The 57671-nt window shown below is 39.5% G+C and carries 59 protein-coding genes and 6 pseudogenes (1 of these 65 running past the window's edge); 18 read left to right on the top strand and 47 right to left on the bottom strand.

Features of this window, described 5'->3' with window-relative positions:
- From ACIQ0H_RS15915 to nspC, 5 genes are all read left to right on the top strand, one after another.
- Positions 1-37, top strand: the final stretch of a protein-coding gene (locus ACIQ0H_RS15915) for an aminotransferase class I/II-fold pyridoxal phosphate-dependent enzyme (RefSeq protein WP_403416725.1). It extends 1418 nt beyond the left edge of the window; the window shows 37 of its 1455 coding nt (coding positions 1419-1455); its start codon lies beyond the left edge, outside the window; it ends in the stop codon at positions 35-37.
- Between the two features lie 2 nt (positions 38-39).
- Positions 40-891, top strand: coding sequence for a polyamine aminopropyltransferase (gene speE / locus ACIQ0H_RS15910; RefSeq protein WP_403416722.1), 852 nt, complete (start codon positions 40-42; stop codon positions 889-891).
- Complete coding sequence (gene speB, locus ACIQ0H_RS15905) at positions 881-1729, top strand: agmatinase (RefSeq protein ID WP_403416719.1); 849 nt, start codon at positions 881-883, stop codon at positions 1727-1729. The genes speE and speB overlap by 11 nt, the downstream gene beginning before the upstream one ends.
- Before the next feature lie 194 nt (positions 1730-1923).
- A complete protein-coding gene (locus ACIQ0H_RS15900; RefSeq protein WP_403416716.1) occupies positions 1924-3123 on the top strand; it encodes a saccharopine dehydrogenase family protein in 1200 nt (399 codons plus the stop codon).
- A 13-nt stretch (positions 3124-3136) separates the two neighbouring features.
- Complete coding sequence (nspC, locus tag ACIQ0H_RS15895; protein ID WP_403416714.1) at positions 3137-4273, top strand: carboxynorspermidine decarboxylase; 1137 nt, start codon at positions 3137-3139, stop codon at positions 4271-4273.
- A gap of 50 nt (positions 4274-4323) precedes the next feature.
- Here nspC and ACIQ0H_RS15890 read toward each other — a convergent pair whose 3' ends face one another.
- Both ACIQ0H_RS15890 and ACIQ0H_RS15885 read right to left on the bottom strand, forming a co-directional pair.
- Entirely contained in the window at positions 4324-5037 is a 714-nt protein-coding gene (locus ACIQ0H_RS15890; protein ID WP_403416711.1) for a 3D domain-containing protein, read from the bottom strand.
- 260 nt (positions 5038-5297) lie between these two features.
- Complete coding sequence (locus ACIQ0H_RS15885; protein ID WP_403416708.1) at positions 5298-5432, bottom strand: hypothetical protein; 135 nt, start codon at positions 5430-5432, stop codon at positions 5298-5300.
- A gap of 374 nt (positions 5433-5806) precedes the next feature.
- Between ACIQ0H_RS15885 and glnA the strand changes: the two genes are divergently transcribed.
- On the top strand, positions 5807-7141 hold the full coding sequence (gene glnA / locus ACIQ0H_RS15880) for a type I glutamate--ammonia ligase (protein WP_403416705.1): 1335 nt from the start codon (positions 5807-5809) through the stop codon (positions 7139-7141).
- A gap of 66 nt (positions 7142-7207) precedes the next feature.
- Here the strand turns inward: glnA and ACIQ0H_RS15875 are convergent, their stop codons facing one another.
- From ACIQ0H_RS15875 to fmdA, 3 genes are read right to left on the bottom strand one after another with little or no spacing between them, the layout of a single operon-like run.
- On the bottom strand, positions 7208-7390 hold the full coding sequence (locus tag ACIQ0H_RS15875; protein ID WP_403416703.1) for a hypothetical protein: 183 nt from the start codon (positions 7388-7390) through the stop codon (positions 7208-7210).
- 59 nt (positions 7391-7449) lie between these two features.
- On the bottom strand, positions 7450-7719 hold the full coding sequence (locus ACIQ0H_RS15870) for an FmdB family zinc ribbon protein (protein WP_403416700.1): 270 nt from the start codon (positions 7717-7719) through the stop codon (positions 7450-7452).
- A gap of 20 nt (positions 7720-7739) precedes the next feature.
- Positions 7740-8918: a formamidase gene (gene fmdA, locus ACIQ0H_RS15865; protein WP_403416697.1), complete on the bottom strand. Its 1179-nt coding sequence runs from the start codon at positions 8916-8918 to the stop codon at positions 7740-7742.
- Positions 8919-9258: 340 nt separating this feature from the next.
- Between fmdA and guaC the strand changes: the two genes are divergently transcribed.
- On the top strand, positions 9259-10242 hold the full coding sequence (gene guaC, locus ACIQ0H_RS15860) for a GMP reductase (RefSeq protein WP_403416695.1): 984 nt from the start codon (positions 9259-9261) through the stop codon (positions 10240-10242).
- A gap of 105 nt (positions 10243-10347) precedes the next feature.
- Here the strand turns inward: guaC and ACIQ0H_RS15855 are convergent, their stop codons facing one another.
- Complete coding sequence (locus ACIQ0H_RS15855; RefSeq protein ID WP_403416693.1) at positions 10348-10611, bottom strand: hypothetical protein; 264 nt, start codon at positions 10609-10611, stop codon at positions 10348-10350.
- A 74-nt stretch (positions 10612-10685) separates the two neighbouring features.
- Positions 10686-10832: a hypothetical protein gene (locus tag ACIQ0H_RS15850; protein WP_403416690.1), complete on the bottom strand. Its 147-nt coding sequence runs from the start codon at positions 10830-10832 to the stop codon at positions 10686-10688.
- Positions 10833-11300: 468 nt separating this feature from the next.
- On the opposite strand from ACIQ0H_RS15850, the gene ACIQ0H_RS15845 reads away from it, so the two are divergent.
- Positions 11301-12560, top strand: a complete 1260-nt coding sequence (locus ACIQ0H_RS15845; RefSeq protein ID WP_403416688.1) for a TolB-like translocation protein — start codon at positions 11301-11303, stop codon at positions 12558-12560.
- Between the two features lie 71 nt (positions 12561-12631).
- Here the strand turns inward: ACIQ0H_RS15845 and hslO are convergent, their stop codons facing one another.
- The 7 genes from hslO to ACIQ0H_RS15810 all read right to left on the bottom strand — a co-directional run bounded on the left by hslO (position 12632) and on the right by ACIQ0H_RS15810 (position 17920).
- Positions 12632-13513: an Hsp33 family molecular chaperone HslO gene (gene hslO / locus ACIQ0H_RS15840; RefSeq protein WP_403416685.1), complete on the bottom strand. Its 882-nt coding sequence runs from the start codon at positions 13511-13513 to the stop codon at positions 12632-12634.
- Positions 13514-13533: 20 nt separating this feature from the next.
- Entirely contained in the window at positions 13534-14526 is a 993-nt protein-coding gene (locus tag ACIQ0H_RS15835) for an MsnO8 family LLM class oxidoreductase (protein ID WP_403416683.1), read from the bottom strand.
- Positions 14523-14744, bottom strand: coding sequence for a DUF896 domain-containing protein (locus ACIQ0H_RS15830; RefSeq protein ID WP_403416680.1), 222 nt, complete (start codon positions 14742-14744; stop codon positions 14523-14525). Before ACIQ0H_RS15830 ends, ACIQ0H_RS15835 begins: the two co-directional genes overlap by 4 nt.
- Positions 14745-14760: 16 nt before the next feature.
- A complete protein-coding gene (locus ACIQ0H_RS15825) occupies positions 14761-15708 on the bottom strand; it encodes an LLM class oxidoreductase (RefSeq protein ID WP_403416679.1) in 948 nt (315 codons plus the stop codon).
- A gap of 20 nt (positions 15709-15728) precedes the next feature.
- Positions 15729-16208, bottom strand: a complete 480-nt coding sequence (locus tag ACIQ0H_RS15820; RefSeq protein WP_403416677.1) for an Rrf2 family transcriptional regulator — start codon at positions 16206-16208, stop codon at positions 15729-15731.
- Between the two features lie 233 nt (positions 16209-16441).
- Positions 16442-17086, bottom strand: coding sequence for an FMN-dependent NADH-azoreductase (locus tag ACIQ0H_RS15815; protein ID WP_403416675.1), 645 nt, complete (start codon positions 17084-17086; stop codon positions 16442-16444).
- 252 nt (positions 17087-17338) lie between these two features.
- The gene (locus tag ACIQ0H_RS15810) at positions 17339-17920 is read right to left on the bottom strand and encodes a LysE family transporter (protein WP_403416673.1); all 582 of its coding nucleotides are present in this window, start codon (positions 17918-17920) and stop codon (positions 17339-17341) included.
- Between the two features lie 112 nt (positions 17921-18032).
- Between ACIQ0H_RS15810 and ACIQ0H_RS15805 the strand changes: the two genes are divergently transcribed.
- Positions 18033-18587 carry a helix-turn-helix domain-containing protein gene (locus ACIQ0H_RS15805; RefSeq protein WP_403416671.1) on the top strand — a complete coding sequence of 185 codons (555 nt, stop codon included), beginning with the start codon at positions 18033-18035 and terminating at the stop codon, positions 18585-18587.
- A 127-nt stretch (positions 18588-18714) separates the two neighbouring features.
- On the opposite strand, the pseudogene ACIQ0H_RS15800 reads toward ACIQ0H_RS15805, so the two are convergent.
- The 8 genes and pseudogenes from ACIQ0H_RS15800 to ACIQ0H_RS15765 all read right to left on the bottom strand — a co-directional run bounded on the left by ACIQ0H_RS15800 (position 18715) and on the right by ACIQ0H_RS15765 (position 25607).
- A pseudogene (locus tag ACIQ0H_RS15800) lies at positions 18715-19172 on the bottom strand (NUDIX hydrolase).
- A 14-nt stretch (positions 19173-19186) separates the two neighbouring features.
- Positions 19187-20011 (bottom strand): aminoglycoside adenylyltransferase domain-containing protein, encoded by an 825-nt coding sequence (locus ACIQ0H_RS15795; RefSeq protein WP_403416669.1) that lies wholly within the window; start codon positions 20009-20011, stop codon positions 19187-19189.
- A 13-nt stretch (positions 20012-20024) separates the two neighbouring features.
- Entirely contained in the window at positions 20025-20501 is a 477-nt protein-coding gene (locus ACIQ0H_RS15790) for a hypothetical protein (RefSeq protein ID WP_403416667.1), read from the bottom strand.
- A 111-nt stretch (positions 20502-20612) separates the two neighbouring features.
- The gene (locus ACIQ0H_RS15785; RefSeq protein ID WP_403416664.1) at positions 20613-21380 is read right to left on the bottom strand and encodes a class I SAM-dependent methyltransferase; all 768 of its coding nucleotides are present in this window, start codon (positions 21378-21380) and stop codon (positions 20613-20615) included.
- A gap of 263 nt (positions 21381-21643) precedes the next feature.
- The gene (locus ACIQ0H_RS15780; RefSeq protein ID WP_403416662.1) at positions 21644-21910 is read right to left on the bottom strand and encodes a YqhV family protein; all 267 of its coding nucleotides are present in this window, start codon (positions 21908-21910) and stop codon (positions 21644-21646) included.
- Between the two features lie 383 nt (positions 21911-22293).
- Positions 22294-22635: a zinc ribbon domain-containing protein YjdM gene (locus tag ACIQ0H_RS15775; protein WP_403416660.1), complete on the bottom strand. Its 342-nt coding sequence runs from the start codon at positions 22633-22635 to the stop codon at positions 22294-22296.
- Between the two features lie 71 nt (positions 22636-22706).
- Entirely contained in the window at positions 22707-23993 is a 1287-nt protein-coding gene (locus tag ACIQ0H_RS15770) for an MFS transporter (protein ID WP_403416658.1), read from the bottom strand.
- A gap of 159 nt (positions 23994-24152) precedes the next feature.
- Positions 24153-25607 carry an Msr family ABC-F type ribosomal protection protein gene (locus tag ACIQ0H_RS15765; RefSeq protein ID WP_403416655.1) on the bottom strand — a complete coding sequence of 485 codons (1455 nt, stop codon included), beginning with the start codon at positions 25605-25607 and terminating at the stop codon, positions 24153-24155.
- A gap of 534 nt (positions 25608-26141) precedes the next feature.
- Between ACIQ0H_RS15765 and ACIQ0H_RS15760 the strand changes: the two genes are divergently transcribed.
- Genes ACIQ0H_RS15760 through ACIQ0H_RS15750 form a run of 3 tightly spaced genes read left to right on the top strand, consistent with a single transcriptional unit; the run spans position 26142 to position 27390 of the window.
- Positions 26142-26681, top strand: a complete 540-nt coding sequence (locus tag ACIQ0H_RS15760; RefSeq protein ID WP_403416652.1) for a TetR/AcrR family transcriptional regulator — start codon at positions 26142-26144, stop codon at positions 26679-26681.
- Positions 26682-26693: 12 nt separating this feature from the next.
- Positions 26694-27017: a DMT family transporter gene (locus ACIQ0H_RS15755; protein ID WP_403416649.1), complete on the top strand. Its 324-nt coding sequence runs from the start codon at positions 26694-26696 to the stop codon at positions 27015-27017.
- Between the two features lie 25 nt (positions 27018-27042).
- A complete protein-coding gene (locus ACIQ0H_RS15750; RefSeq protein ID WP_403416648.1) occupies positions 27043-27390 on the top strand; it encodes a DMT family transporter in 348 nt (115 codons plus the stop codon).
- Between the two features lie 127 nt (positions 27391-27517).
- Here the strand turns inward: ACIQ0H_RS15750 and ACIQ0H_RS15745 are convergent, their stop codons facing one another.
- The 3 genes from ACIQ0H_RS15745 to ACIQ0H_RS15735 form a co-directional block, all read right to left on the bottom strand.
- Positions 27518-28069, bottom strand: a complete 552-nt coding sequence (locus ACIQ0H_RS15745) for a GNAT family N-acetyltransferase (RefSeq protein WP_403416645.1) — start codon at positions 28067-28069, stop codon at positions 27518-27520.
- A 4-nt stretch (positions 28070-28073) separates the two neighbouring features.
- A complete protein-coding gene (locus ACIQ0H_RS15740; RefSeq protein WP_403416643.1) occupies positions 28074-28379 on the bottom strand; it encodes a hypothetical protein in 306 nt (101 codons plus the stop codon).
- A 161-nt stretch (positions 28380-28540) separates the two neighbouring features.
- Positions 28541-29167: a LysE family translocator gene (locus ACIQ0H_RS15735; protein WP_403417166.1), complete on the bottom strand. Its 627-nt coding sequence runs from the start codon at positions 29165-29167 to the stop codon at positions 28541-28543.
- A 125-nt stretch (positions 29168-29292) separates the two neighbouring features.
- Between ACIQ0H_RS15735 and ACIQ0H_RS15730 the strand changes: the two genes are divergently transcribed.
- Positions 29293-29565 (top strand): DUF2277 domain-containing protein, encoded by a 273-nt coding sequence (locus ACIQ0H_RS15730; RefSeq protein WP_403416640.1) that lies wholly within the window; start codon positions 29293-29295, stop codon positions 29563-29565.
- Between the two features lie 241 nt (positions 29566-29806).
- Here the strand turns inward: ACIQ0H_RS15730 and ACIQ0H_RS15725 are convergent.
- From ACIQ0H_RS15725 to ACIQ0H_RS15710, 4 genes and pseudogenes are all read right to left on the bottom strand, one after another.
- Positions 29807-30694 (bottom strand): annotated as a pseudogene (locus ACIQ0H_RS15725) (aminoglycoside phosphotransferase family protein).
- Positions 30695-30776: 82 nt separating this feature from the next.
- The gene (locus ACIQ0H_RS15720) at positions 30777-31472 is read right to left on the bottom strand and encodes a copper homeostasis protein CutC (protein WP_403416638.1); all 696 of its coding nucleotides are present in this window, start codon (positions 31470-31472) and stop codon (positions 30777-30779) included.
- Between the two features lie 27 nt (positions 31473-31499).
- A complete protein-coding gene (locus tag ACIQ0H_RS15715; RefSeq protein ID WP_403416635.1) occupies positions 31500-32504 on the bottom strand; it encodes an asparaginase in 1005 nt (334 codons plus the stop codon).
- Between the two features lie 34 nt (positions 32505-32538).
- Positions 32539-33006 (bottom strand): GNAT family N-acetyltransferase, encoded by a 468-nt coding sequence (locus ACIQ0H_RS15710; protein WP_403416633.1) that lies wholly within the window; start codon positions 33004-33006, stop codon positions 32539-32541.
- Between the two features lie 225 nt (positions 33007-33231).
- Here ACIQ0H_RS15710 and ACIQ0H_RS15705 point away from each other — a divergent pair, with 225 nt between their 5' ends.
- Positions 33232-33561, top strand: coding sequence for a DUF3889 domain-containing protein (locus ACIQ0H_RS15705; protein WP_403416631.1), 330 nt, complete (start codon positions 33232-33234; stop codon positions 33559-33561).
- A 282-nt stretch (positions 33562-33843) separates the two neighbouring features.
- Here the strand turns inward: ACIQ0H_RS15705 and ACIQ0H_RS15700 are convergent, their stop codons facing one another.
- The 6 genes from ACIQ0H_RS15700 to ACIQ0H_RS15675 all read right to left on the bottom strand — a co-directional run bounded on the left by ACIQ0H_RS15700 (position 33844) and on the right by ACIQ0H_RS15675 (position 39099).
- Entirely contained in the window at positions 33844-34227 is a 384-nt protein-coding gene (locus ACIQ0H_RS15700) for a VOC family protein (RefSeq protein WP_403416629.1), read from the bottom strand.
- Positions 34228-34330: 103 nt separating this feature from the next.
- On the bottom strand, positions 34331-34609 hold the full coding sequence (locus ACIQ0H_RS15695; RefSeq protein WP_403416626.1) for an ArsR/SmtB family transcription factor: 279 nt from the start codon (positions 34607-34609) through the stop codon (positions 34331-34333).
- Between the two features lie 361 nt (positions 34610-34970).
- Entirely contained in the window at positions 34971-36161 is a 1191-nt protein-coding gene (locus ACIQ0H_RS15690) for a multidrug effflux MFS transporter (protein ID WP_403416623.1), read from the bottom strand.
- 536 nt (positions 36162-36697) lie between these two features.
- Positions 36698-37564: a GNAT family N-acetyltransferase gene (locus ACIQ0H_RS15685; RefSeq protein ID WP_403416621.1), complete on the bottom strand. Its 867-nt coding sequence runs from the start codon at positions 37562-37564 to the stop codon at positions 36698-36700.
- Positions 37565-38046: 482 nt separating this feature from the next.
- On the bottom strand, positions 38047-38466 hold the full coding sequence (locus tag ACIQ0H_RS15680; protein WP_403416618.1) for a GNAT family N-acetyltransferase: 420 nt from the start codon (positions 38464-38466) through the stop codon (positions 38047-38049).
- 93 nt (positions 38467-38559) lie between these two features.
- The gene (locus ACIQ0H_RS15675; protein ID WP_403416616.1) at positions 38560-39099 is read right to left on the bottom strand and encodes a hypothetical protein; all 540 of its coding nucleotides are present in this window, start codon (positions 39097-39099) and stop codon (positions 38560-38562) included.
- 708 nt (positions 39100-39807) lie between these two features.
- On the opposite strand from ACIQ0H_RS15675, the gene hpaB reads away from it, so the two are divergent.
- On the top strand, positions 39808-41259 hold the full coding sequence (gene hpaB, locus ACIQ0H_RS15670; RefSeq protein ID WP_403416613.1) for a 4-hydroxyphenylacetate 3-monooxygenase, oxygenase component: 1452 nt from the start codon (positions 39808-39810) through the stop codon (positions 41257-41259).
- Positions 41260-41913: 654 nt separating this feature from the next.
- Here hpaB and ACIQ0H_RS15665 read toward each other — a convergent pair.
- From ACIQ0H_RS15665 to ACIQ0H_RS15635, 7 genes and pseudogenes are all read right to left on the bottom strand, one after another.
- Positions 41914-42341 (bottom strand): annotated as a pseudogene (locus ACIQ0H_RS15665) (winged helix-turn-helix transcriptional regulator).
- 152 nt (positions 42342-42493) lie between these two features.
- Positions 42494-42697 (bottom strand): annotated as a pseudogene (locus ACIQ0H_RS15660) (DUF2935 domain-containing protein); the annotation flags it as partial.
- Positions 42698-42763: 66 nt separating this feature from the next.
- Positions 42764-44335: a SagB family peptide dehydrogenase gene (locus ACIQ0H_RS15655; protein WP_403416611.1), complete on the bottom strand. Its 1572-nt coding sequence runs from the start codon at positions 44333-44335 to the stop codon at positions 42764-42766.
- A gap of 22 nt (positions 44336-44357) precedes the next feature.
- The gene (locus tag ACIQ0H_RS15650; protein WP_403416609.1) at positions 44358-46301 is read right to left on the bottom strand and encodes a TOMM precursor leader peptide-binding protein; all 1944 of its coding nucleotides are present in this window, start codon (positions 46299-46301) and stop codon (positions 44358-44360) included.
- A complete protein-coding gene (locus ACIQ0H_RS15645) occupies positions 46298-48265 on the bottom strand; it encodes a putative thiazole-containing bacteriocin maturation protein (RefSeq protein WP_403416606.1) in 1968 nt (655 codons plus the stop codon). The genes ACIQ0H_RS15650 and ACIQ0H_RS15645 overlap by 4 nt, the downstream gene beginning before the upstream one ends.
- A 171-nt stretch (positions 48266-48436) precedes the next feature.
- On the bottom strand, positions 48437-48658 hold the full coding sequence (locus ACIQ0H_RS15640) for a hypothetical protein (RefSeq protein ID WP_403417163.1): 222 nt from the start codon (positions 48656-48658) through the stop codon (positions 48437-48439).
- Between the two features lie 357 nt (positions 48659-49015).
- On the bottom strand, positions 49016-49156 hold the full coding sequence (locus ACIQ0H_RS15635; RefSeq protein ID WP_403416604.1) for a hypothetical protein: 141 nt from the start codon (positions 49154-49156) through the stop codon (positions 49016-49018).
- Between the two features lie 22 nt (positions 49157-49178).
- On the opposite strand from ACIQ0H_RS15635, the gene ACIQ0H_RS15630 reads away from it, so the two are divergent.
- From ACIQ0H_RS15630 to ACIQ0H_RS15620, 3 genes are all read left to right on the top strand, one after another.
- Positions 49179-49736: a helix-turn-helix transcriptional regulator gene (locus ACIQ0H_RS15630; protein WP_403416601.1), complete on the top strand. Its 558-nt coding sequence runs from the start codon at positions 49179-49181 to the stop codon at positions 49734-49736.
- Between the two features lie 699 nt (positions 49737-50435).
- Positions 50436-51011, top strand: a complete 576-nt coding sequence (locus ACIQ0H_RS15625) for a copper resistance CopC family protein (protein ID WP_403416600.1) — start codon at positions 50436-50438, stop codon at positions 51009-51011.
- A 3-nt stretch (positions 51012-51014) separates the two neighbouring features.
- Positions 51015-52106, top strand: coding sequence for a copper resistance D family protein (locus tag ACIQ0H_RS15620; protein ID WP_403416597.1), 1092 nt, complete (start codon positions 51015-51017; stop codon positions 52104-52106).
- A 687-nt stretch (positions 52107-52793) separates the two neighbouring features.
- On the opposite strand, the gene ACIQ0H_RS15615 is transcribed toward ACIQ0H_RS15620, so the two are convergent.
- From ACIQ0H_RS15615 to ACIQ0H_RS15595, 5 genes and pseudogenes are all read right to left on the bottom strand, one after another.
- Positions 52794-53441, bottom strand: a complete 648-nt coding sequence (locus tag ACIQ0H_RS15615) for a CAP domain-containing protein (RefSeq protein ID WP_403416595.1) — start codon at positions 53439-53441, stop codon at positions 52794-52796.
- A gap of 308 nt (positions 53442-53749) precedes the next feature.
- Positions 53750-54890 (bottom strand): annotated as a pseudogene (locus ACIQ0H_RS15610) (IS3 family transposase).
- Between the two features lie 99 nt (positions 54891-54989).
- On the bottom strand, positions 54990-55307 hold the full coding sequence (locus ACIQ0H_RS15605; RefSeq protein WP_403416592.1) for a nucleoside triphosphate pyrophosphohydrolase family protein: 318 nt from the start codon (positions 55305-55307) through the stop codon (positions 54990-54992).
- A gap of 436 nt (positions 55308-55743) precedes the next feature.
- Positions 55744-56850 (bottom strand): annotated as a pseudogene (locus tag ACIQ0H_RS15600) (IS110 family RNA-guided transposase); the annotation flags it as partial.
- A gap of 248 nt (positions 56851-57098) precedes the next feature.
- Positions 57099-57395, bottom strand: a complete 297-nt coding sequence (locus tag ACIQ0H_RS15595) for a hypothetical protein (protein WP_403416586.1) — start codon at positions 57393-57395, stop codon at positions 57099-57101.
- Positions 57396-57671: the final 276 nt, after the last annotated feature.

The raw sequence follows: 57671 nt of genomic DNA, 5'->3' as shown, positions 1-57671 counted from the left end.
CAAAATTGACTATATTAATGTCGTAAAGGAGTACTAACAATGAATGTATGGTATACGGAAGATCATTCGCCTGGCGTTCGATTTTCAATGAAAGTCGAACAGCATCTTTATTCCGGGAAAAGCGAGTTTCAAAAAATTGATATTCTGCAAACGACAGAATTCGGCAAGGTACTCACCCTAGATGGTTTGGTCATGATCACTGAAAAAGATGAATTCATCTATCATGACATGATTGTACACGTACCCATGGCTACCAATCCAAAGATTAAAAAAGTGTTAGTCATCGGTGCGGGTGACGGAGGTACGGTTCGTGAACTAACCAAATACGACACAATCGAGCACATCGATATGGTCGAAATCGATGAAATGGTCGTCGATGTCTGCGTGGAGTATATCCCACAGACAGCTTCAAAATTGAATGATCCACGGGTCAATTTGTATTTTGAAGACGGACTTAAATTTGTTCGCAACAAAGAAAATGACTATGACCTAATCATCGTTGACTCAACGGATCCATTTGGACCTGGCGAGGGGTTATTCACTAAAGAATTTTACGGCAACTGCTACAAAGCACTACGTGAAGATGGCATTCTAGTCAATCAGCATGAAAGCCCGTTTTACAGCGAAGATGCACTTGGTATGCAAAGAGCACATCAGCGGATCATAGGCTTTTTCCCGATTTGCGATGTCTACCAAGCACATATTCCAACATACCCTTCCGGACACTGGCTGTTTGGATTTGCGTCTAAGAAATTCGATCCGGTTAAGGATCTAGATGCAGCAGCTTGGAACAAACTTGATTTGCACACAAAGTATTACAATACGGAGATCCATGTGGGCTCGTTTGCCCTTCCCAACTACGTAAAGGAGCAATTAAAAGATGTTGAATAAAAATGTAGAGACCTTTATTGGTTGTGACAATGACTACGACGAATCCAGCCTTGTCATTTTCGGGGCACCTTTCGACTCGACGACCTCTTTTAGACCTGGGACACGCTTTGCCAGTAAAACCATGCGTAGTGAATCATTCGGGATTGAGACGTATAGTCCTTATCAAGATAAAGATCTAGAAGATATCGCTGTATTTGACGGCGGGGATTTAGAACTTAGTTTTGGAAATACAGAAAAAGCCTTACAACAAATTGAAGGCTTTACAAAGAGAGTACTAGATGACAACAAGATCCCTTGTATGATTGGTGGCGAACATCTCGTCACTTTAGGCGCGGTTCGTGCTGTTGCTGAAAAACATCCCGATTTGCATGTGATCCAGTTCGATGCGCATGCGGACTTACGTGAAGACTATCTTGGAGAATCATTGTCCCACGCCACTGTCATTCATAGAGTGTGGGATTTGCTAGGCGACGATAAAATCTTCCAATTTGGCATTCGCTCCGGAGATCGCAGTGAATTCCAATGGGGACAAGATCACGTCTATACGAACAAGTTTAACTTCAATGGGCTAGAGCAAGTGATTGAACAACTACAAGGCAAACCGGTTTATTTAACGATTGATCTAGACGTGCTTGACCCTTCTGTCTTCCCTGGAACAGGTACGCCTGAAGCTGGTGGTGTCAGCTTTATGGAGCTGTTACAAGCGATACTACAAGTAACTGAGTTGAACATCGTCGGCTGCGACATCAACGAGCTGTCCCCTATCTATGATCAAAGCGGTGTGTCGACAGCTGTCGCATGTAAAGTGTTACGTGAATTGTTGTTAGCGGTTAATTAAGACGCCATAGCGGGTTCAAAGGAATTCTCTATATCTAACTATAAATATTGTTGAACAAATAGTTCTAACTAATCTCCAGCGAAGGCGCTTAGGAAAGATGTAGTTCAATCCTTTATAAGCGCTGCGCATTGTTGATAGGATTCTTTATGTCGACATATCTATAACAAAAATTATGAAAATGGTGGTGTTTACCTATGGGTAAAGCTTTAATTATTGGTGCTGGCGGAGTAGCTGGCGTAGTTGTGCATAAATGCTGTCAGGTTCCTGACGTATTCGAAGAAATTTGTATCGCAAGTCGTACAGTATCTAAATGTGATGCATTGAAAGAAAAACTAGATGGCGGTCGTACTAAAATTCAAACTGCTCAAGTCGATGCTGACAACGTAGAAGAACTCGTTGAACTCATCAACCGTTTCCAACCGGATATCGTCATTAACGTTGCATTACCGTACCAAGACTTAACAATCATGGACGCGTGTTTGGCAACAGGTGTTGACTACATGGACACAGCAAATTATGAACCACTGGAAACAGCTAAATTTGAATATAGCTGGCAATGGGCGTACCGTGAAAAATTTGAACAAGCTGGTATTACTGCTCTACTTGGCAGTGGCTTCGACCCAGGTGTTACAGGCGTGTTCTCTGCTCATGCGCTTAAACACCATTTCGATGAAATTCATACAATCGATATCGTAGATGCCAACGCTGGCGATCACGGCTATCCGTTTGCAACTAACTTCAACCCTGAAATCAATATTCGTGAAATCACAGCGAACGGTCGTTACTGGGAAAACGGTGAGTTTATCGAAACAGAACCGCTATCTGTCAAACGTGTCTACAACCTACCAGAAATCGGTCCCAAGGATGTCTACTTGCTTTATCATGAAGAATTAGAATCATTGGCGCTCAATATGACGGGCATTAAAAAAATTCGTTTCTGGATGACATTCTCGGAAAACTATCTGAACCACTTAAAAGTACTTGAAAACGTTGGCATGACATCTATCGAACCAATCATGTTTGAAGGGAAAGAAATTGCTCCCCTTCAATTCTTAAAAGCGGTTCTACCTGATCCAGCTTCCCTTGGACCACGTACAAAAGGGAAAACCAATATTGGCTGTATCTTCCAAGGTATCAAAGATGGCGAAGAGAAAACATACTATATCTATAATATTTGTGACCATCAAGAATGTTATGCAGAAGTCGGCTCACAAGCCATTTCCTATACAACAGGCGTTCCAGCTATGATTGGCGCCATGATGATTCTAACAGGTAAATGGAAAAAGCCTGGCGTGCACAACATTGAAGAATTCGATCCAGATCCATTTATGGATGCACTCAACCAATATGGACTACCATGGCAGGAGAGTTTCAATCCTGAATTGATCGACTGAGGAGGGCTAGCTATTGAATATCGATTTGAACGCACTCCCCTCCCCTTGTTATGTAGTGGACGAAGCGTTACTAATTAAAAACCTGGAGAAACTTCAATCTGTTATAGATCGGACAGGTTGCAAAATTCTACTTGCACAAAAAGGATTTTCGATGTTCTCGGTTTATCCCTTAATGGGAAAATACTTGAGTGGTGTAACATCTAGTTCTGTAAACGAAGCCAGACTCGGTTATGAAGAAATGGGCAAAGAAGTTCATACTTACGCCCCAGCTTTTTCGGAAGCAGAGTTTGATGAAATCCTGACGTATTCGGATCATATTGTCTTCAATTCGTTTCAACAATGGAATCAATTCAAAGACAAAGTTACGAACCATTCAAAACAAATTAGTGTCGGGCTTCGTATTAATCCTGAGTACTCTGAAATTGAAGTCGATATGTATAACCCTTGTTTTGCACACTCTCGATTTGGTGTCACATTGGAGAATTTTGAACCAGAACAGCTTGAAGGCATTGACGGATTGCATTTCCATACAATGTGCGAGCAAAATTCCGATACACTATGGCGTACCATTCAGATTGTCGACGAAGAATTTGGGGAATATATTAAAAAGATGAAGTGGATTAACTTTGGTGGTGGGCATCATATCACTAGACCAGATTATGATATTGAAACACTCATTCGTTCAATCCTGTACATGAAGGATAAATACGGAATTGATGTGTATATAGAGCCTGGTGAGGCCGTTGCCCTTAATACAGGCTATCTAGTAGCAACTGTCTTGGACACGCTTCAAAACGGTATGCCAATTGCCATTCTTGATGCTTCGGCAGCTTGCCATATGCCCGACGTATTGGAAATGCCCTACCGTCCGGAAATCATTGGGGCGGGAATGCCGAATGAAAAGGCCCACACCTATCGATTTGGAGGGGCTACTTGCCTAGCCGGGGACGTAATTGGTGATTATTCTTTCGATCAGCCCTTACAGCCTGGTGACAAGCTTGTATTTTGCGACATGGCCCACTATTCAATGGTTAAAAACAATACATTTAACGGCGTTAACTTACCTGCTATTGTATTGAATACTGTAAATGATGGCGTGAAAGTTATTAAACAATTCGGTTATGAGGATTTCAGAAACCGATTATCTTAATCGTAAAAGCCTGCACAACAACTATTTAAATTGTTGTGCAGGTTCTTTTTTTAATTAAGGACTTTCATTTTCACTTTCCTAACGCCCCACTCCATCGCACCATCATAAGATGGAATGAATACATCGATTTTATGTCCTTTAATTGCCCCGCCTGTATCGGCAGCAATTGCTTCACCATAGCCTTCCACCCATACTTTTGTCCCAAGCGGAATCAAATTTGGATCAACTGCAATTACCTTGTGATTAGGATTTGCACGTAAATCAATACCGTAAGCCGTTGTTCCCGAACAACCTTCACAATAAGCTGTATACGCTGTTGCCGTCACGAGTAACTCTTTCTCATTACTTACAGTTGGAGGAGGTGATGGGCTAACTGCTATCTTCTCTTTAGCAGGAGCGGCGGTTTCAACCAACTCTCCATCCCCACTTACAATTAATTCATCACCTGGGTGTATTAATTCCCCTGTCAAGCCATTCCAAGCTAAAAGGGAATCTAATGATATATCATGATTACGTGCAATCCGATATAAATTATCCCCCTCAGTAACTTTATACACTATTGGTTCTGGTTCTAATTCCTTAGAAGATTGAGGAACCTCTACGAGTTCATCACTTTCTTTTGAACTTATGATATCCGACAGGTAGTCTAAAATCGTAAATTCTTCATCCTGCACAACCGTATTTGCAAGAACGGATCCCTGCACTCCTAAATAAGTTGATCCGACAAAAAGTATTGCTAACAAGAAAATCTTTAATTTTAACATGTAATCTCTCCTTTTTTAGTTCTTTCGATCGCTTCTAATCTGCCATCGATAATTGCTTGCAACAAGTATTGCCCCGAAACTCTGAAAAACAAACATTCGAATTAAATAAAAAGATAGCCCATTCCAAAACAATGAAAATTTGTTTTGGAATGGGCTATCTTTGAGATGGTAAGACTCTGTCATTTTGCGTACCATCTATGAACATCTATATCAGTTGCTTACCTGCTGAAATATTGTTCTTTTAACTCGTCTTTAAGGCGTTACAACTTGCCCCCATCGATAATATAGACAACTTCGCCTAACTGCTCGATACCTTGATGATTATGGCTCGTTAGTACAATTGTATTGTCCTGTTCTTTTAAGTGTTTAATCACGATTTTATGATCAGGATTCATACCAACAATTTTCTTCGTTCCTCTGAAATTAACGACACCTATTTTCCCGTTAATTTCCGCAAGGTAGTTATTAACTTTTGAATATCTAGATCATCCTCGACAATTAATATCTTCCATTAATTATCCCCTTTAGTTCATCTCGATTGGCGATTGTAATGGATTTTGCATGGACTTCGTTTTTTTCTATTCAACTCATCAGAAGGTATCTAACTTTCAAGATTTTGTCATCCTACGCATAATCATTTCTACTGTCTACTTAAAAATAATTTCAATAAAATGCTAAAAAATTCTTGTTAATGGAACCTCTTTTGTTTTATTATAAGAAAATAGTATGGAAGCTTTCATACTAAATGGATAGTAAGGAGAGTGGCATGATGAGGAATTACACCAAAGAAGACATTCGAAAATTTGTAGAGGACGACAACGTAAATTTTGTTCGACTGCAATTTACGGATATTTTAGGAATGATTAAAAACGTAGAGATTCCCATCAGCCAGCTCGAAAAAGCACTGGATAATAAGATGATGTTTGATGGATCTTCAATCGAAGGGTTTGTTCGAATTGAGGAATCGGATATGTACCTTATACCGGACCTTAACACTTGGATGGTATTTCCTTGGCCCTCAGGAAAAGGCAGAGTTGCACGGCTCATCTGTGACGTATCTCTGGCCGATGGCTCACCATTTGCGGGTGATCCCCGCGGTAATTTGAAACGAGTATTGAAGGAAATGAAAGAGCTTGGATTCACAGACTTTAATCTTGGACCAGAACCAGAATTCTTTCTATTCAAGCTCGACGAGAATAAGCAACCAACAATGGAATTGAATGACGACGGTGGTTATTTCGACCTTTCACCAATGGATCTTGGTGAAAACTGTCGACGTGATATCGTCCTGGAGCTTGAGGAGATGGGCTTTGAGGTTGAAGCATCTCACCATGAGTGTGCGCCAGGTCAGCACGAAATCGACTTTAAATATGCGGATGTACTCACTGCCTGTGACAATATCCAAACGTTCAAGCTTGTCGTCAAGACCATTGCACGTAAACACGGCTTGCACGCAACATTCATGCCTAAACCGATTTATGGTGTCAGTGGCTCAGGCATGCATTGCAACGTTTCCCTCTTCAAAGATGGTGAGAATGCTTTTGTTGACGAAACAGGTGAACTGATGTTGAGTGAAACAGCTTACCAATTCATGGCTGGTATCCTCGAACATGTTCCTGGTTTTACTGCGGTGACAAATCCGACCGTAAACTCATACAAACGGCTCGTTCCTGGCTACGAAGCGCCCTGCTACATCGCTTGGTCTGCTCAAAATCGTAGCCCACTCATTCGTATTCCAGCTTCCCGGGGTATCAGCACGCGCATTGAAGTGCGCTCTGTTGACTCCGTAGCAAATCCTTATCTTGCAATGGCTGCAATTCTAAAAGCAGGACTAGACGGCATTAAGCGGGAACTAACACCACCCAAACCCGTTGATCGTAATATTTATGAGATGAAACCTTCCGAGCTGAAGGAGCTCGGCATCGGAACATTACCAACAGATCTTGACCATGCACTCATCGCGCTTAGCAAAGATGACGTCATTCAGGAGGCACTTGGCAATCACATCTTCGAAAACTTCATGGCAGAAAAGCAAGTGGAATGGGATAATTATCGAATTACTGTACATCCTTGGGAAATTGAACATTATATGAAGATGTACTGATAAATAAGAAAAGCGCAGGCTACCCGGAGTCTAGTCACTGGGCAAAGTTGGAGAACTTATACTTTGTTATCTGTAAATAGAAGCCAGGCTCTGAGATAACTCAGAACCTAGCCTTTTCATAGTCACCCAAACCGTACGATTTTGATTTTCAAAAATGCCCTCAATGTTGCCCGCTTGACCAATAAATGTAATCTGCATATAAAAACAAGCAAAAAAGAGCAGATCAATGCTCTTTTTTGCTTGTTTCATTTTTTTTAGTAATCCGTAAATCAATTTATCTCCATTTATTCTGCAAAATATAAAGTTGACTATCCAACTTGCCATGGCCGATTAGCGCTAGCTTTCTTTCCTTTCTTACTTGTCCCTAATTGTTCTCTGGTCATGATTTGCGGTTCCATTCCTTTTTCTATTCGCGAACTAAGCTCTCTCGAAAGCGAATAAACATTCGGTGCGCAATAAACGCGTTTAGACTCTAGTTTACAATTTGGACACGCGGTGTGTTCTTTATTGCCTGCCATTGATTTAAAAAACACGGTGAATTGCCCACAGTCAGTGCAATGAAATGTATAACTAGGCAATATTACACCTCCTTAACCTGTCATTTTGGCATAATATTTTTATCGAATATTTTAGTAGGGATTGCAATTGTACAACAAGCATTTGGAACGTCTACTATGCCATTAATTCGACTTTCAACTGGAGCTGTACTAAGTAGCATATATGCCTGTTCTCCTGTATAACCAAGCGTTTTTAAATACTCAATTGCATTCAAGCATGCTCTACGAAAAGCAAGATTAGCATCTAGATAATGTTGTTTTCCATTTCTATCGTCTACTGAAATCCCTTGAAAAACGAGAAAATCATTATAATTTGGATCTACGGGGCCCGGTTGGAACACAGGATTTTCTGTAATTTTATATGTTTCCATACCTCCTTTGATCACCTCTACTTTTAGGTCAATCCACCCTGCCATCTCAATACCGCCACAGAATGTAATTTCCCCATCACCTTGTGAAAAATGAAGATCTCCTACAGATAACTTGGCACCCTTGACAAACACCGGGAAGTAAATTTTCGATCCTTTAGATAAATTTTTTATATCACAGTTACCTCCGTTTTCCCTTGGTGGTACTGTCCTAGCCCCTTCATTAGCCACTCTATCAAACTCTGCACCTTTCAATGTTCCAAGAACTGCGCTTTTCGGATTAGGTGCATTAGCAAGTGTAGGAACACGATCTGGATTAGTCATGATTAACTCTTGTTCTCTTTCATTCCATTTTTGTAATAGCTCCATAGATGGAGCAACCCCTATTAAACCGGGATGAATAATTCCTGCAAACTTCACGCCAGGTATATGTCTGGAAGTCGTATAAATACCCTCAAAATCCCAGATAGATTTGGTTGCCTCTGGGAATTCATCTGTTAAGAAACTTCCTCCATTTTCTCTAGCAAATATTCCATTAAAACCCCATTCTGAATCTTGAAAAGTACCAATATCCAAGATATCAACAACTAATAAGTCCCCCGGCTCAACGCCATTCACATATACCGGTCCGCTTAAAACATGAACGCGTGCTAGATTCACATCTCGGATATCATTAGGACTATCATCATTTTTTATCTGTCCATCTGTCCAATCCTTACATTCCATCCTAAAAGATGTTCCGGGATCTACTGCAAATGCTGCAGGTATATCAGGATGCCAACGATTGTGTCCCGGATGCGCCTGTTCTTCCATTGATTTACTTAAGTCTAGTTTGTACATAGTTTTTGCCATTTAAACTACTCCCCCAGTTTCTAGTAAAGTAATGTATGCGCTTTCATATTATCAAAATTTGACAGTTTAGTCAAATTAGGTGGACTTTTCAATCATTATATCAATTTAGTATTTTTCCACTATTAACTTTAGATAGTGATTTCCTCCACGGTGTAGTAGTACCAGAAGTAATTGGTACTGATCAAAGTCATTTAAATTGTGAAGTGATGAAATCTGATTACTTACATTTTAAAAATTTCATTAAAACTTTTTGACAAACTCTCTAAAGTAATGTAAATTATTCAAGTGCGAACGTTTAGCGTTAAAAATACAACAATATTCGGATTTTGAGGTGTTATTTATGGAAAATGTATTTGATTACGAAGATATTCAATTGATTCCTGCAAAATGTGTGGTAAATAGCCGTTCTGAGTGTGACACATCTGTAATACTTGGCAGGCATACATTTAAAATCCCAGTTGTTCCAGCAAATATGCAAACAATTATTGATGAAAGTGTCGCTATCAAATTAGCTGAAAATGGTTACTTCTATATTATGCATCGTTTTAATCCAGAAAAACGAGCTGACTTTATTAAAGACATGCAGTCACGCAGTTTAATCGCTTCTATTAGCGTGGGTGTGAAAGATGAGGACTATACCTTCATTGTACAACTAGCTGCTGACAAGCTTACACCTGAATTCATTACTATTGATATTGCACATGGTCATTCCAATGCAGTCATAAATATGATTCAACATATTAAAAAACACCTGCCTGAAAGCTTTGTCATTGCAGGCAACGTCGGCACACCAGAAGCCGTACGCGAACTTGAAAATGCCGGTGCAGACGCTACTAAGGTTGGTATTGGACCAGGTAAAGTATGTATTACAAAAATAAAAACCGGCTTCGGTACTGGCGGTTGGCAATTAGCTGCACTTCGTTGGTGTGCAAAAGCTGCTACTAAACCAATTATCGCAGATGGCGGCATACGTACACACGGTGATATCGCCAAATCGGTACGTTTCGGTGCCTCAATGGTCATGATTGGTTCTCTTTTTGCTGGACACGAAGAATCTCCAGGTCAAACCATCGAAAGAGACGGCAAACGTTTCAAAGAATACTTTGGCTCAGCCTCAGAATTCCAAAAAGGCGAAAAGAAAAACGTTGAAGGTAAAAAAATGTATGTCGAATATAAAGGTCCATTAATGGACACTTTAGACGAAATGCAGCAGGATCTACAATCCTCTATCTCCTATGCTGGCGGTAACAAGCTAGACGCCATCCGTACAGTGGATTATGTCATTGTGAAGAACTCCATTTTTAATGGAGATAAAGTGTACTGAAAAATTTATAGCCAACAGCAAACCCAATCAAGAAATTATTTTTCTAGATTGGGTTTGCTATTTGAAGTGATCTCTATTGAATGCAAAAAAGCGGATACTCCCGCTTTAAAAAAATCCATCTTTTAGTTGCAAATTTTGTGTTGTATCCAGTATAACGAGCACTGGGATGAATAGCGTTTTCCATGACCACACGTAAAAAAATGAATCGACGAATATATAGACACCGTTATAATGCAAGATGTCCCCTGTCCAACCAACTGCATAAAACAGCATTCCCACTGCAAATAAGAAAATCGGCCGTTTCCAGATCACTTGTCTACTTTCATTGTCAGATGACGGAGAAACCTGACTTCGTGCACTTTTCGTCATTAAAGAAATCCCTACGCCGGCTATTACAACAAAAAGAGCAGAAGCTTTCCTTTCGAACAATCCAGAAAACTATATCAGCCAATCAAGTCCATTCCTCCTGCTTCTGTGATTATCGTATAGTTCACCATCAGCATGTCAATCATCGCGAGAGACCTTGCACGATTTATGCCTTCAATACGTTGTGACAGCACGACCATATTCATTTCCCCTTCTTTGTTCACGTTATACAAGATGAAACTTTACATTGAAATTATCGTGCCACCTCACTCTTCCTCATCGGTATTTAGAGAAAAATCCACTTTTTGATTATAGTATTTTTCAAGATATTTAATTGATTGAAAGTACCCACAAAAGATTTTAATAAAGTGGATTGTGCAATCGTTTCAAGATAATCAATAGATGCATCGTTTTACTCTAGTTTAGTTGAACCGTTTAGCTTTGCGACTACCAAACTATCTTTGATTGACGACTTGATTAGTTTCAATTTTTAAAGTTGACCATGCTCTATAATAAAATTTAGGCTCGAGAAAGCTGCGAAGTTGATTATTTGATTTCCGCAAATTAATTGTAACAGTCAATTAATTCGCACGAGATATCTACTTAAATTGCCCTTTTATAACAGTAAAAATTAGACATGATTCAGTTTAGGTTTGCTGGACAATATACAAGATAAGAGGTGATGTGATGTCATGACAAAATTAATTCGGATCCTTATCGTCTTCTGTCTTATTTTCCCGCCAATTATCCATGCGAAAACGAATACATCTAGTGTAAAAATAGCTTTTATTCGGGATGGATATTTGTGGGTAAAGATGGATGACAAGGAGGTGAAAATAACTAAAGAGAAAGGGACTTATAATTATCCTCCTCAATGGTCGTTCGACGGAAAAATGCTTCTTTATCAAAAAGAAGTCGCTGGCAATATAATCGATCCGAAAGGAACTTCAAATGAATTATGGATTTATGATGTCGCAACAAAAAAGCATCGTAAAATTTTTTATGACGGCTCTAATCCGAAATGGTCTCCAACAGAGAACATTGTTGCCTTTAGTGCTGGAGGTATATTGAATATATCTAATTTGAAACACTTCTATAATATTGCTTTAGGTGTAAGCGATTATGCATGGCAGCCAGATGGGAAAGGTTTTATCGAGTCATCAAGTGCTTCTATCCGCCCAGACGGCTGGACCCATCCAATTCTTTACACCATTTCTATTGAGGGTTATCAAAACAGAAATTTCTCAACAAATAATGCAAAAAAATTATTTGTAATACCAAAAGAGATAGGAAAAGATGACGTAAAAATCATCTCGATCGATGTGGGTTCGTTTACGTATTCACCAAACAAACAGTGGATAGCTTTTGTCGTATTCCCTACCGCTTCATGGTCGATGGACAGTGATATGCTTTGTGTGATTTCTGTAGACGGCAAAAACTTTGAAGTGATTGACGAGCTCAATCAGGAGGCCATCCTAAAATGGTCTTTCACCGAAAACTTACTCGGTTATATTGCCGGTGGCGGAAGGATTGTCTTTGGATTTAAAAATAAGGATCTAAAAGTTACCGGAATCCCTGCAAATCAAACAGTAATCCTTACACCAAAAAACTATGCTGAAATGGGTTTTACATGGGTAGATAATACTTCATTAATCGTCTCCAGAGTACCGGAAACCGAATGGTCCGATGATGCTAACAAGCGTCCGAAACCGGTTTTGTATCTGTTGTCATTAACCGATTCAAAACAAATACAAATAACAAGACCTCCAAAAGGCCAAGGGGATTTTACCCCCATTTTTTTACCTTCCATAAATAAAATCACTTGGACAAGAAAAAGTGATTTAGTATCTTCAAAAGGTGATTTATGGGTTGCTGATCCAAATGGTGACCATGCAAGAGTATGGGTCCATGATATCTGGCTAGGGATGTATGACTTTTTCCCTTCACAATAAAAGGATAAGCAAAAGCCATCTTTTCAATAAGCGAAAAGATGGCTTTTTAATGGTATGAATAACATAAAACTTTATGAAACTGCCGCTTCCAGTAATAATTCTAAATCTTCTTTAGAGAAATGATAGTTTTCATTACAAAAATGACATTGTGCGTCAGCTTGCCCGTCAGTTTGAATCATATCTTGAATTTCGGCACTACCTAAACTGATAATGGCGTTCGAAATTCTCTCTTCTGAGCATTGACATTGGAATTGAACTGGAATTTCCTCAAGAAACTTCACATTTCCAGCACCTAATACTTGTTCGAGTATTTGCTCTGGTGTCATTCCTTGCTCCACCATTGATGAGATAGGCATGATGTCTTTCAAACGTTCTTCAATCATATGGATGGTCTCATCATCTGTTCCAGGCATCAGTTGAATGATGAAACCTCCTGCTGCCTGAATCGTCTGATCCGGATTTACTAAAACACCTACTCCAACGGAAGATGGTACTTGCTCTGAGTTCACAATATAGGATGTGAAATCATCAGCTATCTCACCTGATACAAGGGGAATATAACCAACAAAGGGCTGTTGCAAGCCGATATCCTTTGAAATGGTAAGTAGTCCATTTGTACCTACGGCTCTTTTCACATCTAGTTTACCTTGATCATTTACATCAAAATGAGTTTGAGGATTTGTAACATACCCTCTAACTTCTCCTTTTGTGTTTGCGTCAACCAAAATCGTTCCAATTGGACCGCCACCGTCAATTTTAATCGATATTTTCTCTTCGCCCTTCAGCATAGCACCTAGTATCACTCCGGCTGTCATGGAACGCCCAAGTGCTACAGATGCAGTTGGCAAAGTATGGTGGCGGCGTTCAGCTTCTCCGACAGTTTCTGTTGTGATTGCTGCATAAGCACGTACCTGATCATTATAGGCAATGGCTTTTACTAAATAATCCTTCATTCCAGTACTTCCTTTCCTTCCTACAGTAGCTCCTGCGCTAGTAAGCGATAGACATTCAAACGTTTCTCTTGCGAATGAGGAATACTACAAATCATTGCTTCATCAAATCCATAACGTGCTTGTTCTTCTTGTAATCGCGCTGCAATTTCCTTCGAAGATCCCACTAAGTGGATTTTACGACTTTCTTTAATCATCATACGATCCATTTCCGTAATCGGATAATCACGGGCTTCTTCAGGCGTCAAAACTTGCCCGACTTTGCCTTTCATAAACAGTAACCTCCAAATATCTTGGGGCATTGCCTCAAACTCAGCTTCTTCTGCTGTTTCAGCTGTTGTCACCATATAGGAAACATTGATTTCTGGTTTCTCCATAAATGCTGAAGGTTGAAAGTTCTTCTTATAAGCCTCCAAAATTGATTCGGACATCTGACCATTAAAAAACTGTGCAAACGAATATCCAACGCCCATACGCCCTGCTTGAATGGCACTATTTCCACTTGACCCCAATAGCCAAGCTTCAGGCAAAACAACTTGCGATGGCGTCGCAATCGTTTTGTTGTATAGGCTATCGCCTGGTACTTCATCGTTGATCAATTGCAAAGCTATATCGAATTTTTCATACATATTGTTCACCATTGGAGGACGCCCTTCGGATAAAGCATAGATGGAATCATTATCCCCTCCTGGTGCTCGCCCTACACCAAAGTCAATCCGACCTGGTGAGAATGCGCTCAGGGTTTTAAACACTTCAGCGAGTTTTAGCGGAGAATAATGCATCATCATTGTGCCACCAGTACCGATCCGAATTTGTTGCGTTTTGGCTGCTAAATGGGCCGCAGTCACTTCGGGAGCTGAACTTGCAAAAGTATTTGTTCCATGATGCTCCGCCATCCACATTCGACGGTACCCTAATTCATCTGCTAAGATAGCAAGATCTTCTGCTTTTCTCAAAGCATCCACTGCATTATTTCCCTTTGTTACGGGTGCCTGATCTAGAACACTTAACCTCATGTCGTTAACTTCCTCTCCTGCTGTACTTTCTCAGGTGTCACATCATTGCCCAGTGGATCCAATACAGTTATACCCGATACTGTATTGAGAACCTGCCCTCGAATTTCACGTAAATAATCTTGCTGTAAGACGGTTTGTTCAACCATTTCAGCATTAGTCAACCCCTCTTCCCTTTGCTTTTTTGCTAATTCATTAATACGGTCTAGACCTTTAATCATCTATATGCCACTTCTTTCATCGTGTATTTGTAGGAAAATGAGGAACCACATATTCGCCTAATTCTTGAATTACTTCTGCCGCCGGGCGTGTACCATTTTTCAAACCTAACATGACATGATTGACTCCAGCATCCTCATAGGCATGTAAATAATCAATTAAAAACTTATACCCCGATCTAAACCCACCTTTTATCGGTTTGGGTGCCTCATTTGGATTCACTGATAAATCAATCGCCAAAGCTTGAGCAAATGGCTTAAAACCGCCCGCTGCTTCTCGCCATCTCTCCACAAGTTTGCGCTGCTCATTGACCCCTTGAGAATAAAATAGCCAACCGTCGGTATTCTTGGCTAGCCACTCAATTGTTTGGCCAGAATAACCCGTTCCAAAAATCGGAATATCAGATAAGAATGGTTTTGGAACTATATCCCCTTGTAGCATTTCTACTCTCTCTGTTTGAATTTGTGGAAATGATTCTTTCCAGACTTTTTTCATTACTACTATAGACTCTCTAAATAGCGCTGCTTTTTCGTTAACATCCACTTTAAATACTGGGAATTCAATGGGCCTGTCACCAGTCGCAACACCCAATAACAATCGCTGATTAGATATTTTATCCAGCGAGGCAGCTGACTTTGCTACGTGAAGCGGGTGACGTAATGTCGTCACAATACTCGAAGTACCAAGTGCAATCTGCTCCGTATGCGCTGCTACGTAGGAAAGAAACACCCATGGGTCATATAGGGCTCCAACATCACCGAAATTCGAATCATAAAGTGGAGAATCTCTGACAAACAAAGAAGCGAACCCTAGAGTTTCCGCCTTTTTCGCAAGTTTCATTTGCTCAGGTACATCCATCACCGGGAAACTTCCTTCATAAGACTCCAAAGGAAATGCTAGCCCAAGCGTTAAAGTATTGTCTTTAAATGTTCGTGCAAAACCATGATGTAATTGGAAATTATCCATGTAGTTACTCTCCTATATTCTTATAAAACCATTCTTTCTTTTATCCATTCCTTTAAGCCTTCTACTTTTTCAGGAAAACGATTAGTTGTTTCTTCGTATAAAGATGCAATGGTCTCACGCTTCAAAACAGTTTTCCAAGTCGATTCAGCTTCATCCATTAAATCCGTCAACAAACAGCATTCTTCTTCTTTTTCTAGTTCAAGCATGTCATCGAGAATACCACTAGGAGAATACAAAGATTGTTGACCTTCTATTGCAAGATATACATCGTACACTCGAATCTCTTCAGGTTTTTTCTTTAATTTAAAGCCACCTTTTACACCCGCGACAGAGGTTATCAGGTCTGCACTCACTAACTTTCTCAATAATTTTTGAAAATAAGTCGGTGAGGTCCCCAACTGCTGACTAATGGCCTCTCCTGGTAATACCGCCCTATCCGGCAACATATTCAGGATTAGAATGGCGTAGACAGATTGTTCAACACCCGTTTTCATCTGCATGATGCCCACCACCTTTTTAAAAGATATTGTTAGTACTTCTAAATCAATACGGATATTCATTATCCACGTTAGTTTAACTTATCAAAACCTGAAAGTAAAATCTTTAGTCTTATTTGTTAGCAGCCAGGTAATCACCTATATTAGATTCTTTAATTTCTATATGCACATACAAAAAATCCCCTCGCTAAACTTTCACGAGGGGATTTACTGCAGTTATTTACTTATAGTCTTCCTTATACAGTTGCCGGTTGAGCAGCCAATGCTTTTGCAACTTCAGCTACTTTTTCAAGGCCTTGTGCAACGATTTGTTCTGCTTGATCTGGCATAGCATTATGTCCTTCAATGATAACTTCTTCAACGGACATACCGAATACGCCACCAAATACATTACGCATATAAGTAGCTGACATTTCCATCGGTGCAGTTTCAGGTGTTGAGTACACACCACCACGTGCATTAAGAAGGATTGCTTTTTTCTCTGGCATTAAGCTGATCATTTGACCTTCTGCGCTATATTTAAATGCATATCCTGCTTGATATACATAGTCAACAAATGTTTGTAATGGTGCTGGAATTGTTAGGTTCCACAATGGGAATGCGAAAACAACTACATCAGCTGCTGTTAAAGCGTCCATTGCTTTTTGTTTAGCCGCAACAAGACGTTGCTCAATGTCAGATAGTTCTTCACCGTTTTGCATTTTTCCAAATGCGTTGAACAAGTCTTGACCGAAGTAAGGCATATCTTCTGCGAACACGTCAAACGTTGTGATGTTAAGTTTTTTTGCATCCTGTACGTTTTCCATAAATGTTTCATACATTTTGCTTGAGATTGCTTCTGAAGCTGGGCGGTTATTTGCTTTGACTACTAAAATATTCATTCTTATTATTCCTCCAAATGGTTTTCTTTTCTGTGTCCATCTGCTTACCTTGGCTCACTAAAAGTTATTCTAGCATACACATTAGCTTGAAATCTAGCAATTCGACTTCCGTGCTTTTTAAACTGTATCTTTTAGAAATCATTCCCTTTTGAAGGGCGCTCGATACTAACATTTAGCGGCATCCTTACTGTTTTATAAGCGGCTGACATTGGATAAGATTTATTGAGAAAGAAAGAAGCTGGATTAGCTTGTTCACATAAAAATCGACACAGCACTATATACCAATAACAACGCCATCACAATATTAAATTGCTTTCTATATGTCGATAAAAACTTTTGAAAGACAGAGCCAAAGAGACTCCAGCTACCCGTACTCAACATACCGACGAAACCTAAAAATAAGGAAAGCAGCCACAAGCTACTATGTGAAGTATGGTACGGAAGGATGAACGTCGCAACGACCGTAATGCCATATAAAATACCCTTCGGATTAACAAATTGCAGTAGCATCCCAGCCAAAAAGCTATTATATTTGCCTCCATCATCCCCATTACCATTAGTGGTACTCCTAATAATTTTAAATGCCAAATATAGCATATAACCTGCACCGAGAATCATCATCGGCAATTCAATTTTCGGGATAATATTATGGAGCATAAGATTAAAATAGCTCGACAAGATCATGATGACAAAGAAACCCGCCCCTACACCTAAACAGAAGCGAAGTGTCTTCTTAAATCCATATTGATTCGCAAATAACATCGCCATAATATTATTTGGACCTGGTGTAAAACTCATAACAAACACATATAACAAGAATGTGATAACTGGCAAAAAGGCCATCCCCCTGACTGATATGTTATACTGTCTAAAATAGACGGTATAACGTTTTGTTTTATTGTACAATTCAGACGTTATATTGTACAGAAGAAATTGGGGTGTCTGTATGCAAGAAATCCATCTTGTCATTGCAAAGAATTTAAAATCGTTAAGAGAAAGTAAAAAGTTAAGTCTTGAAAAGGTAGCTGAACTAACTGGAGTCAGCAAAACGATGATTGGTCAAATTGAACGTGGAGAGTCAGCCCCAACCATTACAACCATCTGGAAAATAGCCAATGGCTTAAAGATTTCTTTCACATCACTCATCAATAACCCACAGCCGGATACAATTGTAGTGTCTAAAAATGATATTCAAGTCTTATCTGAAGACGATGGAAAATATCGAGTCTATCCCCATTTTCCATTTGAAGATGACAAACGCTTTGAGATCTATACTGTGGAAATCGATCCAGGTGGATTTCTAAGTGCGGATGCACATATGGACGCAACCGAGGAGTTGTTAACGGTTTTTGACGGAGAGTTATCGATTCGCGTCAATAATGAAGAATACAACGTAGGAAGTGGTGATTCCATCCGCTTCAAGGCTGACAGGTATCATAGCTATCAAAATCCAGGGAAAATAGTGACGCGTTTAAGCATGGTTTTGTATTACCCTAACTAGAAAAAGACCTTCCTATAAGCCGGTGATTATCGACTTGTAGGAGGATCCTATGGCAACACTGCGGCAATTAACCTACCCTTACCTTCTATTGGAAACTTGCAAGTAAATTGTAATTATTTTTCGTTAATCACCTATATACTTCCTTTAGGCCCAACTTAACGTCGTTAAATGCATCTTCATGTTGCTGATTTACAAGCTTAGGAAATTTTTTAGGAATAAAAAACGTAACTCAAGTGTCTCACTGCTTTCCACCGATAAATGTCCTCCTACCTACTCAAAATCAAAAAATATTAGGATACTTTGAGCTTTGTCACCGGAAGGATATTGATCATGGTACTTGGTATATATGCCTACTAAATCCTTAATCTTAACATCTAAGCCAATCTCTTCTTTGACCTCTCTAATAGCAGTTTCCTTAGCAGACTCACCTAATTCCATAGCTCCACCAGGAAATCCTAACGCATTTCGGTCACTTCTTCTTTGCAATAAAATCTCGCCCTGGTGATTTGTTATGCATCCCCCTGCAAAATTCAAAAATATTTTATGTCGTCCAACCTTACTTCTAATCCATTTCAAATAATCCATAGTCATACTCACTGCTAACTAATTTTAGTTTTTGGGATTAAGCTACTATTGCAATTATCAATGATGTACTTCGAAAATCTCAAAACCGCTTCCATTCGCTCCCTATCAGAGGAAGAGCTTTCCCGCTTTGCACCATTCCGAATGTCTATGGCTTCCTGAATAATTGGATGCCACTCCTCCGGCAGATGAAGTAATGCGTATTCACCAGCATCCAGCTTTGAAATGATGCCGTGTTCCTTCAAGGTATAATATTGACGCAACAGTCCGAGGACGGACCATTCGATTTCATCATCAATTTCTTTGGCCAGTAGTTGAGGCATGTCCTCCATCGCAAGTTCTATTTTTTGAATTCGCCCTGTCCAGTACGAATTCATATTTTCGACTACATACGAAATTAGATGTTGTGTATTTATTTTAAAATTAAGTGAGGTTGGTTCAGGCCCTAGAATGTTGATGCCATTCGTTTTCAAAATCCACCAAGAGATGGCGTTATAATGAACGCCATACCCCAACTTCCCGCCATTATAAAAAGGGTAATTAGTTTCCACGGCTTCCAATTTACCAATATCCGCCCACATCAAATAGACACCATCCATCTCTGGCTTTGGGTATGTGTTCGCTATTGTTCTATGGATTTCCGATAGAACCCGCATCTCTCGCTCCGACAGACGACGATTGATTATCGCTATAAAATCAATATCACTTGAACCATCCACATAAGCATCCAATGCAATAGAGCCTTGAAGATAAAAGCCTTCAAGGCTATTTGGTAAACGTTCATGGAGCATAGAAATATATTTATCTAGAACTTTTTCCACATCAACTGGTAGTTTACCCATTAAGCTCTCTCCCTTACTTCATATGTCTCAAGTAAACAACTTCTCCACTTTTGGTTACATCAAAAATTGGGTGATCTGCCGCATACAAAATGGTTGCAACATTGTTATGATTCGCTCCTTCAAAGTATAGCCCAAACTGATTATTATCCGGATAACCATATATATAACAAACCACTTTTCCATCCTTCACAAAAACAATCTGATTCATGCCCTCGCTAACTGTTTCACTTATATCATCCCATTGATACCCTATGGTTTCATAAATGACTTCCTTTGAAACAAATGGCGTAAACGAATACACCTCATCCCATTCAAATTGTGTGAATGTTGTCAAATCTACTTCGCCATCAACTACTTTTTCTGCTAAAACTTTACCTTTAAGCAGCTCTAAATTGGTGTCCCATAAATCTTTCTTAAATAGATTGATTGCTAGTAAAAGTACACAAACTAGTAACAAGATTGAAATCACAGTGAACTTACTATTTTTCATGGTCTAATCACATCTCCCATTAAAAGGACGATTCACAAAACGGAAGGTTCGAATTGATATTCATTGATAAAAAAGGGCCAAGCCCTGAGTAACCCCAGAACTCGGACCTTTTCACTTGCTAACTCTACATACATATACCAAAGATCCACTTTTCTCATTCAGCTCGTTTTTATCCCAATCACCGTATACTTGTACAATCTCAAACCCATTCCCTGTAAGCATTCTTTCCATTTCCAGTGGATATGAATTGCGGAGAGAAATACCATCTTGCTCTTTTGCTATTAAAGCTTCACTTTGATAAATATATCGATCCGTATGACAATGTAAGATTTGCGTCATCGCTTCGTATTCATCACGATGATACTCCATGATTTGATCTCCATTTTTATCACTATACGTTTGCTCATACTCATCGACAGCTGCCAACTCATGTAATAAAGGATTTCTAGTGTCAAAAATAAAAATTCCATCCTCTACTAAATGCTGTCGGACAGATTGCAACAATGCATCTTGTACCTCATTCGTCAAAAAATGTTGAAAGGAATTCCCAGTCATAAATATAAGCGAACTTTTCACCGGCAAAGTCAACTTCGTACAATCCTGTAGTAAAAACTCAATCGACACCTTGTGCTCACTCGCCTTTTGTTTTGCTCGCTCCAACATACCCTTATGGAGGTCAACGCCAATCATTTGAAATCCACGTTTGGCCAACGGTATTGTGAGCCTGCCTGTCCCGCACGCCAATTCAATTATCGTTTGACTGGACTTAGCCCATTCAACAATCATGGCTAAATCCTTCTGATATCCTTCATATAGATGATCATACATTTCAGGATCGGCATATTTCTCCATGTTTTCTTCAAATATATTCCTGGTCATGCATCATTCCCTCTTCCATTGTGTATGTATCAAAACTGTGATAGAAAGAGCGGCCTTGAATCTTACTTTCGCATCAACTTAGTTGTTTTCTTCTTATCAAACCGCTCATTTTACACAATACACACAATCATACAATGATTTACTTAATTTATACATATTAACGGTAAACAATGCACGGTCAATACACCAAGGTACCGAGGCAAGGATATAAGTCTATTACTATACTAGTACTTCCCTATTTTTTTCTAATCTCCTGCTAGTCCTTATTTTGCTTTAAGACTAAAAAGAATAAGTATAATTCCAGCAAAAAGACAAATCATTCGAGTGAGTGAGATCTTTTCAGCCAGACCAAATAATGCGACCCCTGTCGTAATGATTAGAACAACAGGACCAACTAGAGCAAGCAGCGTGTTAATATAAAAGGCTTTTTCTAAATCATTAAATTTATACATCAGCATCGCAGCCGTGATATCTACACTTCCCGAAAAGATTCTTAATATAATTATCGTCAAAAGTGCTTTTTCAATCAATCATACAGACCCCTTTCCTTCGGTATTTCTTTATTCACAAAGTCTATTTTCTCCTATCTAAAGCTCACCCTACAGTCTATGTAGGCCTTTTCACTTTTATCATCAAACATACAAAATAGGACTGTCCCATAGGTCGGAATTTCATCGACTTATGGGATAGTCCTTATTGCTTTAGATAAATTTATCGGCAATCTATACTTCGCTTTTGAAAAATAAAAGATACTCTTTACAAGTGACTAAGTGATCTATTAACACTATTCTCTATAAAACAGCTTGCCCTTTAACTCGATAAGCGTTACCGGGAAGCTCGTAACAGCACAAAAAAATAAGTCTGCGACAAAGTTGATTCATACAACTTTGTCGCAGACTATTATCTTTTACATTTATAGCTTCTTAACAAACTCCGTCTTTAATTGCATAGCACCAAAGCCATCGATTTTACAATCAATGTCGTGATCTCCATCTACCAAACGAATGCTTTTCACTTTTGTACCTGCTTTAACGACATTTGAACTGCCTTTTACTTTCAAGTCCTTGATGACTGTTACAGAATCACCATCGTTTAAAATATTGCCATTGGCGTCTTTGTAAACCTTTTTCTCTTCTACTTCTTCTGTTGCTGATTCTAACGTCCACTCATGCGCACATTCCGGGCACACAAAAAGGTTGCCATCCTCGTATGTATATTCTGAATTACACTTTGGACAATTTGGTAAATTTGACATAATTTCAATTCCTCCATTCATTCGTGTACATTATAACATAAAAGACGTACCATTTCTTGAAACACAATAGCCTAGCTACGATTCTCCTTCACACGGACCCATATCATGAGAGGTATTAACAATAAGGCTAAATACGTACCGACAAAGCCTAAAATCGCATAGCTTGAATATGCAACGATGAGCCCTGATAATAAGCCACCCGCCGTCCCAGCTAATGCAACCCATACATCAACAGTCCCTTGTACTTTCGCACGTGTTTTCATATCCGTCGAATCAATAATAATAGCCGTCCCGCTAATTAAGCCAAAGTTCCACCCAAGACCCAGCAATATGAGCGCAAATGCCAGCCAAAATAATGAGTCACCAGGTGCAAAGGCCGCTATGATTCCTGCAGACGCTAATATTACACCAGAAGCAATCACCATAAACGTACGACCAACTTTATCAACCAATATACCTGTCACCAGCGACGGCAAATACATGGCGGCAACATGGAAACCAATAACAAGACCAACTGCGCTCAATCCCGCACCGTGGTTTTGCATTTGAACCGGTGTCATCGTCATAATCCCCACCATAACAGCATGTGAGAGAATAAGTACAAGTGCCCCAACGACAACACCGACACGATTCACCTTGCTTTGTAGCACCTGCAGTCCATCGTTCTCTCTACCATACCGTTGTTTATCCTTCTCTACAGCGATAGCTCTTGCTACTAAAAACGGATCAGGACGTAAGTAGATGAAAAAAATGAGACCTGCGATGAGATAAGCTACGGCTGCTAAGAGAAATGGACCTGCTAAAGCTGGTATGCCAAGTGCCAATGCAAATTTCCCTAGCGGTGTGACTAAATTCGGTCCCCCCACTGCCCCTAATGTCGTGGATACCATCGCAATACTAATGGCTGTTGCCCGTTGTTTCTCGCTTGCTAAATCAGTTCCAGCATACCGCGCTTGTAAATTTGTGGAAGTACCAGCTCCATACACAAATAACGCTAAAAATAATAACAAGACATTATTAATTGTCGCAGCAAGCACAACCGCAATGGCCCCTAGTCCTCCAGCGATAAACCCAAAAGAAAGTCCATATCGACGACCGTATTGCTGTGAAATACGTCCGACTAAAAATGCGGCTAACGCTGAACCTAGTGTAAATAACGCAGTCGGCAGTCCAGCATAGCTTGCACTCCCTAACATGTCCTTCGCAAGGAGCGCGCCGACTGTAATCCCAGCGGCAAGCCCCGCACCACCGAAAATTTGCGACATGATTACCACAATGAGTGAACGCTTATACAACTTTTGTTGGGCTTCTGTTGAATGGAGATAGTGCTCTACTTTTGTGTTATTTTGTTGCTTCATACTTTTTCACACTCCTTGAGACTCTAGCATTACTGAGTTACTTGTTTCATAGTACCAGACAAGCGTGGAAAGCCCAATCACAACAAAATCAATGAAGGTACAAATAGTAAAAGGGGCATCAAATAAATAAGCCGTCGAGGTTGTCTCGACGGCTTGCTATCATACTTGAATTAATATCCCTGCATGAATATGATACTGCAGGTCTGCCACATGATTGATAAATGTTTGATCATGTGAAACAAATACGATAGTCCCTTTATATGCAACCATAAATCTCTCTAATGTTGCAAGCGCCTGGATATCTAAAAAATTGGTCGGCTCATCCAACAATAAAATGTTATAATTCCCCAAGAATAGCTGACATAACTGTAGGCGGATTGCTTCCCCGCCACTTAGTAACTTCACACGCTTTTGGATATCTGTACCGGCAAATTGCATGGCATGTAACACACTACGTAATAATCCTTCATCATAGTCTGAACGGTTTTTCACGAATTCCAACACTGTTTCATCCGTTGTAAATTGATAGCTCATTTGATGGAAATACCCGATTTTTGCTTTTGGTGAGATGGTTAAACCTGCACCACCATTTGCAATATGTTGAAGCAATGTACTTTTACCGACCCCATTTGCCCCCGTAATCGCGATTTTTTTGTCGAGTGGCAGTTGGAAACTCACTTTTTCTACTAGTACATTACCTTCAATTTCAAGCGTTAGTTGGTCTGCCATGATGGGAGACTTGTTGTGCAATTCCAATGCTTCAGATTGTCGGAAGACGATGGGCCGTTCTTCTTGTACAGCTCCGACTTCCTGCAGTTTTACTATTCGCTGTTCAATCGCCTTGGCTGCACGATGCACTGCTTTTTGGCTCGTACCTTTCGATTTTGTTTCAATCATACGATTGGCCATTGCCTTCGATTCTTTTTTTGACATATTTCCTGCTTGAGCAATTTTTTCAGCCTTTTTCATTTTTTCTTGTGCCGCTTGTTCAAGACGACTCTTTTCCCTCATGAATTGTTCATGAGCTTGCCGCTGTTGTTGACGCTCTACCTGCTTCTGCTCCAGGTATTCACTGTAATTTCCTGTGTAAACGTACACTTCACCGTCACTTACTTCCCAAATGGTAGTAACAAGTGCATCTAGAACAGTCCGATCATGGCTAATTAACACAAGCGCACCGTAGTAATAGCGCAGTTCATCAAGTAAAAACGAAATCCCCTCTTGATCCAAATGAGTAGTAGGCTCATCAATTAATAACGCTTCGTAATAATGCGTAAACAATTGCGCAAGCTTAAGCCTTGTTTGCTCGCCACCACTTAACTGCCCCGACTCTTGGGGAACAGCTAATCTCCCAAGTAATGCTCCGTCTGCCTTAGCGACAGTTGGTGGTTCCAGTTGCTCAAAATAACCACTCTCCACATGACGCTTCACTTTTCCGCTTGTTGATTGAAGACTGCCAGCTAGCAATTTCAATAATGTACTCTTCCCCGCACCATTTTTTCCAACAATGCCAATACGGTCAAATTGATGGACAGCTAATCGTTCTATCTTTAGGATCACTTTATCTAAATAAGTCATTTCAACATCTTCTAATTCAAAACAGGTTTGTTCCATATTCGCTACCTCCGAAATTTGTAATTTCGTATCGATAGCTAGGATCGATACGAGCTTCTACTTCAAGCTCGTATCAATAGAACAATAACATCCCCATGTAAGATCCCTCCAATTAAAAAAGTACGCAGATTGCTCTGCGTACTCAAAAATCGGCATAGATATCCCGTAGAACGACAAAACTTCTACAACAGATCCCAACCTAGTACGCATAGCAAATAACCTCTCTAAAGAGTGGTTTACTCAACATATATGCGTATGGATCAGTATAGTTGTAAAAATGCCATGTCTATCGCTCCTTTTCATTCTACTATCATATTATCCAGGTTCCCTTGTTATGTCAAATACCCCATCACTTATTCTTATTAAAGGATAATGAAGTGATGCTGGAATCAAAATAGTAACGCCATTTAACAAATAACCTTTTTTATCAGTTTGAAGAATCAGTTCCTCAATTAATCTATTGACAAAAAAATCTTTTAATCTATATACTAATAAAAAGACCGACTGGACGGTTTTAAATGAGGAGTGAGCTTTGTGGAATCAAAAGCGGAAAAAAAGCGGCAACATATCTTACGATCTGCCACTGAATTCATTCTTGAAAATGATTATCATGCTTTAACTTTGGATGCTGTCGCCAAACAAGCAGGCATTAGTAAAGGCGGATTATTATATCATTTCTCCAATAAAGAAGCTCTTTTAAAAGGAGTCGCACACCATATATTTGAACAATTCACATTGACTTTCGAGGAGCAAGCTAAGAAAGACCCCATCGAAAAAGGGAAATGGTGCCGTGCGCTAATTGAAGCATCAAAATGGGATTTAGAGCATAATGCCGAGTTGAATGTAGGCATACTGGCTGCTTCTATGTTAAATCCAGACATAGCAGAAGATATATCCGAAAGCTATCAGTATATGCAGACCAAAGTAGAGCAAGATCATATAGATCCTGTAACCGCCACAATTATTCGCTTAGCAATAGATGGCCTATATTACTCTGAGCTTTTTCATTTAGCGCCACTAGCTGAAAAACTACGTGAACAAGTCATCGAGCAATTGAAAACAATGACCAAATAGGAGGCATTCAAATTGAATCCATATGTAATTTTGGCAGTCGCCATCGTAAGTGAAGTATTTGGCAGTTCCATGTTAAAGGTGTCCAACGGATTCAAAAAACTGTTCCCTACTATCGGCGTAGTAATTGGAATGGGCATAGCCTTTTACTGCCTATCTTTAGCACTTAAAACCATACCACTCGGCACAGCTTATGCCATATGGTCAGGTGTTGGGACAGCTTTAACCGCAATAGTCGGTGTATTGGTTTATAAAGAACGTTTTAATCTGAAAAAGTTTGTAGGTTTAGTCTTGATCATTGGTGGAGTGATTGTGTTGAAACTATCCAGTGGTAATTAACAAATAGAAAATCGGAGGGTATTGTATGAAAGGTTATATTGCTTTGGGGATATCTATTATCAGCGAAATATTTGGGACAACCATGCTGAAATTGTCAGATGGATTTACAAATCTATTCCCTTCCATCGGAGTCATTTTCGGATTTGTTATAGCCTTTTACTGCTTATCATTATGTCTAAAAACCATCCCATTAAGTTTAGCTTACGCAATTTGGTCAGGAATCGGCACAGCGGCAACAGCTCTCATTGGAGTTCTGCTATGGCAAGACCCGTTTGGTGTGATTACTTTAGTTGGCTTAGTGTTAATCATCGGAGGCGTTATATTCTTAAGTGCTTCTGATCAGGCAGAGAACGCGGCGGAACCATCAAGTTAAAATCAAAGGAACTGTATTGCGGGAGGTACCGGACTCCCATTGAATTACATATTATTCTAGAACCTAGTACCTTTCGCAATACACGGAAAAATTACAGGGAAGTATGTACTTTATAACAATAGCGGCATTAGTTTGAATTGAAATCTCTCTTTATTATGGAGTACATATATAAATTATCGAATTTACCACGCGTAAACTCATAATGTCTCAACAAACCTTCTTTTTTAAAGCCTTGCTTCTCTACCAATTTTTGCGATGGTACATTAGCCGGTTCAATTAAAGCCTCTATTCTTTCTAACTGTAAGTGATAATAGCCATACTGCACAACAGCTTCCAATGCTTCACTTGCAATCCCTTGTCCCCAATAATCTTTGCTGACTTCATAGCCAACTTCTGCTCGATAGTGTTTAGGAATCCTATTCAAAAAGCCACAACTTCCAATCACCTTACCAGAATCTTTCAGAGTGATTCCCCATCTGATCCCAGTGCCTTCTTCGTAGATGGCTGTATACCACTTAATTTCATCCCATACGTCTTTTACTGTTTGAAAGGGATCTAGCCCCATAGGTTTCACAACATCTTGATCCGATAGATAGTGAAACATATCAGCGGCATCATCTAATGTGACTTGCCTTAAAATTAATCTTTTGGTTTCAATTATAGGAAACTCTTTTTCCATGGACTTACTCCCCTCGAACACCGATCTGCATAGCCTGAGAAACAGTAGGAGTCTCGATATCTACAATAAAATAATCAGCTAGCTGACTGCGCAAGCGCTCCAACTGAATAACTTGCGAGTGTGGATAGCCATCTCTTTTCGTTTTCTGAGAACACATCCAACAAGAACAATGCACCTTTCCTTTGGCAAAACGCCCAATGTCCTGTACATGCCAGCCTAATCGTCGTGCAATCTTCAATTTACGCTGAATGACTCTGTTCCGATGGTGACGATAATAAGACCGGCTTCTGTTTTTCGTATGTAACTTCACTTCCAACACACTCCTTGGGATAAGGCTCAGCCAGTATAAGTCCCCCAAAGAAAACATAAGACTTTACAGGCTGAGTATGTTGGAAATATGCATCGCAATAATATTCAATATGTATTCACCCCATTCAAAATGAGTACAAGCACCCGCCTGCTGCCCGCCAATCATCGACTCTGCATCGCCACCTTTAATCCGATTCCAATATAAACCGCTCCTACAATCTTACCACTCCAACGATTCATCCAAGACACCCGCTTAACAAACTTTCCAAGCACGCCGATACTCATGGCGAATAACGTCGTGTAGATCACACTCATCAGCACAAAGATTAAGCCGAGGATTAAAAATTGAACAATCGTTGAGCCTTGCGCCGGCTGGACGAACTGTGGTAAAAATGCCAGAAAGAAAAGAGCTGTTTTCGGATTTAACACTTCCACTACAATTGCCTGACGGTACGCGCCGCCATTTGTCACAGTAGAAACCTTTGGCATTTGAGGATCAGAAGGCTTTTCTAAAATCGCACGAATACCCAAATACACCAAATAGGCCACTCCTGCATACTTAACGACATTAAAAGCAAGCGCAGACGTCATCAAAATAGCAGAAAGCCCCGCCGCTGCACATAACGTATGAATCAAATCGCCCGTCGCGATACCCAGACCAGTCATGACGCCCACTTTACGCCCACTCTGAGCTGTACGCGTTGCAATCAACAAAACGGCCGGACCCGGTATTAAAAATAGCCCAAGTACAATCACTATGAACGCACTCAATGTAGCAAAAGTAAATATAATATCCCCCTCCAATTTTCCCATTCTTCCCAATACTATTGAAATATTTTAGCATAAAGCGCGTGTTTAAGTTACTCAAAAGTGTATGATACAATCAAGAAAATAAAAAAGAAGAGGTGTACGGTATGTGCCGCAATATTAAAACTTTATATAACTTTTCCCCTCCAGCAACTGATGATGAAATTTATGTGGCTTCACTTCAATATGTGAGAAAGGTTTCCGGCTTCAACAAAATATCGAAAGTAAACGAGGATGCCTTTAACCGTGCCGTTGCGGAAGTGGCAATTGCCACACAAAATCTATTAAACAGCCTTGTCACAAATGCGGAGCCTCGTAATCGTGAAGTTGAAGCAGAACGAGCTCGTGCCCGTTCTGCAAAAAGATTCAGAACTGAATAGTAATCGAAAAAAGGAATTCAGTATGTAAAAACCTGCGCCAATCAATAAAAGGTACCGGCATCTTCATTGATTCAGTTTTGACTGAGATGCTGGCACCTTTACTATTATTCTTTCGAAACCATAAAAATTGTTTTGCCAATTACTCTACTACAATCCATACCAAGAATTAAAGTAACTCTTATGCTGGACACAGCCTTTTAATCATGTTTCCATACAACAGGTTTTCTTTAGAGAATAATCCTTATATTCCCTTCAGTTTATAATCATCTATTATTGTTTCAATAATACGATATGATTCTTCCGTGATTTCTTTGTTAGTGTTCTTATTAGCATTATAAGTGATCAGTGACTTCCATAAAGCCCATCCTCTTGCCCGATACCATGTTTCTTCGTCCATTTTTAATGTATGCTTAAAAACCTTTCTACTACGTTCATCAAAAAATGTCCAAGCCATTGCAGCATCACAAGCCGGATCTCCAACACCTAAAATGCCGAAGTCAATAACTGTACAAAGTCTCCCATCTTTCACAAGTAAGTTTCCTGGCGCAATGTCACCATGAACCCAAACAGGGGTTGATTTCCATGTTGAATCTAGTGCTTGTCCCTAAATTTCTATTAATAGACTCCTATTAATAGTATCACTGTTGTTCTCGATGGCATCTCTAGCCTCTACATCGTATCCAGCTAGTGGTCCACCACGATAAAAGTTATGTGCCCCAGCTACAGGGCCCCCGCTGGCATCAATTAATTGTAATTCATTCAAAAATACCCCTAAATCTTTGGCGAAATGATCTAGGTCATGAATGTTTTTTTCAGATACGGTCTCTCCCTTTAGCCACTTGTTGACTGACCAGGGCCAAGGATATTCTTCACTAGGCTTGCCCATTTCTATAGGTGTCGAAATGGGTAAAGATAGATCTTTGCTGAGTATCGGCAGCCAGTGTTGCTCTTTCTCCACTTGAGGAACAAAAGACGCTGCACTTGGTAATCTTACACTCATATGCTCACCCAAATGATAAGTCCGATTGTCATTTTCGCTAAATTTCACGGGTTCAATCTTTAAATCTGACCACTTTGGAAATTGATCTTTTATTAATTTCGCCACAAAACCGGCGTTAATATTATTCATAAAGCACCTCTAAAGAATCTGAAAATCGTATTCAATGGATCAAGGGTAGTTCGAAGAGTACTACTGAAAATAAATACACGAGCTATTCACCCAATCGCTGAAGATTACTTTTTACATCAGCAATAACAGCCTCGTCAACTGGATGCATGAAGCTTCGATTGACGCGGACTGCCGACCCAAAGTGAACTTCTTCCAATCCCGTTGCTGTCACTAATGGTACTAATGTTTCTGGGCTCATGCCATTCCCCGCTAAAATTCGAACAGATGTATTTTTAGACTTGTCCACCAACTTTTTGAGCTGTTCGGCCGCTTCTGGAGCAGGTGCTTGTCCACCTGAAGTTAAAATTCGTTGAATCTGCGGGAACGTAGCAATGACTTCTAGCGCCTTCAACTGATCTTCGATTTCATCAAAGGCACGGTGGAAAGTGATATTCATCTCCCCAGCTTCCAACAACAAACGTGACAGTACTTCGGTATTCACTTTGTTCTCTTCATCTAGTACTCCAATAACGATGCCCGCAGCTCCAGCCTGCTTGATATAACGAATATCAGACAGCATGACAGCTAGATCCTTCTCATCATATTGAAACGTGCGACTATGTGGCCGCACGATGACATGAACCGGAATATCGACTCCTTGTACCACCGCTTCCACCAATCCTAGACTTGGCGTTAGCCCGCCTTCTGTCAAGGCTGCGCAAAGCTCTAATCGATCGGCACCTGCTCGCTCAGCTGCGATAGCATCCTCTAAACTTGTCGCTATTATTTCTAACATCATTGTGAACACTCCTTCTGTAAATACAGTTTATTTCCGTAAATCAAACATACTTTTTCTTTCCCCAACAACCATCAAATTATCATTCATAATCTCTTTGGGCGACAGTGCATACAAACGCTCAATTGTTTCACGATTATCATAGCCAATTTGTTCTAAAATAGAAGCGACAATATTCGGCCAAATAAGTTCAGACCCATCCATTACTTTTAACGCGAAACTCAGCCGCTCCTTCTTCAAAGCAAAGCCATATACGCCCTTCGCTCCACCTTTAGCCACAATATTGGAATCCGCCAACAATACAGTACAGATGAAATCATGACTAGCAATCATCTCTGGATGTGCATTCATATAACCCGTCATCGTAACGACTGCCTGTCTCATTTCCGGTTGCTCAATCAAATCTGGACAAGCTAGTTTCAAGTAGGCCTGTGCAATATGCTTCAGGGGCAACGCGAAAACTGGAAACCCACAGCCATCAATCGCAATCCCAATATCGTCCTTCGAATAACTTGCCATGTCAGCCATTGCCGTTAGGCTCAGCTGTTGAACTGGATGGTCCAACTTCCAGTAACCGTCTGCTTCTTCACCTAGCACTTTTGCCAAAGCCATGAACCCACTATGCTTCCCTGAGCAATTATGATAGAGTCTGCGCTTCTTCCCATGCTGCCGATGATACGCCGCCTTCGGATCTTCATTCAATGGATAAGTAGGGCAGCAATAAAGTTGGTCTTCCCCAATCCCTGTTTTTCGTAAAATCTCCTCGAGCGCCTCGATATGATAGCTTTCCCCACGTTGCGATGCGGTAAACAACGAAGCTTCTTTCGATGTCAATCCAAACTTGTCATCTACTCCATATTGAATGACTGGGATGGCTTGGAATGGTTTTGCCGCTGAGCGTAAAAAAGTCATCTGATTTTCATCACCAACCGAATAGATGACCTCGCTTTCCTCATTGATGCCACAAATAACGCCCATATGAACATTTTCTAAAAAGTCCCCACGATATTCTTCAACAAGTATTGAATAGTTCATTGGTTTCCTCCAATTCATTATAGGTAGGGATTTCCTACAAACGATAACTTAAAACAATCAATTCTCCTCTTCTACCCATCGCTCGCACGCCTTCATCTATAAAACCGCATTTTTTATATAATGCTTGTGCTGCTTCGTTTTTCACATTTACAGCAAGAACCATCTCATTAATGCTCGCGAAATGGGTATTGACAAATTCAGGTATAAGCATCAATACCTGATGAGCATAGCCTTTACGTTGATGATGAAAATCAGTTGAAAAAGTTCGGATCAGTATGGCGTTATCATTGGCCGAATAGGGTTTAACTCCCTCACATGAATGTAAGGCAAAAAAAGTGACCAATTGTTCGTTTTCTATTGCTAAAATCGGATAATGATTAGCTTCCGCTTTTGAAAATTCAATAGCTTCTTTTGGTATGCCCGTAAATTGTAATTGTTCATCCGTTAATATGTATTCTTCGATATGCTTATCAAACTCTGGTTGATAAAAATGTAGTTTCATAGATTTTAATCCTTTCCAAATATCTAAAAAGTAAAAAAATAACCTCTATCGAATATAATACTCGAAGAGGTTATTTATTATCAATCTTTATTTAATGTTCCTTATCAAACAAGCCAGTTGTCCTAAGTTAAACTCTCCTGATTTTCACCAATCCTATAACTCGATTTATTATAGAATAATTTTAAGCAAATGCCCCATCCTATAGAAAAGGAGATGACATTCATTATGAAAAAAACAGTTATTGCACTTGGTGTCATAATTACAGCTCATTCAGTACCGGCATCTATCCCGGCTATTGCACAAACTCCACAAGAAGTTCCAACCTATGCTAAATGGGGGAAGCTCGCTATGAAAGAAACACAAGCAAAATATCCGAACGCGCATATCATTGACTACCTGCATGAAGGCAGCGAATCTAATGAGGATTCAACAATTGAAAAGTTTAAGCTTTGGCTAAAAGATGATAATCACGAATTCGGGGTCTTTATAAGAATTGAGTATACGACTGAAACTGAAAAAGTAGTAAAGATTGAATTTCAAGAAACCTCCAGATGAGCCAGCACTCATACCCCCGAATACATGATAAGGATAAATGCGACTGCAATTTCGAACCATTGCCTTCCGAATCCCAGCCTTTCCTACTATGCCCCTATCCTATGTTAAACGGTACCAGTACTTCCGTTTTATCTTAAACTTCCCATATAGCCGTTCTTATAGCAATATTTCTTTTCGACAAAAAACACCCCCCTTGGAAACTCATAACCAAAGGGGGTACAACGGTACGACATTTTTCAAGTGGTTCATAACTCATCTCAGAACAACGAAGTCGACATAAATTTACTGCTGTATGATTTGAATTAGGTTGCCGCTTGTATCATCGAGTACAGCTATTGTGACTTCGCCCATTTTTGTCGGCTCCATTGTAAACTTCACGCCGTTTTCCAATAATCGCTCGTACTCTTTATGAATATCTGCAACGCCAAACATTGTTGCTGGGATGCCTTCGGCAAATATCTTCTCTTGATACTCTTTAGCAGCAGGATGGTCATTGGGTTCAAGTAAAAGCTCGGTTCCACCATGATCATCAGGTGAAACAAGTGTAATCCACCTGAATTTCCCCATGGGAACGTCATGTTTTTTTACAAATCCCAGCTTTTCCGTATAAAATTCCAGTGCTTTGTCTTGATCTTGAACGAATAGACTCGTTACAATGATTTTCATAATTTCTTCGTCTCCTTTGATATTTACAACGTATGCTACTCTGCTTACAATCTGACAACAAGCAGAAAAATCCTTACGTTCGGCTGATATTTTTTCAATAAAATTAATCTATCCATCCTTTCAACAAATTTTCAAGTGGTTCGTTATCGAATATAAGTACCCGATATTTCCCCTTTCGTTCTGATTTTACAAGCCCCGCATTTTCCAATGCAGAAAGATGTTTGGCTATCGCCTGTCGCGAAATGGATAGATCGTGCTTCATAATGAGACGTACCGTAAGTTCATACAACGTCAGCTCGTTGCGTTCGGATAGTTCGTCTAATATAAGCCGCCGAGTAGAATCGCTGAGTGCTTTGAATATAGCGTCTTTGTCCGTATTCATATATCAAGTATAAGCAACTATTCGGTTGCTCGTCAAGCATAAGCAACTGTACGGTTGCGCGAAAAAGAAACCTTATCATGTAAACTTAACAAGTTAAAGTCGCATAGTAGTAGTTTGATCCAATATAGAAATTTAAACTGTAATTCAACAAAAAAGTGCATTAATCCTATCATTGGATTAACACACTAATTAAATTTATAAACACCTTTTATCAAACTTCATTACAGAGAAACAAAAAAGATGGTGTTAAAACCCAATTCAACACCATCATTTAAAATATAGTGACTCCTATTACGTAGCATGAGGGTCAAGCAATTATTTTTTTAAAACGTTGCAACTTTATAAAAAATCGCGACATTATTCAATACATCGCATTTTTTTTATAAAGTAACGGTAAGCTGATTAAAAGCATAACAATCCCTAATGCTAAAAAATAGAGTGGCATCGCAAGGACTGTTCCGTTATGGAAAATGCTCATAACATAGATTGTAGCGCTGACGAGTAAATAATAAACTAAGCTAAATATCGCACCCGCAGAACCAATGACGTCTTGAAAGTCAGAGAGTGCTAAGCTTAAACAGTTTGGTAAAGCGGTACCTGTACCAAATAAAATAATGAACACACTAACAATCATAGTTGGCATTTGCAATGAAATCGGTAAAAAATGTACCGATGTAGCGAGCGATGTTCCTATGAGGAAAATGGCTAACCCGCGTACGATAATCTTCTCAGGTTTTGTGTGGCTAACGAGTCGTTTAGATAGCATCGCACCCGCGATAGAAGCGAGCGCAACGATAATGCCTAAAAAACCATACATCGCACTTGTTAGTGTAAAGTATTGAGTGAAAATAAATGGGGCTTCGGTATAATAGCTAAATAATACACCGTTAATACCGCCAATTAAGATGCCGTAGCGCCATAGACGTGTATTTGTAATCATGCGCTTCACTATTGGTAGTATAGGCTTCATTTCGATTGTAGTAAGCGCTGTTTCAGGTAAGCGTAAAAACGCATAGCAAAATACAATAACGCTCATAGCAATTAGCACCAAAAATACGACTTTAAAGCCGAAATAATAATCGGTAAAGCCACCGATTAACGGGCCAATGGCAGGTGTGAAGGCAAGTGCCGCTGAAATTTGAGCAAACAATTTATGAAGTTCAACACCAGAAAATCTTTCGCGTAAAATCGTTTGTGTCACGACAGAGCCAACACTTGCGCCAAACGCTTGAATAAAGCGCGCGACTAATAAAACCGCCATTTCATTTGCTACTAAACAAAGTACGTTACCAACAAAATATAAAAACAGCCCATAAAGCATTGCCTTGCGACGACCGATTTTATCGGATAAACGCCCAAAGAAAAATACTCCGAAGGCAAAAGCGATAAAGTACACACTCATAGTAAGCTGTGCATCACTCATAGACGTTTCAAACGCTTCTGCGATTGAAGGTAATGATGGACTAAAAATCGTTTCACTAATTTGTGGGAAGCCTACTAATATAATCAGTAATAATAAGCTAGGTGTATTGTTTCCGATGTTTTTCTTCAAAATAATCCTCTCCTAGATAATTATAGGTTTGAAAGAAAAACATCGTAGCTTGGGAAATGGTGGCTTCACGAGTTTGATTTTTTCTAAATCACTCATGAATTCACTTCCTTCTAAATAAAATACATGAAAATTATACCAACCAAAGGGTGAAAACGGTGCAACTTTTTTATAAACAGTTAATCTTTTTTAAAACCTGCCTGTTAATGGAACGATTGAATAATCAGTCGTTTGGTATGGCGTGACGCATTTACAAATTTCGGTAGGAGCGTTGTGTATGTGTAGCAAAAGTGAGTGCCCCTTACGGTAGGTAATATGATAAAGCTCTTTGCTACAACTTTAAGTTTGCGTACAAGGACAACCCCAACAAGCTCCTAGATTTATTTAATGAGCCTGTAAGTATTTGAGTATGAAGTAAAAGAATCATTTAAATGGGTTATCTAATCGTTGCTACAATCAAATTACGTGTTTTGTATAGGTGACCGCAAAACTAAAAAGCAACCAGTCCATTCACTCTTTCGGATGATCGACCGGATACTTCAGATAATTTTCGTCATAAATACTTGTGATATTGGAGTATTTTCAAAACCGCTTGCCAGTAAAGATGAAACTACACGACCATTTCCTTTTAAGAAGTTATAAGTTGTACGATCGATAGATTGGTCATATTCTAATGCGTAAGCAAGGAGTTTGTTTAGAGCATCTTCATTCCCGTTTTCCTTCACCTGAAATAAAGTAATGCTTTCCGTCTTATTGCCAAACACACATTTTTTTCGAATAAGACAAGCTGCCTGCACCTCTCCATTCGTTGAAATCCTCACAGCTTCTCCACCTAATTTTGGCGTGTTACTAGCAGCCGTTTGCCAAGGGACGATAGTTGGAAATAAATCTGATCCAATAGATTGGGTAGCGGGAATTCTTATAATTTCAAAACCGTCAAGATCCGGTAAATTACTATCTAAAATTTCATTTGCACGTAAAAAGAGTAAATCGTCCTCTACTTTGTAACCACACTTTTCATATAAAGATATAGCTGCCTTATTTTCAGAAAGTGCCTCTAAAGTTGCTACAGAAACATTATGTTCCTTTATGAGTTTTTCCGCTTCCTCCATCAAGGAAGAACCTAATTTCCTCCCCCTGTATTCTCGAATAATACCTGTTCCACCATTCCAAGAAATCTTTTGACCATCTACTTCTCTAATTCCTTGGAGCACAAAGCCGATTGGATCTGTTCCATCATATGCAACGATGGATAATGCTGGAGATAACCCCTCATTGCCAAAACGACTTACAAATGTATCAAAAGGTAAATTCATTGGCACTAAATAGCCTTCAAAACCACGATTAAAAAGGACATGCGCTTCTTCAAAGCTTAATGAAGACATCAATTTATACGAAATGTTCATGGCTTACCCTCACTTTTTTAATGAAATAAGAAACATCTTATGATAAATATTTTCCTTGATAATCTGTCTAACTTACAAATTTATTCAGATTTAAAGCTTTGTTTAGATCTTTCAACTAACACTTTGACTATCCTGCTGCCAAAGCCTATTTAAGCCATAAAAAAGCTTTAACAATAAGGCTACTTTTGATAGTAGGAATATAGTTTTAAAATGAAGTTAGTCAAACTGGTTAAGTGTTAGGCATAAACAAGTGATCTTAATATCTTACTGGTCAATTGTTCACTTCTACTTTTCCATATTGGACTAACTGCTCTATGCTAACACAGCCCATCCATCAAGAACTTTAATCTGAAATCGCAATGCAGTTAAACAACACTCTTGAACTAACCTCCCCCCGTTAGTTCAATAAGAAAAAAGAGCCGTCTTAGAAGCTCAATGATCTTTAAGTAAAGCACCTAGTTAGTTGAGCAACTTAAAATTACTTATGTTGATTTAAAGTAAATTATCTCTGGATCTCCTTCGTCTAAATTTTCAACAAATCCACTTTGTATAAATCCATTTTCTTCAAATACTTCCTGCATTCTTTTATTCGATTGATTGGTTGAAGAGAATATTTTCTTAGTAGGCGATATGCTCACAAAATATTCCATAAGGGATGTTGCATATCCTTTTCGTCTTTCAGTCGGTTTAACTATTATCAGTGATATAAAGCTACAATCAAAAAAATGAATATCAAAAATTAAAAATCCTATAAATGAGAACTCGTTTTTAATAGCTATACATCTTTCTTCCTCAATAGCTTTTTTTATGTATTTTCGTCTGCTATCACTACCTATTACTTCTCTATCGATATTCACTATTTCATCTAAATCGTTTAATTGAGACTTAACCAAAGATTCCATATTAAAGTTCCCCTTACTGAAATTTGACTTTGTTAATATATTTCCTTGTTCAACTAAACTGCTGCGTTAGTTTAATAAGGACAGAGACGCTTATTAAACAATCACGCCCGATAACGGTTGAACATTAGATATTGAAATATACCTATTAGGAATGGTTAATCCCTTATCTTCTCTTAGTACTTGAACAACTGGAGCGATATGCCCCCCTGTGTAATCTTTAATTGAAATGTAGGAATTTACGTAGGATTGTGTAACTTCGTACCCTGTTTGACATTGATAACCCAACCCTAGTGAAGAATTTCCATTCTCATCAAAGTACAACCATTCTAATATATGTGCGTAATCTACTATATAAATTCCCGGAAAATCTAAGGGGATTTCAACCCGTAAAAGTACATTACCGATATAGTTCTGAACTAATTTAATACCAAGATCACCGAAGTAAAAGTTCTCAGTTAGCCATTGTGGAAGTGGTTGAAGAAATCCTTCTATAAGATGACATCCTTTGAATTCTATTGGTGGTTTAGGACAAGCAACCCCTCGATAAGAACACAGCCCATTTTCATTACTAAAAATGTATTCCAACCTATCTTCATGGGTAAAGTGGTAAAAAACAATGTTGCCATTAGGCACAGTTTCTATTAATCGCTAATCTGATTGAAACCCTTTATCACCTAATGTAATACCCCTATCAGTTAAAAATTCATCAGCTAGACGCTTTGCTTGTTGCAACTTCACCACCCCCTCATTAGCATAATTAAGAAATTGCATTTTAATATCGCCTATAAAGTATTATTCGTTAACTATAATAGGTTCCCTTTTATATTCCAGATAATGGCCCGATTGTTGAACACAAGTTAGCCAACTCTCTTCAACTAACCCCGTTAGTTGAAGTACATTTTTCCGCAAACTTCCATATATCACTTTGATTAATTCTATAAATTCAGTTTACACTAAACTACTTATTTAAGGAAATTCATTTAAAGATTTACTTCATGCTCGTTTTTCTAATCAGTATCATTACACTTTAATCCCAGTACCTCCCCCCTTCTCATCCCTGTATAAATTGCCAATAGGAATGTCAAATAATGATGTTCATCCTTACTAGCACTCAGAAAACGATGAGTTTCCTCGAAAGACCAGAGGGCTCTTTTTCTTTCAAGACCCCGAACATCCTTCAAACAGGAATGCTGCCACGTAAGTTGAAAAAGGAATATTAGCATGCTCTATTTACATAGATTAATTTTAGTAATAGTAATAAAATATTGAATGACTTAATTTGTTAAATCAGCTATAATCAAATATTTTTAATAAATATCTATTTAAATTGGGGAGTGAAACATGGGGACTATTAATGGAAAAGATTTTATTAACCGATTAAATCAGCTAAATAATGAAATTTGGTACGACGGTGAAAAAATTGAGGGGTTGCTCTCTGAACAACCTGCCTTTAAGGGACTGATTCAGTCAAAAGCGGCTCTTTATGATATGCAACATGACCCAAAAATAAAAGATGAGATGACTTTTATTTCCCCGGTATCAGGAGAACCTATTGGTCTTTCCTATTTGCAACCAAAAACGAAAGAGGACTTGATAAGAAGAAGAAAGATGACTGAACATTGGGCTAGGTATTCAGGGGGTATCATGGGCAGAAGCCCAGATTATTTGAACACAGTTTTAATGAGCTTTGCTTCATCGGTATCCTTCTTAAAAAATAAGGACAATTGTTTTCCAAATAATCTACAAGCATTTTATAAATTTTCTAGGGAAAATGACCTATCGTTTACGCATACCTTTATTTCTCCTCAAGTGAATCGTTCTCATATCTACATTGAAAATACCGATGAGCCAATCGCTGCAAAAGTTATTGATAAAAATGAAGAAGGCATTATCATTAAAGGTGCCCGTCTTCTTGCTACGCAGGGTGGTTTAACAGATGAAGTATTAGTATTTAGTGTTGGTAAATTTCTATTTAATGAAGATGAAGCTTTTGCTTTTTCTATCCCTTCTAACACGAAAGGAATAAAGTTTATATGTAGGGATACATTCATCGGAGGTCAATCTTCTTTTAATCATCCATTAAGCTCGAGGTTCGAAGAAATGGATTCTATCGTTGTCTTTGACAATGTATTAGTACCTTGGAATAGGGTATTTTATTACAACAATGCGGAAGTAGCCGAAGATTTCCCAATTCAAAGCTCATTCCATCCCTTTACTAAGCACCAAGTATTGACTAGACAAATTGTAAAAACAGAGTTCATCTTAGGTATTGCTGAGCTTCTTATCGAAACGATTAAAATAAGCGAGTATCAACATATCCAAGAAAAGATGTCAGAAATCATCATTGGGCTAGAAACGATGAAATCCCTGTTAGAAAAATCGGAAAATAATGCAGAATTAGATGAATGGGGATATATGCGGCCAGAAATTTTCCCGCTTCAAGTTGCTGGTAACATCTTTCCTAAAATCTATCCTCGTTTCACTGAAATTATCCAGCTAATCGGAGCTAGTGGAATGATTACGTTGCCAACCGAAAAAGCATTTCATTCTATCGTTAGAAATGACTTAGATTTATATCTTCAAGGAGCAACTAAAACCGCAGAGGAACGAGTAAAAATATTTCGTTTAGCTTGGGATCTAACAATGAGTTCATTTGGAACAAGACAAACCCAATATGAGCGATACTTTTTTGGCGACCCGATTCGATTATCAAGCGATTTATATAAGAAATATCCAAAAAATGAATATGTAAAGGTAATTAGTAATTTCTTAAATCTAAAAAAAGAGGAGTAATAGAAGTTCAATTATTGTCTTAAATGAATACAGGTTAAATAATTCCTTTTTAGGATCAAAATACTACGCTCAATCTTTTTATACATTGAGCGTTCTATTATATTTGCAATGATTCTATGCTCTTTTACCAATATTTTTGCTTTCTTTAAATCCTATAAACCAATCCAACTCTCTTCTTCTTTAATTCAATAAAACTGCTTTATTATCTTTTATTAAGTATAAGACCTAATTTTTCATAAAACCCTAATAATACTTGTGAATTTCTCTGTAATAAAAAACTTCCCTTTCACTCAAGGTTAAATGTTATTTAATTTTGTTCTTCTATTCAAATCCTAGTTCAATTAACCTGCCCGTTAGTCGCCTTCTGCATGTGTGAAATACAGGCACCGTTTTTGGACATTCACAGCTGTTGCAAGGTTATCCTATCCTGCTAGCCAACAGAGTATATGCTATCTGTTCCGAGTTTTGCCTTCCGGCCCCCCACATAGAACCTCAAGATACCTGCACTACACACATATATACATTTCCGCAACTATTGCATGTTAGGGATATTCACCTGTTAGAGAAGAGCGCTGTCAAGCGTACAAAAACCTCCTATATTTAGTAATAGGAGGTTTAACTTTTGCAAATTCGACTTAACCAGTTCAATCTCTTTCAAAAAGTATTTGTTTGAAATATTGGCTGGTGAATGGCAAAGCTCCCGTAGGATGAAAAGACTTTATTATTTTCTTTCTTCAAAATTATTATGTTCTCGATTAATTTGCTCCATTCTCGATTTCCCCATTCATACCTCTTCTCAACAATTGGTAATAACGTCATCCCAGTTCAGTCATTGAGTATTCAACTTTCGGAGGAACTTCTAGACAGACTTCTCTATGAACAATTCCCTCTTCGATCAGTTCACGTCATTGTTTTGTTAATATTTTGTGAGATATTTTCGAAAAAAATCTTTGGAGTTCGCTGAATCGACGGGGTCCTTCTACCCCTAAACGCCACAAAATAACAACTTTCCATTTCTCACTAATATTTGATAAGATAAGTTCTTTTTCACAATGATAAACATGATTTAATATTCTCTTTATTACCTATTCCCATAATTTATCCGACACGCAGCTAACTCCCTTTCATATAAATAACCTTTTGGTAACCTCCGCACAAAAAAAGTGCACTCTTCACAAAGTAGAAAACCGTATGTAGAATGAAGCCCAATATATATTATCGTGGTTGTGTTTTTTTCTATAAAGTGTTCCTCAAATAAGTCAATTATTTCAAGAAAATGTTTCGCTTCTCGGAAAACATGGTCAGCCATGATTCTTAAAAAGAATACATTCTCCTTGATGATTGCTTCAACGAGGGCTTTTTACTTCCCTTCATTTAATTCAATTTAACGTTTCCTAAAATAATGTACTTCCCTGCTTACATGATCAACCGGAAGTGGAATTTGAATTATCTGAACAAAAAATAACCTCAACTCCTAAAAGGAAATTGAGGTATTACCACTTACTTAACTATGCAGACTTCCACTTAACCAAGGACGGCGTCGATACGGACCTGTCGGGATTTGGATAAGGCTGGTTTTCCCTTGTGGACTCAGCTTGTATATCTCATCACATATGTTCGCATCAAACCCGAGGAGTGGGTGCCCTCCGAATCCGAGGGCTGACGCGACTAGCAGGAATCTTTGCACCAGCATACCAACTTCTATTTGTTGGATGCGATATCCTCTGTATCCCATTTCCGTTTTGAAATAATTTTTGTCTCCTGCCACATGTAGACAAAGTGGCACTTGGAACATATTTACATTACCTCCAGACATTCCGTGCTGTAACCGTAATCGCTGATCTCCGAGTTGTACTCGACGTAACGCATGGGCAGAGCTGTCATAGTGATAGGCACCATTCGGAATGCCCTCGACATTATACAAACATCCGTAAAGTGAGACACGGGACTTCTGTTTCTTTTGAACTCCATCCAAATCATTTATATACGAGAAGGAATCCATCGCGCTCTTAAGCAGTGTGGCAAGCTGCAGTTGACTTACCTTTCCCAAAACGAAATCTATGTCCGGTGAAAATCGCTTTCGGCAGACCGACGCCAAATCATACGACAATTGCTTCACATAAGGCAGAGTCACCGTTTGACCCTCACAATTTATTTGCTCCTCCTTGATCTGCCGAAACGATCTCGTTGATTCCAACATAGACGCTTCATTCATCTTAGTTAACATCGGAAACTCTCTAACCCTTCGTGATTGGACGTAATGAGTAGACTGAATTGCTGTCAACTCTTGGCATAATTCAGTGGCAGAGTCATCCCCATCTATGTTAATTCTGTTGAAGCAGCTTGTTGATTCCGCCGATAGGGGAACCACCGCATACACACTCTCCTCTTGTTCTGAAAGCCCAAGCAGGTGGTTGATGGCCCGATCAAGGAATTGGAAGTATACTCCAGTTGCCAAGCCAAAAGATTTTGCTACTTCCAGTAATTGTCCAATCAGCACACCAGCATCCAACCCTTGAAGACGGTAGGCAAAGTTATTGTATTTAAAAAAATTTTTCCAAAACATTGTTGTTACAAAAACAGTACCAAAACAATCGGATATGTCACAGCGGTTACCAAGTGCCCGGGATAGATATGAATCGAAATTTCCTTCTCGCAGCAACACTAAGCGATGATGTGCTACATCATAATGGTAAACACCGGCAGGCAAATTCTCTATCTTCAAATAAACGTACAATTCGTTTGGATACAGCGCCCCACCGGAAGGAACAAACCGCCGTTTCGACTGTATTAGGTCCATGTCTTGATCGCTGAAATTTATGTTCATCATAGACTCGCTAAATTGAGTTAGACCAAAGACATACCAGAGAAAATGACCGATTTTGCTTAGGTCAAGCTTTTCAGTTACTTCCATCCTCTTAAGCGTCAACGGTACTTCTAAAGAAAGCGGAATCACAGGTAAGCCACGGTAGAGCTTATACGTAAGCGGTGCATCATCCCAATCCACTTCCCAGTTTGGCGGGCTTGCCTTGTCAATATCAAAATGGAGATTGTACAGAAATGCCTCAAGATTCATCCTCCTACCTCCTAACGACTGGTTATGGGAACGGATGCGGATATGGATTGAGCTGTCCAAGTGTTAGCGGTTGTTCCTTATATCCGAGTTCCATTGGCACCCGGAGAACCCTCTCAAGCCCTGTTATTCGGGTAAGATGTTGACCGAATGTCATCGACAGCATCCCCGGAATCAGTACTTTAACGCAAAACAGTCCGTTTTGTTTGATTTCCGGTGTCGTTTGGTCCACTACGATTACATCGAGGTTCAATCCCCTAAACACCTGGAGAATTTCCCGCAGATCATCCGTGAGGTCTGCATGCACAGCCTCCCATTTGAATTCCTCGTCAAACGTTCGCAATGGGCGATTATCATCTAACAAAAACTGTAGGCGTTCTTGCGCTTCCGGCAGCCCATACAACATCCCATGATCATCCATCTTCAGTACCAAGGAAGAGTCTTTCAACATTCGCACATACTTCTCCCGGTTTGCTTCTAAATTCTCGTCAAGTATTCGCATCATGCCTGCCAACTCTTGAATCGCGCTTTTCGCCGCTCGTATTGGATCCAGATGAGCGCCGGCCGCACTGATGATATTCAACCCTATTTTTTCCCTATTTTTCGCCAGTACCATAACACTTGGAATTCCGTTCTCCATCGTCGAGTTATAAAAATGGAGATCATAACCACCTACCGCCCGCACACGGTCAATCATCAACTTTAATTCTTGATCATTCGTAGAATAAGGGTCAAGACGCGGTAGTGCTAGCTCTGCGTACCAAGTCATCAGGAACGAATCACGCTCTACAACTTCCATAATACCGTAGAAAATGGCCTCCTCTATACTACCGCCTAACGCACATCCGTTGGAAGTTTCATAGACAAATCCCTCTCCGCAGCCCAAGCTGTAATAAGCAAGCAACTCTGGAATCAGAATCGAACGCTCTTTCAAAAACGAATAACCCCAAACCCAATCGATGGAGCGATCAGGATGGAACGGTTTGAACGGAAAATTAGGCAGCGCATACTGTTCCTTTGAATGCACTCCTACCTTAAGAGGATTAAGCGCTCGATCTTCCAGATTGCGGAAGCTGTCATGAACCACTGTTCGTTTTCCACTTGGAGACAGCCCACAGTACCGCTCCAACCCCTCCAAAATAGCCGTAGACTCACTAACCTTGTATGAAAGAGTTCGGCCTGCCACCCCCTCGTCTCCCGTAAACATCGGCAGATTAACACTTACATCGGCAAATGGTAGGACGAGGTCATGCATTTTTCCATTTACTAAACCAGTCCGCTCATCTAGATAATCCTTGCTTAGTATATTTTGCAGGTCTTCCATGGAACGACAGCGGTAACTGTCAGTACTGATCTTCGGACTAGATTGCAGAGTAATTCGGGCCGTAGCTGGTGAATCATCGGGTAATCGACTACAGACCGGACACAATGGGTCAGGAAGAAACGAATGCCATGAACTCTTTAGCGATTTCAGATTGATCAAACATAAACGACCTTCAGAATGAGCATGATCTCCATCTAGTACGCTTCGTACCTCCGACTCGAGAAGGTGCGCCATTTGCAATAGTCCCGTACGCGATACCCAAGCATCACACGAAATTCCCACGTGAGCCTCAAATCTCTGTTCTAACTCCCACATCTCTTTACGGTCTCGTCCGGCTATGAGACGTCGCTTGTCTGCACACTGGGAGCAGCCTGGTATTTTCGGGCGTACTAGTGGCCCAATCACTCCTTCTCCATATGAAACAAAGCCTCGCAGCCAAGGTATGCAGGTTGGCCGTAAGACCTCTTCCGTCTTTTTATGAATGGAAGGATTCAAGGTATCGTGCAATACCAGAACCAGATCAGTCGTTTCTGGTACTCCCGCCTCGAAATCGGGGCGGCGTACTACTTCGTATTGAGTGGATAGATCCCCGCACACACGGTCAGCCAATAATCCTTCTCCAACAACCATCACGACAGCACTCACCGGGATTCTTCCTCCTCTCGTAACAACACGCCAAACACCCCTGCGAGTCCCTCTTTCAAAAATGGTTCAATTGCTAGATCAAATACGAATAGCCGTTTGTGATTCCGTTCTAGGATTTGTATAGCTGAATGCAAAATATCGGACTGGCTCTTCTCATCACAAGCGGAGATAACAAGGCTGAGTGGTCCCTTTTCTTCTAGTAGAACGGACGAAACTTCCTGCGCTTGCACCGGGTGGGAAGCCGTAGGGCATTGTACCTTCATAAGCGCCTGTTGTAACGCTTTTCGCAACGCCAATGTAATAGTCAAATCTACACCACCATACCAGCCGTCATTCGTTCCGACCCAAATGACAGGGAAACCGTTCACTTCCTCTCCTAAACCGATCGTCAGTGAGCCCTGCATTGTGGTCAGTGCCTCCAAATAAAACCGGCAGCGTTCATCCTCTACTTTATTCAATTGCAACCGAGCAACATGATTTTTTTTATTTATCAGCTGCATGCTTAGCTCTTTGTCCAAACACCTTTGCAATCCCCGGCAAATACCTTCCGCAACCGTTTCCCCCGCTCCAACTCCGATGAATTCCTTTATTTCTACCACCTTCTCCCCTTTTTCCTGATATGAAGGTAGGGTCGCAACGAGTAGTTCAACCGCTCGTGACACATACGATTCTATTCCAGCCAGTCCCGCTATCCTCCGTGCTTCCTCATGCGTCAGACCCGTACAAATAATGTCTGGTAAAAGCTCAGCGGGTCCCTTCGACAACATATCAACTGCCTGAACGCGGCACTGAGCTAAAGGCAGCTGCTTTAGATCTCCTTCCTCCCAAATATGAAAAACCCCTGATACTTCCGATGTCAACTGGCTGAAGTAAAGTAATAATCCATTCGTTTCATCTTTACTTAAGCTTCGTTCAAGACGCACATCCAAATCTGTTACCCATTCGCTAGACACGTGTCCATCCACCAACGGATGAGGCAAAAACGAATTCCAGTTTCCTTCCAATGTATCTAGATCAAGCAGATAGAATAGGTTCCTCTGCTCAGATTCGGTCACTCCTGTAATCTCTTTAAACAATTCAAATGTGATTACATTTGCTAACATTGCCCCTGCAGTTGCAGAGAAAGCGGTGAACTGTTGCTCTTTGGAAAGTACATCTCGGTGCATGCGCCTCCACGCAGACTCCCAACAACTATTAGAATCTGGATGCACTAGTGGACCCGCAATGCCCACCCCCTGTTGGCATATAGCCGGGAGAAACACCTTCTTTTCTTCCCTACAAACCTTATGAAGAACTTGGAGTTCCTCAATATCGCCCTCCTGAGACACATACAATATCGAATCAAACGGTTGAACAATCTCCTGCCAAAAACATTCCCCCTCCTTCTGCAGGCTAACCTCTTCTACCGCTACCTCGGTGTCTGTTTTACGGGCATGTGCCACAAGTTCCATCAACCGCCGTCTATTGGTCGACCCCGAGTCCGTGATTAGCATATGGAACTTGGGCAATCCGGATTCAAGTAATGAAGAAACCAACGAAACAAAAAAAGGACCCGCGCCAACGGCCAACACTTTTGCCTGACGATAGGTTTGAAATCGGTAAGCACTCGAATTACCGAAACTGTCCAAAAACTCAATTTGAGAGGCATACTTATTAAGAACCCCACCCTCCAATTGATGAGGAAGATCTTGGCTCACATCCCGAACATACTCATTTCGGTACAGCACTTCCGCTATCTCATAGACACGATCTCGATATGGACCAGGCAATCCATCTGTCAAATCCCCTAACGTATACTTCCCGTTGAACATCGGTATCAGTTTTTCAATCCATTGAATGATTTCATTTCCTTCCACACGAAAAGAACTTTTATTATTCCGAAAATAAACACCGTTATTTGAATCGGGGAGAAAAAATGTGTCCCTTTTCACTTTCAGACGCATCATAGGGGTCAAATTTGGCATTCCGCTCCTCCTTAACCACAGTTATTCCTAAATCGATATTATGACTAACGTTACATCCTATGTACTGTAGCTTGTTTCATATGTTTAACCTTATAGAGAAAAGTCCCTGCAACAACTGCAGGGACCTTGGCAATCACGGTTTTTTTTAGAAATCTAGATATATTAAGCGTGTCAACGGCCACCACAACGACCGCCGCAGCGACCACCGCCACCACAACGACCACCGCAACCACCGCAACGAAAACAATTAGAGCAACGGAAACAATTAAAGCAATTAAAGCAGCTAAAGCAACTAAAGCAGCTAAAACAACCGCCACAGCCACCGATATTACCGATCTGCGCAACTGGAGTTGAAAAGGATCCGTTTGGGTCCAAAGCAACTGCCTCACTCATATTGAAATCGCCAACATCCAACATCTGGAGTTCGTTTTGGAATTCATTCATTCTTGCCACCTCCTGAAATTAAATTAACAAGATGTGCTATGTTTATGAAAGTGGAAACAAAATAAAAATGAGCTAAAACAACTGGGTAATAGGTGAATCCACCAATAGTTCATATACACCTCCTAAACAATTTATGAACAATGGGTGGATAATGCTACTGATTTCAATGCCTATTCTTATCAGCCAGACATAGAACATTTCAAAATAATTGCCACAATGGATTATTCAGATAACGGAGATTTCATACCATTTTATATGGAAACATCATGAAAGCGAACATCCCGTTGTAGTAATTTCTGAGCGATTTTAGATGGAAGTATTGTTTGGGTCTGCATGATTCGGACTCGATGGCGCAAATTCAATTGTTGTTCTATCAAGCAACTTCTCTCTAAGTCGTGCTACATGGTAGCGGTTATTCTGCTTGAAGTGAATTGCGATAAAGTCCAAATCACCCCCCTTCAAAAACGAAGTGAATATAGCATTAGATAAATTTCCCCACTATTTGTCGAGTGAACTAAAGAAAAAGATTGAAAGTATGCAACAACGGCTTATATTTTGGGTGCCTCCACATGAGTTAAATGTTCCGTTCTTAAAGGAACTACTTGAAGCTGCACTGGAGCAACATGTCGTCACTATCCTGTATGAAGCTTCTTCTAGCAAAAGTAGAGTAATTCAACCTCCCGGGATTTATACGATGAAAGGGTTATGGTACTGCCAGGCCTATTGCTTCTTAGCAGAGGATTATCGAGTGTTTCGTGTAGATAGAGTGAAGGATTTTTCTTTAGACGCAGACCAAAGTTTGAAATTGAACATGACGAATGAGCACATAAAGTCGTGGATCATGCCAACAAATGAGGATAATATGTTAGACCTTGAGATAGATTTAACACCAGAGGGAGTAAGGCGATTTCAATCAGAAGTATGGTTATCCCAGTGGCTTAAACTGCGAGAGGATGGATTTGGTACGATTCGTACAAAAATGAACACTTCGTTTACACCATGGATCGTCCATTTTTCCTGGGCTTAGGCATGGAGGCCAACGTAAAACACCCCAAGGTAGTACGGGAACAAATAAAAAGCAAGTAACTGGAACTAATCAAACAATACGAATGAAGACAACGTGGGGAACCGTTTTTCAGTTACTTAATTTAGTACTCTATTGGTCGTTTTTATATTGAGAGGGTTCATGACAATTTATTGACTGCTTCAATGTGTTGTCATGTGAGGCATGTAGGGCGGCTTTGTGATGATTTAGGAATCATCACAAAAGGACTTGCTTACATGAATTTCAATCATAAACACAAGTCCTATTCTTATTAAACTAAAGCACTCGTTAGTTGAAGAAGTATGTATGAAGTAGTCAGCAAATGCAATATCTCCATCTTAAAAAAAGGTTGTTCAATATGGAGGTAATCTTTCTAACTATGTATGAGATTCTTATAAAACTGTTTGATTAATTAAATGAGCCTTATTCAACTAAGTTGAATAAGGCTCATTTCCCTTTTTTTACCCAAATTTGTTCAGTTATTTTCCTTAGCTCATTTTTTCTTTGGGATATAGTAGACTAAAAAAAGACTACTTTGATACAGTAGGTACTTGATTATTAATTTTCTTTTTTTACAAAGATAATTTCATATAAACTTCATGTTTTATTGATAAAATAATTGGTGATAATAAAATAGTAATATTTATTGTCCATTTAGTAAAAAGTTAAGGAGGATTTATTTTGAAACATATTTTTGCTGCAGCAGTAATAGTCTTACTAGTAATGTCTCTTTCAAATAGTGCATTTGCTCACTCGCATTTTGGAGGATCGAATCCAACAGATGGTTCCGTTATAACGGAACCGTTAAATGAAATTGTTCTTGATTTTGACGGTAAAATTGAACAAGGTAGCTTTATTGATGTAACAACGACCTCAGGTCAAGGTATTGAACTACAAGAAATTATTATTGGTGAAGGTACATTAACAGGAACTGTTGCTGAGCCACTTCCAAATGACGAATATCAAGTTAATTGGAGTATTATTAGTACAGATGGTCACCCATTAGAAGGTAATTTTTCATTTACAGTAAATGCGCCAATTCCTGAATCTCTAGAAAAAGTAACAGAGGAACCGTCAGGAACAACGAATGCTGTTGAAGAACCAACAGCATCAGCTGAGCAATCTACAGAAATTCAAGAATCACCTTCAACAGATGAAGAGGGAAAAGAATCACCTTCTACGACAGTTATTCTAATTTTACTATTAGTTATCCTTGTTGCAGGTGGTTTCTTCTTCCTTACTAGAAGAAAGAAATAACTTATGGGTATATTAGTAATTATTAGTCAGGCGCTTTTATATTTATTTTTCTCTGTCTTAGTTGGAAGTTTTATTCTTCTACTTGTCCCAAATAAATATCGTCCTGATATAAAAATTCCAAAACGCTTTTTACTTATTAGCGCGATAACTATACCAGTTTTATCCTTTTTACCAGTACTAGAGAGTATATTATATATTTCTTTACGCTTAGGTTTACTTGAATCGTTTAAAATCGTTCTTACAACTTACACAATCGGGAATGCATGGGCCTTTACCCTACTTGGCTCGGTTGTGTTAGTTATATTAATTTCTTTGACGAGGTTTCCAGAAAAGGATAAATCCCCTTTATTAGGGGTATTTGTTACATTTTTGCTGATTTTAACAGTTGCTTGGTCAAGCCATGCGGGAGCTATTGATCCAACTATAGGAATTATAAGCGACTTTCTTCATTTAACAGCTGTCAGCATTTGGGTTGGAATTCTACTTATAATTGCTTGGTTTTCGATTAATCAAAATAATTGGCTCGAATTTTTAAGCTGGTTTTCGATGGTCGCTGTTGGCTGTTTAACTGCTACGGCTCTTAGTGGACTGTTTCTGATGGAGGTAATGGTTGATGGATATATCGATTCGTGGATAGTTTCGTATGGACAAGGTTTATTATTAAAACATTTATTCCTACTGCCCCTTATTTTTTATGCTTTGGCGAATAGTTCAATTGTTAAATATAAACTATCTAAAGATGCTTCATTCAATACAATTCCTTGGCTTCGTGGTGAAAGCTTTATTTTATTGACAATTTTTACGATTACAGCCGCTTTTTCACAACAATCACCACCTCATGGCAATTATTTAACGAATGATGCGGTGTCACCTTTATTCCGTCTATTTCACACTAACTTCATCAATTCTAGTAATACAATTGGCTTTGTTGTGAACTTAAACACAGTACTTTTCTTTTTCCTATCTCTTTTATTTATAGGATTAATTGTATTATCTTTTCTCAAAAAAACATCGATCATTGTATCTTTTCTATGTAGTTGCTTATTTGTAAGCAGTTTATACTTTATGTTAATGGTGACTGTGGTAATTCGCTAAAAGAAGAGTGACTCAAAAAATTATTAAGTTGAGTCGCTCTTTTTTTATTGTCAATTTTGGTTTCTTTTGAAGTACTATCTAGAAATGGATGCGCTTTTTTGAACTCAAATTAATTCAGAAAAAAATTTATCCTTCTTGAATTAACCTGCACCCGTTAGCTAAATAATTATATTGTGTTATGTTCATTGTATATCAAATTTAGGTTTCTTTTATATCCATCGATGCCCGTCCAAGTTGAATACTCTGCTGGAACAACAGTAGATTCAATCTTTTCCATTCCTTCACCTTTGTTTAGGGAAGAGGTTACTGTGGTTTAATCTGTGACTTCTTCTTCGATAAAGATGGACTCGGAAGGTCAAACGTGATGCGTCTGTACCCGCTAATCAGTTGCCACTCTCCAATTGATCGTATTACTTCACCTTCAACCAAGAATGAGGATACTAGACTCTTGGAATTGATTACGTTGAAGAATACCCAGAACTATCTTTATTCATCTGTTTCACCAATGGGTAACATCTTCTGTCAATGTTATTTTTTCTTCAGTGGCCACTGAGTACCTGAACTGCGCAAAAACGTTTTCTAACATAATTGATTGCAGTGGATGATAAAAATCAGGAATGTTCTATTAAAAAAGAGCCATCCCTTACACCCGATGATTTCCGGTGCAAGGGATGGCTCTACACTATTTTATTTTTGAATAAACTGCTGTGTCCAGTAGTTACCGTCCTTGTCAAAGCCGATACCGATATGCGTGTAACCGGGCGTTAAAATATTTTCCCTATGCCCTGGTGACTCCATCCAACCTTTTACGACTTCTTCAGCTGTACGCTGGCCCATCGCAATATTTTCCGCTGCTGCTTTATATGTGATACCATTTGCCTTCATTTGATCAAATGGAGAACCGTATGTTGGGCTTGTATGTGAAAAGTAATTATTTGTAGCCATGTCTGTTGATTTTTGACGTGCAGATGTCATTAAGTTTTTATCTGATTGCAGTGGTTTAAGACCTGCTTTTTGTCTTTCTGCATTTGTTAAGTCGAGAACGGCTTTTTCAATCTCGGAAATAGACGCTTCTCCCGGTGTTTCGCCTGATACTTCTGGTGCAAATTCACTTGGTTGTTCTTCTGCAACTTCACCTGGTTGTTCTGGTTTAACTTCGCCTGGTTTCTCTGGTGCAACTTCATTCGAGCTGTATTTATAGTCATTTACGTTGCACTGTTCGTGCTGTGCACTTGGCACCTGCACCTCATTGTCTGAATATGAAGCTTCTACACTTGTGTTGTTCGGAAGTAAGAGCGCCGAACCGAGCATGAGTACTGCAATAGTTTTTTTCATCTCATTACTCCTCCCTTCGCAAACTATCATACCGCCTGTTAGACTCTGAATAACGGATATTATTTCCTGTGAGTCCAGTTCTATGTTAAATACCTTTGCAAAAGACCTTATTCATTTAAAATCTGGATACTCTTGGACAACTCTCTTTAAATTTCTTCTAATTTGGGGTTGACGCTTTCCCCCCTTCTTCTATATCAACTGTTGGTAACCAATCGTAAAAATGAATTTAATTCCGTAAAAAACACCCCAATACCGCAAAATTGATTGGGCACTGACTACTCTTTTTGAGACAAGGATAAAACACCTTATCATACAGCCAATTGACGGTATTTAACCGGCGATTGGCTGTTTAGTTTCGTTTGAATTCGGATATTATTATAGTAATTAATAAATTTTTCGACGATTTGTATCACACATGCATTCGTTGTACGGTAGATATTGTCGAGATAGAACGTTTCAGACTTTAGCGTGGAATGAAACGTTTCGATAGGGGAATTATCAGCTGGCGTGCCTTTGCGGGACATGCTCATGGTAATTCCTTTTTCTTTGATTGCTTTCTGGTAAGCGTAGGATGTGTAAACAGAACCTTGGTCACTATGCAGAATACAGCCTTCTGGTAGCTCTGGCAATTGGTGTAGCGTATCCAACACAAAAACGGTATCTTGTGTAAAACCAATAGTTTGTGCCACAATCTCTCCATTATAGACATCAAGAATACTTGAAAGATACATCATCGTTTGGCCAAAAGGGAGTAGGTAATATCCGTAACTAGCTTCTCGAAGGGCTTAGATGCTGTAAAATCACGTGCCAATAAATTCTGTGCGACATATGTCGGCTGCCCAGTGCGCTTCCGTTTCTTCACCTTTACTCGACATTGCCAGCCATACTTTTGCATGACACGCTGTACAGTCTTCTCACAAACTCCCGGATACAGCGCGGTAATCTTTCGATAACCATATCGGAACTTATGCTGTTTACACAAGTCGCCAATCTGACGATTCCGAATCTCCTTCTCCGTCTGGTTGTCCGCATTCATCTTCCATCGATAATACGATGAGCGACCTACACCCAAATGGCGACAGATCACACCTACGGGAATGGTTCCTTTTAAATCTTCCACCAATTGGATCACTACTTTTGGCACCACTTCCTCTCCAACTCTACGTACTTTTTTAAGACCTCAATCTGTTGCTTTAGGTAACGATTCTCCACTTGTAATTTAGCAGTTTCATTTTCATATTCAGGCCCTTTACCGAAGGTATATTGTTTTCCAACAGGTTGTTTAAGTCGGTGCAGCTTGCCATTTCGATACCAAATCATCCATTTTTCGAGTTGCGTATAGTTTCGGATGTTCAATTCTTCCATTACCTCTTTTACTGGCACCCCAGCTAACCGCATTTCAATTGCCTTCATTTTCACTTCTACCGGATAACTTACTCTTGTTCCCAAAGCAAAAAACACCTCCACGTTGTCTAGTTAGGATAGTAATACCCATTTTTCAACGAAAGGTGTTTTTATTTGTCTCATTTTGTTAGGTCAGTGCCTAGTTCAATCCCCTAGTTTTCTTTCTGTTTTGGATAAGAATTTTTCCAATGCTTCACCGCTATCAATATTCGTGCGTTCAGCCAAATTAATCAGCCACCATATGCATTCTCCAATCTTATGTTCAAGTTCAGATTCAGTTTCCCCATTGGTTGGCCAACGACCCTGTTGAGACATTGTTAGACGACCGACCAAACCAGCATCTGTCAGGAAAGCTAACGCATCTTCTTCTACTGTCCATTCTGTTTCATGATACTGTCGTTCCAAACGATGGTAGACTTTTCTTAATTGTATAGAACGTTTAACGGCTTCGCTAAAATTCATATTTTTCATTTCCTCTCCATTCGAAACGTACGTTCTAATTTGTATTATGCCTTAATCTAAACGAAAATACAACAATAACTACTTAAACTAACCTCCCTCTATAAACATTGATGTATCAACGTTTTGCACCACTTCAAGATGTAGAGTAAATATTTTTTCACGCATTTCATAAACAGAGTCTTGAATTTCTTATTCTTATTACCAAATAGAGCGCGCGCTTCGCTAAAACTAATGGAAATCATTAGCTTATTTATCCACTATGTGATGCACAATGGATCTCTGCGATACTTATGACGACGTACCCTCCCATGTCTCTTAGCGTCAATGCGCTAACATTCCTTCGTTCGGTCTATTCATAAGGCAGAGGCCTGCTAAGATGCCCCAGGGACTCATAGTCTTAGTTTAGTTATTTTGCTGGCTTCTCCGTGTCATCCTTCTGGTTATAGGTCTCGCTATGACGAATGAGTGGTACCATTACTTTGAAAAGAATATATCTGAGTTTCTTCCGTCCTCGTTTCGAGATATGTTTGTGTCCCTTATGTTGACCAGACGAGTTTTCACGTAATGTTAATCCCGCTAGTTTGATAAGTTGGCGTGGATTTTCATAAAGTGAAAAGCTCCCTACTTCTGAAAGTAAATCACCAATCGTCGCATCTCCTAAACCAGGCACGGAAGATAGTAGCTCGTATTCCATTGTTGTTTGTGCCATTTCAGCTAATTGGCTGTTCACAGATGCAATTTCGTTTTCTAATAAGCGATACTGACGTAGGAGCGTGGTGATTTCATGTCGGGCCACCTGCGTCCCTTCTGTTAGTCCAATCGAGTTAGTCGATGCTTCAATGAGAAGCTTTGCTTTCGGTAACTGTGGCGTCCTCATCCCCTCTACCTTACGGTAGAGAAAGACCAACTCCTCAGCTGTTTTCCCTTCAATATCCTGTGGCAATGGCGTCATTTCCAATGCCGCAAGCGCCATCTTTCCAAAAGCCGGAAAGACTTGAGTAAACTCTGGGAAATAGCGATCAAGCCAACGGATTATTCGATTTTTAATACTCGCTAAATCTTCCGTTAACTTTGAACGGAGAGTAGATCCGATACGGAGTTCAGCCTCTAAGTCTTTTAATAGACGAGGATAGCTAAAACGTCCATCCTTCACTAAACGAGCTATTACAAGTGCATCTTTCTTATCGTGTTTAGTTGGTAAATTATCGTCCAGTTCCTTTGAACGTTTGACGTGTATTGGATTGACCATCACGAGTGGAATCCCGTAGTGATCTAAGAAGTAAGCCAAGTTCATCCAGTAGTGGCCTGTTGGCTCAATTCCGATGATAACGTCTGTTTTCTTAGCTTCCTTCATTGTTTGACGAATCTTTTCATACAAACCTTCAAAGCCTACTTTTGATTGATGTACCGCAAAAGCTTTTTCAATCACGCGCCCACGTTCATCAACAAAGCACGCGTAATGAACGCGCTTGGCAATGTCCATACCAACAACGAGTGTATTTTCAGTAACTTGATTAATTTTTTCATTCCATTTAAACTGCATAGAGAAGTCCTTCTTGTTTGATGATGGGTCAATGGTCGATGACACTCATGCATCATACAAGAGGGCTCTTTTTCTTTCAAGACCCCGAACATCCTTCAAACAGGAATGCTGCCTCGTTAGTGGAAGAACCATTTATTATAATAGTACCATAATTACCCACTTAGGAGGCATTAAAAAAACACCTCATAAAGGTGCTTGGTGCTACACATAATGGTCCTAAGACGAAAGAAAAACAAGCAAATTATTGGTTAAATTACTTCACCCTGTTTGGCAACCACTGTTTTCTTTTTTGTGTGATGTTGGATTATGATTATGATCATTGCTTGAACCGTCATCGCAACAATAAGAAGAAACAAATGGGATGAACCGTATTGTAACCACGAAATAAAGTACATAACCGGAACTGAAGCTAGATACGAAACATATTGATTTTTTGATAATATAAATATTATCGTCGAAATACAAATAGTAACCAATAAGAGTTCAAGTAAAATTCCAAGTGACTCGATACTCACTAAATCTTGCAACATATAAATGTAACGCATTTGAAGATCCCCCCTTTTATTACACATTCAATATTCCTCTTCAGTTATCCTGCCGTATTAAATTTTATGACGTAAAAAATTACGCTAGCTTATGCTGCGTTTAATCGTTGGCACGACGCTTAATGGTCCTACTGCGAATTTAAAAAGCCAACAAATAGTATGTTGACTTCAGTAATCCTTATTAAACTAAACATACTAAGATTAGTAGTACAGGCCAAGGCATTGGTTTGTACTACTTTTTTTATATAGTAGAGGTGAAGAACAGGTCGTGGGTGC

The organism is Sporosarcina sp. NPDC096371, from assembly GCF_044762865.1.
Taxonomy (GTDB): domain Bacteria; phylum Bacillota; class Bacilli; order Bacillales_A; family Planococcaceae; genus Sporosarcina.
The sequence above is the reverse complement of the archived record's forward strand: the minus strand, read 5'-3'. Positions and strand labels throughout refer to the sequence as shown.

What these genes read in the sequence shown, in the direction of transcription:
- ACIQ0H_RS15835 (WP_403416683.1), bottom strand. Translation starts at nt 14,526, where the DNA reads ATGAGGTTAAGTGTTCTAGATCAGGCACCCGTAACAAAGGGAAATAAT.
- ACIQ0H_RS15655 (WP_403416611.1), bottom strand. Translation starts at nt 44,335, where the DNA reads ATGAATCTTGAGGCATTTCTGTACAATCTCCATTTTGATATTGACAAG.
- ACIQ0H_RS15855 (WP_403416693.1), bottom strand. Translation starts at nt 10,611, where the DNA reads ATGACGAAAAGTGCACGAAGTCAGGTTTCTCCGTCATCTGACAATGAA.
- speE (WP_403416722.1), top strand. Translation starts at nt 40, where the DNA reads ATGAATGTATGGTATACGGAAGATCATTCGCCTGGCGTTCGATTTTCA.
- ACIQ0H_RS15595 (WP_403416586.1), bottom strand. Translation starts at nt 57,395, where the DNA reads ATGCGTTACATTTATATGTTGCAAGATTTAGTGAGTATCGAGTCACTT.
- ACIQ0H_RS15775 (WP_403416660.1), bottom strand. Translation starts at nt 22,635, where the DNA reads ATGTCAAATTTACCAAATTGTCCAAAGTGTAATTCAGAATATACATAC.
- ACIQ0H_RS15710 (WP_403416633.1), bottom strand. Translation starts at nt 33,006, where the DNA reads ATGAAACTACATTTTTATCAACCAGAGTTTGATAAGCATATCGAAGAA.
- ACIQ0H_RS15745 (WP_403416645.1), bottom strand. Translation starts at nt 28,069, where the DNA reads ATGGAAAAAGAGTTTCCTATAATTGAAACCAAAAGATTAATTTTAAGG.
- fmdA (WP_403416697.1), bottom strand. Translation starts at nt 8,918, where the DNA reads ATGGCAAAAACTATGTACAAACTAGACTTAAGTAAATCAATGGAAGAA.
- ACIQ0H_RS15830 (WP_403416680.1), bottom strand. Translation starts at nt 14,744, where the DNA reads ATGATTAAAGGTCTAGACCGTATTAATGAATTAGCAAAAAAGCAAAGG.
- ACIQ0H_RS15885 (WP_403416708.1), bottom strand. Translation starts at nt 5,432, where the DNA reads ATGAATCCTGATCATAAAATCGTGATTAAACACTTAAAAGAACAGGAC.
- ACIQ0H_RS15750 (WP_403416648.1), top strand. Translation starts at nt 27,043, where the DNA reads ATGAAAGGTTATATTGCTTTGGGGATATCTATTATCAGCGAAATATTT.
- ACIQ0H_RS15730 (WP_403416640.1), top strand. Translation starts at nt 29,293, where the DNA reads ATGTGCCGCAATATTAAAACTTTATATAACTTTTCCCCTCCAGCAACT.
- ACIQ0H_RS15695 (WP_403416626.1), bottom strand. Translation starts at nt 34,609, where the DNA reads ATGAATACGGACAAAGACGCTATATTCAAAGCACTCAGCGATTCTACT.
- ACIQ0H_RS15875 (WP_403416703.1), bottom strand. Translation starts at nt 7,390, where the DNA reads ATGAAACAAGCAAAAAAGAGCATTGATCTGCTCTTTTTTGCTTGTTTT.
- glnA (WP_403416705.1), top strand. Translation starts at nt 5,807, where the DNA reads ATGAGGAATTACACCAAAGAAGACATTCGAAAATTTGTAGAGGACGAC.
- ACIQ0H_RS15815 (WP_403416675.1), bottom strand. Translation starts at nt 17,086, where the DNA reads ATGAATATTTTAGTAGTCAAAGCAAATAACCGCCCAGCTTCAGAAGCA.
- ACIQ0H_RS15640 (WP_403417163.1), bottom strand. Translation starts at nt 48,658, where the DNA reads ATGAGTGAGGCAGTTGCTTTGGACCCAAACGGATCCTTTTCAACTCCA.
- ACIQ0H_RS15685 (WP_403416621.1), bottom strand. Translation starts at nt 37,564, where the DNA reads ATGAACATTTCGTATAAATTGATGTCTTCATTAAGCTTTGAAGAAGCG.
- speB (WP_403416719.1), top strand. Translation starts at nt 881, where the DNA reads ATGTTGAATAAAAATGTAGAGACCTTTATTGGTTGTGACAATGACTAC.
- ACIQ0H_RS15765 (WP_403416655.1), bottom strand. Translation starts at nt 25,607, where the DNA reads ATGGAACAAACCTGTTTTGAATTAGAAGATGTTGAAATGACTTATTTA.
- ACIQ0H_RS15770 (WP_403416658.1), bottom strand. Translation starts at nt 23,993, where the DNA reads ATGAAGCAACAAAATAACACAAAAGTAGAGCACTATCTCCATTCAACA.
- ACIQ0H_RS15680 (WP_403416618.1), bottom strand. Translation starts at nt 38,466, where the DNA reads ATGGAATCTTTGGTTAAGTCTCAATTAAACGATTTAGATGAAATAGTG.
- ACIQ0H_RS15890 (WP_403416711.1), bottom strand. Translation starts at nt 5,037, where the DNA reads ATGTTAAAATTAAAGATTTTCTTGTTAGCAATACTTTTTGTCGGATCA.
- ACIQ0H_RS15795 (WP_403416669.1), bottom strand. Translation starts at nt 20,011, where the DNA reads ATGGGTAAACTACCAGTTGATGTGGAAAAAGTTCTAGATAAATATATT.
- ACIQ0H_RS15720 (WP_403416638.1), bottom strand. Translation starts at nt 31,472, where the DNA reads ATGATGTTAGAAATAATAGCGACAAGTTTAGAGGATGCTATCGCAGCT.
- ACIQ0H_RS15705 (WP_403416631.1), top strand. Translation starts at nt 33,232, where the DNA reads ATGAAAAAAACAGTTATTGCACTTGGTGTCATAATTACAGCTCATTCA.
- ACIQ0H_RS15715 (WP_403416635.1), bottom strand. Translation starts at nt 32,504, where the DNA reads ATGAACTATTCAATACTTGTTGAAGAATATCGTGGGGACTTTTTAGAA.
- ACIQ0H_RS15615 (WP_403416595.1), bottom strand. Translation starts at nt 53,441, where the DNA reads ATGAAAAAAACTATTGCAGTACTCATGCTCGGTTCGGCGCTCTTACTT.
- ACIQ0H_RS15790 (WP_403416667.1), bottom strand. Translation starts at nt 20,501, where the DNA reads ATGAAAAATAGTAAGTTCACTGTGATTTCAATCTTGTTACTAGTTTGT.
- guaC (WP_403416695.1), top strand. Translation starts at nt 9,259, where the DNA reads ATGGAAAATGTATTTGATTACGAAGATATTCAATTGATTCCTGCAAAA.
- hpaB (WP_403416613.1), top strand. Translation starts at nt 39,808, where the DNA reads ATGGGGACTATTAATGGAAAAGATTTTATTAACCGATTAAATCAGCTA.
- ACIQ0H_RS15820 (WP_403416677.1), bottom strand. Translation starts at nt 16,208, where the DNA reads ATGCAGATGAAAACGGGTGTTGAACAATCTGTCTACGCCATTCTAATC.
- ACIQ0H_RS15805 (WP_403416671.1), top strand. Translation starts at nt 18,033, where the DNA reads ATGCAAGAAATCCATCTTGTCATTGCAAAGAATTTAAAATCGTTAAGA.
- ACIQ0H_RS15785 (WP_403416664.1), bottom strand. Translation starts at nt 21,380, where the DNA reads ATGACCAGGAATATATTTGAAGAAAACATGGAGAAATATGCCGATCCT.
- ACIQ0H_RS15825 (WP_403416679.1), bottom strand. Translation starts at nt 15,708, where the DNA reads ATGGATAATTTCCAATTACATCATGGTTTTGCACGAACATTTAAAGAC.
- hslO (WP_403416685.1), bottom strand. Translation starts at nt 13,513, where the DNA reads ATGAAGGATTATTTAGTAAAAGCCATTGCCTATAATGATCAGGTACGT.
- ACIQ0H_RS15700 (WP_403416629.1), bottom strand. Translation starts at nt 34,227, where the DNA reads ATGAAAATCATTGTAACGAGTCTATTCGTTCAAGATCAAGACAAAGCA.
- ACIQ0H_RS15620 (WP_403416597.1), top strand. Translation starts at nt 51,015, where the DNA reads ATGGGTATATTAGTAATTATTAGTCAGGCGCTTTTATATTTATTTTTC.
- ACIQ0H_RS15900 (WP_403416716.1), top strand. Translation starts at nt 1,924, where the DNA reads ATGGGTAAAGCTTTAATTATTGGTGCTGGCGGAGTAGCTGGCGTAGTT.
- ACIQ0H_RS15645 (WP_403416606.1), bottom strand. Translation starts at nt 48,265, where the DNA reads ATGCCAAATTTGACCCCTATGATGCGTCTGAAAGTGAAAAGGGACACA.
- ACIQ0H_RS15845 (WP_403416688.1), top strand. Translation starts at nt 11,301, where the DNA reads ATGACAAAATTAATTCGGATCCTTATCGTCTTCTGTCTTATTTTCCCG.
- ACIQ0H_RS15605 (WP_403416592.1), bottom strand. Translation starts at nt 55,307, where the DNA reads ATGAATTTTAGCGAAGCCGTTAAACGTTCTATACAATTAAGAAAAGTC.